Origin of the sequence: Streptomyces sp. NA02950 (assembly GCF_013364155.1) — a bacterium.
Lineage (GTDB): Bacteria > Actinomycetota > Actinomycetes > Streptomycetales > Streptomycetaceae > Streptomyces.
In genome coordinates this window covers 7,329,672-7,387,123 of record NZ_CP054916.1, presented here as the reverse complement: position 1 = coordinate 7,387,123, position 57,452 = coordinate 7,329,672, and the positions used below count along the sequence as shown (strand labels likewise).

Annotated in this window: 48 protein-coding genes, 1 tRNA gene and 3 pseudogenes (2 of these 52 cut by a window edge); 30 read left to right on the top strand and 22 right to left on the bottom strand. The window is 73.1% G+C overall.

The genetic code is table 11. The features are described 5' to 3' along the window. Both HUT19_RS32490 and HUT19_RS32485 read right to left on the bottom strand, forming a co-directional pair. Positions 1-427, bottom strand: the 5' portion of a protein-coding gene (locus HUT19_RS32490; RefSeq protein ID WP_176183867.1) for an SDR family NAD(P)-dependent oxidoreductase. It extends 416 nt beyond the left edge of the window; the window shows 427 of its 843 coding nt (coding positions 1-427); the start codon lies at positions 425-427; its stop codon lies off the left edge, out of view. Beyond that, the gene (locus HUT19_RS32485) at positions 424-1,860 is read right to left on the bottom strand and encodes an enolase C-terminal domain-like protein (protein WP_254886257.1); all 1,437 of its coding nucleotides are present in this window, start codon (positions 1,858-1,860) and stop codon (positions 424-426) included. Before HUT19_RS32485 ends, HUT19_RS32490 begins: the two co-directional genes overlap by 4 nt. A gap of 255 nt (positions 1,861-2,115) precedes the next feature. Between HUT19_RS32485 and HUT19_RS32480 the strand changes: the two genes are divergently transcribed. Continuing rightward, complete coding sequence (locus HUT19_RS32480) at positions 2,116-3,303, top strand: PAC2 family protein (RefSeq protein WP_176183866.1); 1,188 nt, start codon at positions 2,116-2,118, stop codon at positions 3,301-3,303. A gap of 121 nt (positions 3,304-3,424) precedes the next feature. Here the strand turns inward: HUT19_RS32480 and mshC are convergent, their stop codons facing one another. The 4 genes from mshC to HUT19_RS32460 all read right to left on the bottom strand — a co-directional run bounded on the left by mshC (position 3,425) and on the right by HUT19_RS32460 (position 7,093). Then, positions 3,425-4,654, bottom strand: a complete 1,230-nt coding sequence (mshC, locus tag HUT19_RS32475; RefSeq protein WP_176183865.1) for a cysteine--1-D-myo-inosityl 2-amino-2-deoxy-alpha-D-glucopyranoside ligase — start codon at positions 4,652-4,654, stop codon at positions 3,425-3,427. 136 nt (positions 4,655-4,790) lie between these two features. Continuing rightward, positions 4,791-5,693, bottom strand: a complete 903-nt coding sequence (locus HUT19_RS32470) for an SCO1664 family protein (protein WP_176183864.1) — start codon at positions 5,691-5,693, stop codon at positions 4,791-4,793. Continuing rightward, positions 5,657-6,247 carry a DUF3090 domain-containing protein gene (locus tag HUT19_RS32465; protein ID WP_176183863.1) on the bottom strand — a complete coding sequence of 197 codons (591 nt, stop codon included), beginning with the start codon at positions 6,245-6,247 and terminating at the stop codon, positions 5,657-5,659. The genes HUT19_RS32470 and HUT19_RS32465 overlap by 37 nt, the downstream gene beginning before the upstream one ends. A 150-nt stretch (positions 6,248-6,397) precedes the next feature. Beyond that, the gene (locus HUT19_RS32460) at positions 6,398-7,093 is read right to left on the bottom strand and encodes a histidine phosphatase family protein (protein ID WP_176183862.1); all 696 of its coding nucleotides are present in this window, start codon (positions 7,091-7,093) and stop codon (positions 6,398-6,400) included. 95 nt (positions 7,094-7,188) lie between these two features. On the opposite strand from HUT19_RS32460, the gene corA reads away from it, so the two are divergent. Further along, positions 7,189-8,181, top strand: coding sequence for a magnesium/cobalt transporter CorA (gene corA, locus HUT19_RS32455; protein WP_176183861.1), 993 nt, complete (start codon positions 7,189-7,191; stop codon positions 8,179-8,181). 116 nt (positions 8,182-8,297) lie between these two features. Here corA and HUT19_RS32450 read toward each other — a convergent pair whose 3' ends face one another. Further along, the gene (locus tag HUT19_RS32450) at positions 8,298-9,095 is read right to left on the bottom strand and encodes a ferritin-like domain-containing protein (protein ID WP_176183860.1); all 798 of its coding nucleotides are present in this window, start codon (positions 9,093-9,095) and stop codon (positions 8,298-8,300) included. Between the two features lie 226 nt (positions 9,096-9,321). Next, positions 9,322-10,371, bottom strand: coding sequence for an LLM class F420-dependent oxidoreductase (locus HUT19_RS32445; protein WP_176183859.1), 1,050 nt, complete (start codon positions 10,369-10,371; stop codon positions 9,322-9,324). Between the two features lie 127 nt (positions 10,372-10,498). Between HUT19_RS32445 and HUT19_RS32440 the strand changes: the two genes are divergently transcribed. Next, a complete protein-coding gene (locus HUT19_RS32440) occupies positions 10,499-11,479 on the top strand; it encodes an aldo/keto reductase (protein ID WP_176183858.1) in 981 nt (326 codons plus the stop codon). Next, positions 11,476-13,824: a helix-hairpin-helix domain-containing protein gene (locus tag HUT19_RS32435; protein WP_176183857.1), complete on the top strand. Its 2,349-nt coding sequence runs from the start codon at positions 11,476-11,478 to the stop codon at positions 13,822-13,824. The genes HUT19_RS32440 and HUT19_RS32435 overlap by 4 nt, the downstream gene beginning before the upstream one ends. 550 nt (positions 13,825-14,374) lie before the next feature. On the opposite strand, the gene HUT19_RS32430 is transcribed toward HUT19_RS32435, so the two are convergent. Further along, a complete protein-coding gene (locus tag HUT19_RS32430; RefSeq protein ID WP_176183856.1) occupies positions 14,375-15,040 on the bottom strand; it encodes a hypothetical protein in 666 nt (221 codons plus the stop codon). A gap of 47 nt (positions 15,041-15,087) precedes the next feature. Between HUT19_RS32430 and HUT19_RS32425 the strand changes: the two genes are divergently transcribed. Continuing rightward, a complete protein-coding gene (locus HUT19_RS32425; protein ID WP_176183855.1) occupies positions 15,088-15,276 on the top strand; it encodes a DUF5703 family protein in 189 nt (62 codons plus the stop codon). Positions 15,277-15,387: 111 nt separating this feature from the next. Here the strand turns inward: HUT19_RS32425 and HUT19_RS32420 are convergent, their stop codons facing one another. Both HUT19_RS32420 and HUT19_RS32415 read right to left on the bottom strand, forming a co-directional pair. Further along, complete coding sequence (locus tag HUT19_RS32420) at positions 15,388-16,281, bottom strand: chaplin (RefSeq protein ID WP_176183854.1); 894 nt, start codon at positions 16,279-16,281, stop codon at positions 15,388-15,390. Between the two features lie 471 nt (positions 16,282-16,752). Continuing rightward, positions 16,753-18,090 (bottom strand): M20/M25/M40 family metallo-hydrolase, encoded by a 1,338-nt coding sequence (locus tag HUT19_RS32415; protein ID WP_176183853.1) that lies wholly within the window; start codon positions 18,088-18,090, stop codon positions 16,753-16,755. A gap of 288 nt (positions 18,091-18,378) precedes the next feature. On the opposite strand from HUT19_RS32415, the gene HUT19_RS32410 reads away from it, so the two are divergent. Continuing rightward, a tRNA-Leu gene (locus tag HUT19_RS32410) sits at positions 18,379-18,463 on the top strand. A 141-nt stretch (positions 18,464-18,604) separates the two neighbouring features. Here the strand turns inward: HUT19_RS32410 and HUT19_RS43400 are convergent. Beyond that, the gene (locus HUT19_RS43400; protein ID WP_254885895.1) at positions 18,605-19,366 is read right to left on the bottom strand and encodes a recombinase family protein; all 762 of its coding nucleotides are present in this window, start codon (positions 19,364-19,366) and stop codon (positions 18,605-18,607) included. Beyond that, positions 19,303-20,157 (bottom strand): recombinase family protein, encoded by an 855-nt coding sequence (locus HUT19_RS43395; RefSeq protein ID WP_254885894.1) that lies wholly within the window; start codon positions 20,155-20,157, stop codon positions 19,303-19,305. Before HUT19_RS43395 ends, HUT19_RS43400 begins: the two co-directional genes overlap by 64 nt. Positions 20,158-20,402: 245 nt before the next feature. On the opposite strand from HUT19_RS43395, the gene HUT19_RS32400 reads away from it, so the two are divergent. Beyond that, a complete protein-coding gene (locus HUT19_RS32400; RefSeq protein ID WP_254885893.1) occupies positions 20,403-22,499 on the top strand; it encodes a hypothetical protein in 2,097 nt (698 codons plus the stop codon). Between the two features lie 23 nt (positions 22,500-22,522). On the opposite strand, the gene HUT19_RS32395 is transcribed toward HUT19_RS32400, so the two are convergent. Continuing rightward, positions 22,523-23,278, bottom strand: coding sequence for a UPF0158 family protein (locus tag HUT19_RS32395; RefSeq protein WP_254885892.1), 756 nt, complete (start codon positions 23,276-23,278; stop codon positions 22,523-22,525). A gap of 138 nt (positions 23,279-23,416) precedes the next feature. Here HUT19_RS32395 and HUT19_RS32390 point away from each other — a divergent pair, with 138 nt between their 5' ends. From HUT19_RS32390 to HUT19_RS32380, 3 genes are all read left to right on the top strand, one after another. Continuing rightward, the gene (locus HUT19_RS32390) at positions 23,417-24,547 is read left to right on the top strand and encodes a hypothetical protein (RefSeq protein WP_176183852.1); all 1,131 of its coding nucleotides are present in this window, start codon (positions 23,417-23,419) and stop codon (positions 24,545-24,547) included. Between the two features lie 439 nt (positions 24,548-24,986). After that, complete coding sequence (locus HUT19_RS32385) at positions 24,987-25,217, top strand: antitoxin (RefSeq protein ID WP_176183851.1); 231 nt, start codon at positions 24,987-24,989, stop codon at positions 25,215-25,217. Next, positions 25,214-25,633 (top strand): type II toxin-antitoxin system VapC family toxin, encoded by a 420-nt coding sequence (locus tag HUT19_RS32380; protein ID WP_176183850.1) that lies wholly within the window; start codon positions 25,214-25,216, stop codon positions 25,631-25,633. The genes HUT19_RS32385 and HUT19_RS32380 overlap by 4 nt, the downstream gene beginning before the upstream one ends. 951 nt (positions 25,634-26,584) lie before the next feature. Here the strand turns inward: HUT19_RS32380 and HUT19_RS32375 are convergent. Then, positions 26,585-26,779, bottom strand: coding sequence for a hypothetical protein (locus HUT19_RS32375; protein WP_176183849.1), 195 nt, complete (start codon positions 26,777-26,779; stop codon positions 26,585-26,587). A gap of 284 nt (positions 26,780-27,063) precedes the next feature. Here HUT19_RS32375 and hemE point away from each other — a divergent pair, with 284 nt between their 5' ends. Further along, positions 27,064-28,179, top strand: a complete 1,116-nt coding sequence (hemE, locus tag HUT19_RS32370) for a uroporphyrinogen decarboxylase (RefSeq protein ID WP_217712299.1) — start codon at positions 27,064-27,066, stop codon at positions 28,177-28,179. A 119-nt stretch (positions 28,180-28,298) separates the two neighbouring features. Here hemE and HUT19_RS32365 read toward each other — a convergent pair whose 3' ends face one another. Beyond that, entirely contained in the window at positions 28,299-29,030 is a 732-nt protein-coding gene (locus tag HUT19_RS32365; protein WP_176183848.1) for a CDP-alcohol phosphatidyltransferase family protein, read from the bottom strand. A 125-nt stretch (positions 29,031-29,155) separates the two neighbouring features. Between HUT19_RS32365 and HUT19_RS32360 the strand changes: the two genes are divergently transcribed. The 5 genes and pseudogenes from HUT19_RS32360 to HUT19_RS32340 all read left to right on the top strand — a co-directional run. Next, positions 29,156-30,133 carry a zinc-binding alcohol dehydrogenase gene (locus HUT19_RS32360; protein WP_176183847.1) on the top strand — a complete coding sequence of 326 codons (978 nt, stop codon included), beginning with the start codon at positions 29,156-29,158 and terminating at the stop codon, positions 30,131-30,133. A 100-nt stretch (positions 30,134-30,233) separates the two neighbouring features. After that, complete coding sequence (locus HUT19_RS32355) at positions 30,234-30,632, top strand: 6-carboxytetrahydropterin synthase (protein ID WP_176183846.1); 399 nt, start codon at positions 30,234-30,236, stop codon at positions 30,630-30,632. A 32-nt stretch (positions 30,633-30,664) separates the two neighbouring features. Beyond that, on the top strand, positions 30,665-31,735 hold the full coding sequence (locus HUT19_RS32350; protein ID WP_176187560.1) for a glycosyltransferase family 4 protein: 1,071 nt from the start codon (positions 30,665-30,667) through the stop codon (positions 31,733-31,735). Next, the gene (locus HUT19_RS32345) at positions 31,732-32,574 is read left to right on the top strand and encodes a class I SAM-dependent methyltransferase (protein ID WP_176183845.1); all 843 of its coding nucleotides are present in this window, start codon (positions 31,732-31,734) and stop codon (positions 32,572-32,574) included. The genes HUT19_RS32350 and HUT19_RS32345 overlap by 4 nt, the downstream gene beginning before the upstream one ends. After that, positions 32,571-33,506, top strand: a pseudogene (locus tag HUT19_RS32340) (YbhN family protein); the annotation flags it as partial. The gene HUT19_RS32345 and the pseudogene HUT19_RS32340, both read left to right, overlap by 4 nt. A 186-nt stretch (positions 33,507-33,692) precedes the next feature. On the opposite strand, the pseudogene HUT19_RS43390 reads toward HUT19_RS32340, so the two are convergent. Together HUT19_RS43390 and HUT19_RS32335 are read right to left on the bottom strand one after the other, a co-directional pair. After that, a pseudogene (locus HUT19_RS43390) lies at positions 33,693-34,337 on the bottom strand (RibD family protein); the annotation flags it as partial. Then, complete coding sequence (locus HUT19_RS32335; RefSeq protein WP_176183843.1) at positions 34,334-35,086, bottom strand: creatininase family protein; 753 nt, start codon at positions 35,084-35,086, stop codon at positions 34,334-34,336. The pseudogene HUT19_RS43390 and the gene HUT19_RS32335, both read right to left, overlap by 4 nt. Positions 35,087-35,185: 99 nt before the next feature. Here HUT19_RS32335 and ribA point away from each other — a divergent pair, with 99 nt between their 5' ends. After that, positions 35,186-35,842 (top strand): GTP cyclohydrolase II, encoded by a 657-nt coding sequence (ribA, locus tag HUT19_RS32330; protein ID WP_176183842.1) that lies wholly within the window; start codon positions 35,186-35,188, stop codon positions 35,840-35,842. A gap of 40 nt (positions 35,843-35,882) precedes the next feature. Here the strand turns inward: ribA and HUT19_RS42320 are convergent. After that, positions 35,883-36,308, bottom strand: a pseudogene (locus HUT19_RS42320) (Gfo/Idh/MocA family oxidoreductase); the annotation flags it as partial. Positions 36,309-36,333: 25 nt separating this feature from the next. Here HUT19_RS42320 and HUT19_RS32320 point away from each other — a divergent pair. After that, the gene (locus tag HUT19_RS32320) at positions 36,334-37,083 is read left to right on the top strand and encodes a serine hydrolase (RefSeq protein WP_217712297.1); all 750 of its coding nucleotides are present in this window, start codon (positions 36,334-36,336) and stop codon (positions 37,081-37,083) included. Positions 37,084-37,102: 19 nt separating this feature from the next. On the opposite strand, the gene HUT19_RS32315 is transcribed toward HUT19_RS32320, so the two are convergent. The 3 genes from HUT19_RS32315 to HUT19_RS32305 are packed head-to-tail and all read right to left on the bottom strand — an operon-like array spanning position 37,103 to position 41,222. Further along, positions 37,103-39,061: a GMC family oxidoreductase gene (locus HUT19_RS32315; RefSeq protein ID WP_176183840.1), complete on the bottom strand. Its 1,959-nt coding sequence runs from the start codon at positions 39,059-39,061 to the stop codon at positions 37,103-37,105. Beyond that, complete coding sequence (locus tag HUT19_RS32310; protein ID WP_254885891.1) at positions 39,058-40,533, bottom strand: hypothetical protein; 1,476 nt, start codon at positions 40,531-40,533, stop codon at positions 39,058-39,060. The genes HUT19_RS32315 and HUT19_RS32310 overlap by 4 nt, the downstream gene beginning before the upstream one ends. Beyond that, entirely contained in the window at positions 40,530-41,222 is a 693-nt protein-coding gene (locus HUT19_RS32305) for a FadR/GntR family transcriptional regulator (RefSeq protein WP_254885890.1), read from the bottom strand. The genes HUT19_RS32310 and HUT19_RS32305 overlap by 4 nt, the downstream gene beginning before the upstream one ends. 161 nt (positions 41,223-41,383) lie before the next feature. Here HUT19_RS32305 and HUT19_RS32300 point away from each other — a divergent pair, with 161 nt between their 5' ends. From HUT19_RS32300 to HUT19_RS32245, 12 genes are all read left to right on the top strand, one after another. Further along, positions 41,384-41,899 (top strand): 2Fe-2S iron-sulfur cluster-binding protein, encoded by a 516-nt coding sequence (locus HUT19_RS32300; RefSeq protein WP_176183838.1) that lies wholly within the window; start codon positions 41,384-41,386, stop codon positions 41,897-41,899. Then, complete coding sequence (locus tag HUT19_RS32295; protein ID WP_176183837.1) at positions 41,896-42,885, top strand: xanthine dehydrogenase family protein subunit M; 990 nt, start codon at positions 41,896-41,898, stop codon at positions 42,883-42,885. Before HUT19_RS32300 ends, HUT19_RS32295 begins: the two co-directional genes overlap by 4 nt. Then, entirely contained in the window at positions 42,882-45,011 is a 2,130-nt protein-coding gene (locus tag HUT19_RS32290) for a xanthine dehydrogenase family protein molybdopterin-binding subunit (RefSeq protein WP_176183836.1), read from the top strand. The genes HUT19_RS32295 and HUT19_RS32290 overlap by 4 nt, the downstream gene beginning before the upstream one ends. Positions 45,012-45,100: 89 nt before the next feature. After that, entirely contained in the window at positions 45,101-45,685 is a 585-nt protein-coding gene (locus HUT19_RS32285; protein WP_254885889.1) for a nucleotide exchange factor GrpE, read from the top strand. A gap of 35 nt (positions 45,686-45,720) precedes the next feature. Next, complete coding sequence (locus tag HUT19_RS32280; protein ID WP_176183835.1) at positions 45,721-47,298, top strand: Hsp70 family protein; 1,578 nt, start codon at positions 45,721-45,723, stop codon at positions 47,296-47,298. A gap of 37 nt (positions 47,299-47,335) precedes the next feature. Next, entirely contained in the window at positions 47,336-50,023 is a 2,688-nt protein-coding gene (locus HUT19_RS32275) for a hypothetical protein (RefSeq protein ID WP_176183834.1), read from the top strand. A 43-nt stretch (positions 50,024-50,066) separates the two neighbouring features. After that, positions 50,067-51,209, top strand: coding sequence for a hypothetical protein (locus tag HUT19_RS32270; RefSeq protein WP_254885888.1), 1,143 nt, complete (start codon positions 50,067-50,069; stop codon positions 51,207-51,209). A gap of 5 nt (positions 51,210-51,214) precedes the next feature. After that, positions 51,215-53,140, top strand: coding sequence for a hypothetical protein (locus HUT19_RS44060; protein ID WP_176183833.1), 1,926 nt, complete (start codon positions 51,215-51,217; stop codon positions 53,138-53,140). A 4-nt stretch (positions 53,141-53,144) separates the two neighbouring features. After that, entirely contained in the window at positions 53,145-55,970 is a 2,826-nt protein-coding gene (locus tag HUT19_RS32260; RefSeq protein ID WP_176183832.1) for a discoidin domain-containing protein, read from the top strand. 31 nt (positions 55,971-56,001) lie between these two features. Continuing rightward, positions 56,002-56,439 carry a hypothetical protein gene (locus HUT19_RS32255; protein WP_176183831.1) on the top strand — a complete coding sequence of 146 codons (438 nt, stop codon included), beginning with the start codon at positions 56,002-56,004 and terminating at the stop codon, positions 56,437-56,439. A gap of 9 nt (positions 56,440-56,448) precedes the next feature. Further along, complete coding sequence (locus tag HUT19_RS32250) at positions 56,449-57,342, top strand: hypothetical protein (protein ID WP_176183830.1); 894 nt, start codon at positions 56,449-56,451, stop codon at positions 57,340-57,342. 75 nt (positions 57,343-57,417) lie between these two features. After that, positions 57,418-57,452: the 5' portion of a CHAT domain-containing protein gene (locus HUT19_RS32245; RefSeq protein WP_176183829.1), read on the top strand. It continues 3,352 nt past the right edge of the window; only the first 35 of its 3,387 coding nucleotides appear in the window; it begins with the start codon at positions 57,418-57,420; its stop codon lies beyond the right edge, outside the window.

Genomic DNA, 57,452 nt, shown 5'->3' with positions numbered 1-57,452 from the left:
AGCAGGTGTGGGTGATGGACACACAGCCGGGCCGGTCGGCCGTGGCGGCGCGCAGATGGGGCAGCGCGGCCCGCGCGGTGCGTACCAGGCCGAGCACATTGACGTCCAGCAGCCGTTGCCACTCCTCGTCCGCGGTCTCCTCGACGGTGCCGACGGCGCCGATGCCCGCGTTGCCGACGACGGTGTGCAGGGCGCCGAAGGCGGCGACGGTCTCGGCCACCGCGGCCCGTACCGCCTCGTCGGAGGTGACGTCGGCGGTGACCGGAAGGGTGCCCGCCGGGGCGCCCGCTGGGTCGCGGTCGAGCACCGCGACCCGTGCGCCGCGGTCGCGCAGCTCGGTGGCGACGGCGGCGCCGATACCGGAGGCGCCGCCGGTCACCAGGGCGGCCAGCCCCTCGAAGTCGCCGGTGGGATGTGGCCGGTTCACGGGTTCCCTCCAGTCGTACGGGCGGTCGTGGATGACGCGGCCGCCGCGGTCGCCGCGGATGACGTGGATGACGCGGATGACGTGGATGACGCGGCCGCCGTGGTGCGTGCGGCGCGGCCGCGCCACTCGGGTCCGTCGGGATAGCGGTAGGCGGCGAGGGACGCGGGGTGCATCCTGGCCGAGAAACCCGGTGCGGCCGGTGCCCGGTAGCGGCCCGCCTCGATCACCGCCGGGTCGGTGAAGTGCTCGTGGAGGTGGTCGACGTACTCGATGACCCGGTCGTCCCAGCTGCCCGAGACGGCCACGAAGTCGAACATGGACAGGTGCTGGACGAGTTCGCACAGTCCGACGCCGCCCGCGTGCGGACACACCGGCAGTCCGTGTTTGGCGGCGAGCAGCAGGATCGCGAGGTTCTCATTGACCCCGGCGACCCGTGCCGCGTCGATCTGGACGAAGTCCACCGCACCGGCCTGGAGCAGCTGCTTGAACACCACGCGGTTGGCGACGTGTTCACCGGTGGCCACTTTGACGGGCTGTCCGGCACGGATGGCGGCGTGGCCGAGCACGTCGTCGGGGCTGGTCGGCTCCTCGATCCAGTGCGGCCGGTACGGGGCCAGGGCGCGCATCCAGCGCAGCGCCTCCGCCACGTCCCAGCGCTGGTTGGCGTCGACGGCGATCCGGACACCGGGGCCGACGGCCTCCCGGGCCAGCCGCATCCGTCTGAGGTCCTCGTCGAGGTCGGCACCGACCTTCAGCTTGATCTGGCCGAAGCCGTCGGCGACGGCCTCCCGGGCCAGCTTGATCATTTTCTCGTCGGAGTAGCCGAGCCAGCCGGGCGAGGTGGTGTACGCCGGATAGCCGCGCTCACGCAGCAGCGCGGCGCGCTCGGCGCGGCCGGGTTCGGCGGCGCGCAGGATGGCCAGGGCCTCGTCGCGGGTGAGGTCGTCGGTGAGGTAGCGGAAGTCCACCAGCTCCACCAGTTCCTCGGGGGACATGTCGGCGAGGAACTGCCACAGCGGTTTGGCGGCGTGTGTGGCGGCCAGGTCCCAGGCGGCGTTGACCACCGCCCCGGCCGCCATGTGCATCACGCCCTTCTCCGGTCCGAGCCAGCGCAGCTGCGAATCGTGCGTCAGGTCGCGGTGCAGTACGGCGAGTTGGGCCGCGGTGTACGGGGCGGGGCGGCCGACCACATGGGGGCGCAGCGAGCGGATCGCGGCCGCGGTGACGTCGTTGCCGCGGCCGATGGTGAAGACGAAGCCGTGTCCCTCTGCCGCGGCGGAGTCCGGACCGTCGGCGGTCCGGGCGTTCGTCCGCAGCACCACATAGGCCGCGGAGTAGTCGGGGTCCGGGTTCATGGCATCCGAGCCGTCGAGCCGCTCCGAGGTGGGAAACCGGATGTCGTGGACCTCGAGTTCGGTGACAACGGGACGCAGCATCAACGGGGCTCCCTGAACACGATGCGAGAGAACATCGGATCTTTTGCGGTGATCCGATGTATAGCGCTGTTGTTCGCGGGGCGTCCAGAGGTGCGGCATAATTTTCCAAGGACAGGTCGGATGAATCTAAGTGTCGTGCTGTACGGGGGCTGCGGTGAGAGGGCTGGTAAGCCGTAGGCTTGGGTCGCACGCAACGGAACTGGAACCGGGGGCGGTACCGACCCGTCCGCCCCGGTCGGAAGGAGGCGCTGGGTGATCGAGCTTGAGGGGGTTCCCGAGCTGATCGACCCGGTCATGATCTGTGCCTTCGAGGGCTGGAACGACGCCGGAGACGCGGCCTCCACCGCGGTGGCGCACCTGGACCGGGAGTGGAAGGGCGAGGTCTTCGCCGCGCTCGACGCCGAGGACTACTACGACTTCCAGGTGAACCGTCCCACCGTGGCCCTGGACTCCGGGGTCCGCAAGATCACCTGGCCGACGACCCGGCTCTCCGTGGTCCGTGCGGACACCGGGGAGAAGACCCGCGATCTGGTGCTGGTGCGCGGTATCGAGCCCAGCATGCGCTGGCGGTCGTTCTGCAACGAGATCCTCGGCTACGCCCATGAGTTGGGCGTGGAGATGGTCGTGGTCCTCGGCGCGCTGCTCGGCGACACCCCGCACACCCGGCCGGTACCGGTCAGCGGGGTCACCTCCGATCCGGACCTGGCCCGCAGCCTCGATCTGGAGGAGACCCGCTACGAGGGGCCCACGGGCATCGTCGGAATCCTCCAGGAGGCCTGCACCCACGCCGGTGTTCCGGCGGTGAGCCTGTGGGCGGCCGTACCGCACTACGTCTCGCAGCCGCCGAACCCGAAGGCGACCCTGGCGCTGCTGAACCGTCTCGAGGACCTGATCGGCGTGCGGATCCCGCTCGGCGAGCTGACGGAGGACGCACGGGCCTGGCAGCTGGGAGTGGACCAACTGGCCGCCGAGGACAGCGAGGTGGCCGAGTACGTGCAGTCGCTGGAGGAGGCGCGCGACACCGCGGAGCTGCCGGAGGCGTCGGGGGAGGCCATCGCCCGCGAGTTCGAGCGCTATCTGCGGCGGCGTGACGGCCAGCCCGGACCGGGCGGCCACGCCACCGAGAGCGGCGTCGCGGACGGCCGGGACGGCGGCGTGGGCGGTCCGGGCGCCGGCTCGTATCTGCGGGACTCCTCCAGCGGCCACACCCGCCCGCGCAAGCCGTCCCCGAAGGACGACGTGGCCAGGGAGGAGAGCGAGGGCTCCGACGGCGACGAGAGCGCCGCGGAAGGCTCCGACGGCACCGACGCCGACGCCCCCGGCACCGGCACCGGCACGGACGGGAACGGGAGCCGGGACGGAAGCGCCGGAGACCCGGAGAACGGGGACCCGGGAAGCGGAGACACCGGGGGCGGGGACCGGCCCGGCTCCGGCGGCTGACCACGCGCGGACCGCACGACGACGGGCCCGCACCGGGAGGTTTCCGGGGAAGTTCCCGGTGCGGGCCCGTCCGAGTGGTCAGGAACCGCTCAGTGGGCGGTCAGGAGACCACCGGGGAGGGTCAGAGCGCGACACCCAGCAATGCGTCGACCGCGCGCGACACCAGACCGGGCGCCCCCTCGTCCGTACCGCCGGACGACTCCTGCGCGGCGGCCCAGCGGTCCACCGCGGCCAGGGCCGACGGTGCGTCGAGGTCGTCCGCCAGCGCCTCGCGGATCTCCTCCACCAGCGCGTCGGCCGACGGTCCGTCCGGTCGCGAGACGGCGGCGCGCCAGCGGCCCAGCCGCTCCCGCGCCTCCCGCAGGACCTCGTCCGTCCACTCCCAGTCGGCCCGGTAGTGGTGGGCCAGCAGCGCGAGCCGGATGGCCGCGGGGTCCTCACCGTCGCGGCGCAGTGCCGAGACGAAGACCAGATTGCCCTTGGACTTGGACATCTTCTCGCCATTGAGGGCGACCATCCCGGCGTGCACGTACGACTGCGCGAACGGCCGCTCCCCGGTGAGGGCCTGGGCGTGGGAGGCACCCATCTCATGGTGCGGGAAGGCGAGATCGGAGCCGCCGCCCTGCACGTCGAAGCCCATGCCGAGGTGGTCCAGGGCGATGGCCACACACTCGATGTGCCAGCCGGGGCGGCCGGGGCCGAGCGAACCGCCGTCCCAACTCGGCTCGCCCTCACGGGCAGCCATCCACAGCATCGGGTCGAGGGGGTTCTTCTTGCCGGGGCGTTCGGGGTCGCCGCCGCGCTCGGCGGACAGCAGCCGCATGGCCTCGGCGTCGAGCCTGCTGACCGACCCGAACGCGGGGTCGGCCTCCACGGAGAAGTAGGTGTCGCCCTCGAGCTCATAGGCGGCGCCCAGGTCGCGCAGCCGCTCCACCAGCGGCACGATCCCCGGTATGGCCTCCACGGCGCCGATGTAGTGCCGCGGCGGCAGCATCCGCAGGGCCGTCATGTCCTCGCGGAAGAGGGCGGTCTCACGCTCGGCGAGCGCGGTCCAGTCGTCGCCGTTCGCCACGGCCCGCTCCAGCAGTGGATCGTCGATATCGGTGACGTTCTGGACGTAGTGAACCTGCCGCTTGATGTCGAGCCACACGCGCTGAACGAGGTCGAACGCGTTGTAGGTCGCCGCATGCCCCATGTGGGTGGCGTCGTACGGAGTGATACCGCAGACGTAGATGCGGGCGACGGGGCCGGGGGTGAGGGTGAGGGGTCCCCCGGTCGCGGTGTCGTGAATCCTCAGGTCGCGGCCTCTGCCGGGCAGGGCGGGAACCTCAGAAGCGGGCCAGGCATACATGCAATGAGCGTAACCGGATGCCAGTTCCGGATACGAACCGGACCAGACCTGTTGGCCGGATAGGCGGTCTTGCGCTCTCGCCCGAAAGATGCTGTGCCCGTATTCGACGGCTTGGCACGGACCCGCGCGGCTCGGCTCAGACCGGCGGCCAGGGGATCGCGGGCCACTGCCCGCTGGGCTCGGGGTGCACCTTGGTGCGCAACAGCACCGCCACCCGGGCCCGCAGCGCCTCGATCTCCGCGGTGGTGATCAGCTCCGCCAGCCGGACGCACAGCGGTCCGCCGTCGGCCAGCTGCTCCGCCAATTGGCCCAGCACCTCGAGCACATCGTCCGGAAGCGGCTCCCCCGCCCACCCCCACAGCAGGGTGCGCAGCTTGTCGTCGGCGTTGAAGGTCACACCGTGGTCGATCGCGTAGAGCCGCCCCCCGGCGGCGGGCAGCAGATGGCCGCCCTTGCGGTCACCGTTGTTGATCACCGCGTCCAGGACGGCCAGTCGGCGCAGTCGTACGTCGTCGGCGTGGACCAGCAGCGCGGTGCGTCCCTCGCCCACCTCCGCGAAGCCGACCGCCTTCCAGCCGGGGCCGGGCTCATCGCCCTCGATCAGCGCGAGCAGCTCCGTACCGTGCCCGTCGGTGGATGCCCCGTCCTCGGGGGATCCGTCGCGTCCTTCGCCCCCTGTCCCGTCCGGGCCGTCGCCGTCGGCCACCTCGACCCACAGCTGGCACATCCCCTGTCCGTACGGACCGTCGCGCAGCACGGTGGGCGGGACCAGCCCCCAGCCGGTCGCCTCGGAGATCTCGTACGCGGCCACCTCGCGCTGGGCCAGCGTGCCGTCCGGGAAGTCCCACAGGGGGCGCTCCCCGGCCACCGGCTTGTAGACGCACGGCGCGCTGTGGCCCTGGTACTCGACCGTGCAGTAGAGCACCGCGTTGGACGCCTCCCGGACCCGGCCGCGCACCGTCAGCTCGCCCAGGGCCAGCAGCGCGGACGGCTCCGGGGGCGTCACGCTCCGCGGCGGTATCCGTTCTGGCGCGGACATACGTGTCCCTCCGGGTCGAGCGGCAGGCTGCACAGCGGGCAGGGCGGCCGGCCGGCGTTGACGACGTCCAGAGCGCGCTTGGCGAAGGCGCGGGCCTGGGTGCCGGTGAGCCGCACCCGCAGCATGGGCGGCCCGTTCACATCGTCCTGGAGCAGCCGTTCCTCGGCCTCGGCCAGGTCCTCCTCGGACTCGGCCTCCAGCTCGACGAGCGCCTGCGCCTCGACGATCATGCGCTGTTCCTCGCCGTCCCAGGCGAGCGCCATGGTGCCGACCCGGAACTCCTCCTCCACGGGGGCTTCCAGCGGCTCGGTGTCGGAGAGTTCGGCGGGTGCGACCGCGGGGACCGGGGCGTTTCCGCCGGTGCGCCGGACCACCTCGTCGAGCAGCTCGTCTATCCGCTCGGCCAGCGCGGCGACCTGGGTCTTCTCCAGCGCGACGCTGGTGGTGCGGCCACCCGCGGATGCCTGGAGGAAAAAGGTGCGGCGACCAGGCAGCCCGACCGTACCGGCGACGAAACGGTCCGGCGGGTCATAGAGGAACACCTGACGGGACAACGTCCTGCTCCATTTGGTTCGACTGCTCGGCTGGTTGACTGCTGAGTGCTGAATGTCACGACTGCCCGGTCACGGCCGTAACGGCGTGCGCGTCGCGCCGCGGCACCACCCTACTGCGCACGGAGATCACGTCGCTCCCGCGCATGGCGATCATGGTGCTCCCGCGTCGCCGCCCACCGCCGCGTCCCCGCCCCGGTCGCCGGGCGCGTGCTCGCGCGGGACCAGACCCGTGAAGTCGCCGGTGTCCCCGAGCCGTACGAGGAACGGCCGGGTCGGGGTGTAGCGGATCGCGGTGACCGAGCAGGGCTCGACCGAGATCCGCTGGAAGAGGTCGAGGTGCAGACCGAGGGCGTCCGCGACGAGCGACTTGATGATGTCGCCGTGCGAGCACATGAGGTAGACCGCGTCCGCCCCGTGCTCCGCCTCGATCCGGGCGTTCCAGTCGCGCACCGCGTCCACCGCCCGCGCCTGCATGGCGCGCATCGACTCACCGCCCGGGAAGGCGGCGGCGGAGGGATGCTGCTGTACGACGTTCATCAGCGGTTCGTCGGCGAGCTCGGCCAGCTTCCGCCCGGACCAGTCGCCGTAGTGGCACTCCCCGATCCGTTCCTCCATGTGCAGGGGCAGCTCCGGGCGGGCGGTGAGCAGCGGGGCCAGCGTCTCCTGGCAGCGCTGGAGCGGGCTGGTGACGGCGGCGGCGAGCGGGAGCCGCGCCAGCCGTCCGGGCAGCGCCGCGGCCTGGGCGGCACCGCGCTCGTCGAGGGCGACACCGGGCGTCCAGCCCGCGAGGACGCCCGCGGTATTGGCGGTGGACCGGCCGTGCCGTACGAGGATCAGCATGGGCATGCCTGCCACCCTACGACCATGGACGAGCACCTCAGAGGGGGTGCACCCGCATCCCTTGCCCGCCCCCCGTGCGTATCGGAGCCAAGGGCGGCAGAATGCCCCGCGTGATCGTGGATTGTGCCATCTACCAGGACGGGCGCCGCACCGAGGGGCCCGCCGACCTCTCCGACGCCCTCGACCGGGCGCGCGCGGCCGGGGACTCCTTTCTCTGGCTCGGGCTCCACGAGCCGACCGAGAAGGAGTTCGAGCTCGTGACCAGCGAGTTCGGACTGCATCCGCTGGCCGTGGAGGACGCCCTGCACGCCCACCAGAGACCGAAGCTGGAGGTGTACGACGACTCCCTGTTCCTGGTGCTCAAGCCGGTGCGGTACAACGAGAAGGCGGGCACCGTCACCGCGGGTGAGCTGATGGTGTTCGTGGGTGACTCCTTCGTGGTGACCGTCCGGCACGGGGAGGCCAATCCGCTCGGCGCGGTGCGGGAGCGGCTGGAGGAGGCGCCCGAGGTGCTGCGGCACGGGCCGACGGCGGTGATGTACGCGGTCTCCGACGCGGTCGTGGACCACTACCTCGATGTCGCGGACGGGCTCCATGAGGACCTGGACGGGCTGGAGACCGAGGTCTTCGCGCCGGACGGCGCCGCGGGGCACAACACGGCCGGACGGATCTACGCCTTCAAGCGCGAGGTGCTCGAATTCCGCCGGGCGACGGGCCCGTTGGCCGAGCCGATGGAACGGCTCGCGGGCGCCGGGGTGCCGTTCGTCCACGAGGGGTCGCGGCCGTTCTTCCGCGATGTCAGCGACCATCTGACCCGGGTGAACGAGCATGTGGAGGGGCTGGACCGACTGCTGTCGGACATCCTCGCCGCGCATCTCGCGCAGATGGGCGTGCGGCAGAACGACGACATGCGGAAGATCTCGGCGTGGGCGGCGATGGCCGCGGTGCCGACGCTGATCGCCGGAATCTACGGCATGAACTTCGACTACATGCCGGAGCTGAAGCAGCCGTGGGGCTATCCGGCGGTGGTGCTGCTGATGGTCGGTGCGATCACGCTGCTGTACCGGACGTTCAAGCGCCGCGGCTGGCTCTGAGCTGAGCGCGAGCGGACCCGGGAGGCCGTTCGGGACCTGGTTCGCGGGCCCGTCCGCTGCGGGGCCCTGCCCAAGGGCCCGCTGCGGGACCTCGCCCCAGGGCCCGCCTCGGGGCCTCAGGCGAACTCGGGTGCCTCGGGGGCACTGGCCGAGGGTCCGCCCAGGGCGTCCCGCCGCTCGGGCATCCGCAGCGAGACCATCCGCCGCCAGCCGCCCAGCCGCTCGAAGCCGTACATGGCGTGCACACCCGCCGCCAGTACCGCGGCCTTCGCCGTGGACCAGCCCAGGATGCGCCCCATATGGGACACCACGGCGAGGCTCACGGCCCGGTAGACCTCCATCTCCACCAGCGCGCTCTCCCGCAGCATCCGCTGGATGGTCCGGCCGTATCCGGCGGCGGCCAGCCGCAGCAGTTCCTCGTGGCAGTAGGCGAGGTGGTTCTCCTCGTCGTTGGAGATCATCTCCACCGCGCGGCCGATGACCGGATGGTCGCCGAAGTGCTTGCGCAACATCAGCATCTGGGCGGAGGCCCGCTGCTCGGTGACCCTGCTGTGCGCGAGGTAGACGACGATGTCGTGCTCGGTCAGCGGCTCGTCGCGGCGCAGCTTGTCGTGGGCCAGCCCGATACCGCGCGCCTCCAGCAGCATGGTGTAGTCGGTGTCGCGCGGAACCTCGATCGGCTCCAGTCCGCGCTTGCGCAGCAGGGCGTTGAAGATCCGGCCGTGCTTGTCCTCGTCGGCGCCATGCCGGGTGATCTTGGGCGCGAGGGCACGCTGACTGTCGGGCACGAGGGCGGCGATCCGGCCGTTCTCCCAGCCCCCCTGGGCCTCACCGCTGGCCGCGATCGAGCAGAAGAGCCGGAACGACTCGTCGTTGTCGAGGATCTCCTGGAAGACGCTTTTCTCCGAGAGCATCACTGCCACCTCCGTGCGCTCCGTGCACGACACTCGCGCAGGAAAAGTCAAATGCCGGGTATGCGGAGCGGCAACAGGTGAGGGGTTCGGCTCGTCCGTATGGGCGATTCCGGGAGAAGGCCGGGCAGCCGTAACCAGTGGGGGGCACGGGCGTTGTGCACGATGACGGCCGTGGCGGGGAAGACCCCCGAGCCCCCACCACGGCCGCAGGACTTCTCGGTGGCCCTTACGCCAGTCCGGCCTGCTCCAGGGCCTCGACGCCCGCCCGCAGACCGGCGAGCCGCTCCTCCAGCGTGAAGCCCGCGGGGGTCAGTGACAGGGTGGTGACCCCGGCCTGGGCGTATGCCTGCATACGGTCGGCGATGCGCTCGACGGGGCCGATCAGCGAGGTGGAGTCGATCAGCTCGTGGGGCACGGCCGCGGCGGCACCCTCCTTGTCGCCGCTGAGGTACTTCTCCTGGATCTCGGCGGCCTCCTTCTCGTACCCCATGCGCTGCGCCAGCTTGTTGTAGAAGTTCTGCTTGGCGCTGCCCATGCCGCCCACGTAGAGCGCGGTGTACGGGCGGAAGTGGTCGGCGAGGCCGCGGATGTCGTCACCGACGGCCATCGGGACGGTGGGCACCACGTCGAAGCCCTCCAGGTCCTTGCCGACCTTGGCCCGGCCCGCGCGCAGCGAACCGAGGGTGGTCTCCTCGGCGTGCTCGGGGGCGTAGAAGAGCACGAGTGCGCCGTCGGCGATCTCGCCCGTCTGCTCGAGGTTCTTGGGACCAATGGCCGCGATGTACAGCGGGATGTGCTCGCGCACCGGGTGCACGGTGAGCTTGAGCGCCTTGCCGGGGCCGCCGGGCAGCGGCAGTGTCCAGTTGTCGCCGTCGTGGCTCAGCCGCTCGCGCGACATCGCCTTGCGGATGACCTCCACGTACTCGCGGGTGCGGGCGAGCGGCTTGTCGAACCGCACGCCGTACCAGCCCTCGGAGACCTGGGGACCCGAGACGCCGAGGCCGAGCCGGAAGCGGCCGCCGGAGAGCGTGTCGAGGGTGGCGGCGGTCATCGCCGTCATCGCGGGTGTACGGGCCGGGATCTGGAAGATGGCGGAGCCGACGTCGATGCGCTCGGTCTGCGCGGCGACCCACGAGAGCACGGTGGCGGCGTCCGAGCCGTACGCCTCGGCCGCCCAACAGACCGAGTAGCCGAGCCGGTCGGCCTCACGGGCCACCGCGAGGTTGTCCGAGTCCATTCCGGCGCCCCAGTAACCGAGGTTGATTCCGAGCCTCATACCGCACCTCATACCGATCAGTAACGTCCCTGTTCCGGGGACTCTAGCGCGCGGGACCGCGATACGTCAGGGGTGGGTTATCCACAGGCCGCCACGGCTCGCTTTCCGGCCAGTAATCTCGATGTTCATGGAGCAGAGGCACCTCGGCCGCACGGGCCTGCGCGTATCCCGGCTCGGGCTCGGCACGCTCACCTGGGGGCGGGACACCGACGAACACGACGCCGCGGACCAGCTCAAGGCGTTCTGGGAGGCGGGCGGGACACTGGTCGACACCGCGGATGTGTATGCGGACGGCGGCGCCGAATACCTCCTCGGGCAGCTGCTGGAGGGGCTGGTGCCCCGGCGGGACTTCCAGATCGCCACGAAGGCGGGCAGTGTGCCCGATCCCGACCGGCGCTTCGACGGCTCGCGCGGCCATCTGCTGGCGGCGCTGGACGCCTCGCTGGACCGGCTGGGCACGGACTATGTCGACCTGTGGCAGGTGCACGCCTTCGACCCGGTCACCCCGCTCGAGGAGACCCTCCAGGCGCTCGACATCGCGGTCAGCAGCGGGCGGGCCCGGTATGTGGGCGTCTCCAACTTCTGCGGCTGGCAGCTCGCCAAGGCCGCCACCTGGCAGCTGGCCTCCTCCGGCGCCCACACCCGGCTCGCCAGCACACAAATGGAGTACTCCTTGCTCCAGCGCGGTGTGGAGCGCGAAGTGCTGCCCGCCGCGCTCGACCTGGGCATCGGTCTGCTCCCGTCGTCACCGCTCGGCCGGGGCGTACTGACCGGGAAGTACCGCCATATGACCCCCGCGGACTCCCGCGGCGCCTCCGAGCTCGCGGCATTCGTCGCGCCGTATCTCGACGAGGAGGCCAGCCGCGTCGTCGAGGCCGTCGCCATAGCCGCCGACGGTCTGGCCACCACCGCGCTGCATGTCGCCCTCGCCTGGGTCCGCGACCGCCCGGGCGTCGCCGCGCCGATCGTCGGCGCGCGCAACGCCCAGCAGCTGAGGACGGCGTTGTCGGTGGAGACCCTTAGTCTTCCGGACGAGATCTGCCAGGCGCTCGACGATGTGTCGGCGCCCGTGCACCGCTATCCCGATCAGGACTGGAGCACGCTGTGAGTACCGACCGCCTCGCCGGCGAGGCCGCATCCGCGCCCGAGGAGGCCGACACCGCCCCACCGGCGCCCGCGCCGGAAGCGGGGGCGGAGGGGAACGCCCCGGTGAACGCAGGGCAGGGCGACACGGCAGGGCCGGGCGACACGGCAGGGCAGGACCGCGACCGGGCCGACGGCGCCAACGACCGCGCGGAGCAGACGGACGCGGACGGCGAGCCCGCGGCGGACCAGGCCCCCACCTCGGCAACCGGCAAGGGGCGGCGGTCGGCGGCCGCTGAGGCGCTGGCCGCCGCGGTGCGGGCCGTGGAGAGCGGTGAGCGGTCGGCGGCGTCGTTCTTCAACGAGCCCACCCCGGCCCGCCGTCCGGCACCCGCTCCGGCCCCCGCCGCGCCCCGGCCCCAGCAGCCCCGTCCGGACACACCGGCAGGCGGCGGCGTCCCGCCCGGCCCCGGGCCGGGCGGTGTGATCCCCGCGGCGCCCCGCCCGGCGCGCGGTCCGGGCGGTGAGATCGCGGGTGCCGCCGACGTTCGGCAGGTACTCGCGGCGGGTGGCGCACCCGAGACACTGGCCGACCGGGTGGCCGAGGTGCTCGGCGAGCGGGCGGCCGAGGCACTGCGGGAGGACCCCTGGCAGCTCCTGGCGGTCCCCGGGGTGCGCCACGACCAGGCCGACGGCTTCGCCCGCGCCCTGCTCGGCCCCGACTGCCGGCCGGATGACGAGCGCCGGGCACGGGCACTCACCGGTTGGCTGCTGGAGCGCGCCGCTCTCGAGGGCCACACCGCGCTGGAGTCCGGCGCGCTGCGCGCCGCACTCGCCAAGGTGTCCGTGCCCGACCCGGACGAGGCGCTGCGCACCGTGATCGCGGACGGCGAGGTGCTGGTGTTCCAGGACGCGCTGGACACCCCAGGAGCCGGCCGCCCCACCACCACCGCTGCCGCCGATGACGAGGAGGACGCCGGACAGCCCGTCCGGGTCCTGCTCGGCCTGGACCGCTACGCACTGGCGGAGGAGAGCCTGGCCGACGGTCTGGGCCGGATGGCCAGCACCTTCGCCGGACCGTCGGGCCCCGCGAAGGAATCGGCGGAGGAGTCGGCGGAGGACGCCGCCGAGGACGCCGCGGCAGACGAGGCGAGCGTCGGTGAACCGGGCGCGCCCGACTGGGAGAAGGCTGCCGCCGCCGCTCCGTCCCCCTCCGCCGCCGAGTTGATCCGCACCGTGGCGGGCCACGGCCTGGTCACCCACAGCGGTGGTGAGGCAGCTCGCGCCGAACCGGCGGCGCTGGTCGCCGCCGCCCGCGCGATGGGCCTGCGGGCGTACGCGGCGGCGCACGGTGAGGACGGCAGACGGCGCCTGGCCGAGTTGATCGACACCGATCCGTCCGGTGCCGCGGCCTCGTCGGCCGTCACCGTCGCCGGGCTGCTGTCCGGTGGCGAGGGCCCCGGCCGCGACGAGGAAGGGGCGCTGGCGCTCGATCTGCTCGCCGTGCTGGACGCCCCGCAGCTCGACGTGGAGACGGCGGCGATGCTCGTCGAGTCGCTGCCGGACGGCGCACGGCTGGTGCTGAGCGGGGATCCCCGGGTGCTCTGGTCCGCGGGGCCGGGCCGGGTCTTCGCGGATCTGCTGGCGGCCCGGCGCTGTCCGCAGGTCGTTTCGCGCACCCCGGACCCGGGGCCGATCGGCGAGCTGGTCTCCGGGATCGGGATCGGCGAACTGAACCAGGTCGAGGCGCCGGGCAAGGAGGTCGTGATCGTGCCCGTGCGTGACGCGGGCGAGGCGGTGCACCGCACGGTGCAACTGGTCGCCGACTCGGTGCCGCGCGCGATCGGCGTTCCCGCGGAGCAGACGCAGGTGATCACCCCGGGCCACGGCGGCGCCGCCGGGACGCGGGCGCTGAACACCGCCCTCAAGAACCGGCTGAACCCCGGCCCCGGCCGGTTCGGCGGCTTCGACCCGGGCGACCGCGTGGCCTACACCCCGGCCCCGGGCCGTACGGTCCTGGCCACGGTGGTGTCGGCGGAGGCCGACGGACTGCGGCTGGACCGCGGCGGCACACCCGTGGTGGTGGGGCGCGAGGAGGTCGGCGAGCTGCTGCGGCACGGCTGGGCCATCACCGCGCACCAGGCCGCAGGATCGCGCTGGCCCGCGGCGGTCGTGGTGCTGCCGGGCGACGCGGCGTCCGCCCTCACCCGCGCGTGGGTCTACACCGCGTTCAGCCGCGCCGAGCACCATCTGTCCGTCATCCACGGCGCGGACGCGGCGCTTCCCCGAGCGGTGGCGGAGATCCCGTTCAAGGACCGCACCACCCGTCTGCGCTCCCTCCTCCAGGCCCAGATCCCGACCACGGGCTGACGGGGAGGACGCCCAGCGCGGGCGCCGGGGTGCGGCGCGAGGCCCGGGCACCGCCGTACGGCTCTACCGCGTCCGCGCGCTGCCGCGGTGGCGTGAGCCACGTCAGCCCGCCGACGCCTGCCCGGGGCAAGGCCGGGAGACGGCTTGCCTTGGGGGCGGCAGCCGGGGTGACAGGTTGCCTGCGGCCCCGCACGTAGCGCCTTGTCCTTGGGGAGGCCCCAGCACGCGCGGCCCGGATTCCGGGCCGGGTATGCGGGGTGCAGCGGCGCCCACCCATGCACATGCCGCCGTGGGGCAGCGGCACAGCAGTCGGGCCCGCCGCGGCACGGCTGCTCCGAGCACCGCGGCCCCGGCAGCTTGCGCACGACCCACATGAAGCGCGGAGGCCCGCGAACACGGGCCGGGCGCGCTGGGGCCGCCGTCGGCGGGAGTGCCGCGGCCGGGGGCCGTCAGCCGTCCGCGTGGTCCCGGCCGGCCCGCTCGCCGATGCACGGCTCGGCCGGGACCCCGCGGCCCCAGCCCCGCACGCCGCCGCCGAGCGACGCGCGGCTCAGCCTCCCGGGCCGAGCACCTCGAGGTCTTCCTCGTCCTCCTCGTCGAAGACCGAGCTCACGTCGAAGCGACAGACCACCAGCTCCGGGTCCGCCTGCTCGAAGGGGGCGGACAGCCACTCCCCCGGTTCGGCGGGCTCCTCGGCGGCGGCCACCCACAGCGTGGAGTCGCCCTCCTCCAGTCCGAATTCCTTGTGCCGGGAGGCGATCTCGTCCGGTTCGAACTCGCCGAAGAGCACCCCCAACGCGCTATGGACGCTCTCGCCGACCGCGGCCGGTTCGCCGCCGAGCCGACCGTTCCCAGCGGCGGAGTCCGGATCGAGGTCGGCGATCCGCTGGGCCTGCGAGAGCAGACGCTGCGGTTCCGCGATCGTGTAATCCCTCCGGATCAGTACGTTGAGCACACTCGGCTCGTCCGGTCCGGCATAGGCGGGCAGCGTATCGTCCCCGGGGATCTCGAAGGGGGTGACCTCGTCGTAGGCGTCATAGAGCAACTCGTCGTAGACCTCGGCTGCCGCTGCCAGTTCGTTGAACGCGGCATAGACGGCTGGGTCTGCTTCCCCCGACCGGCGTTCGACAGCGTCGAGGTGACGATCCAGTGCGGCTTTCACCGCTTCGGCGGCGGCGCGTACCTCGGCAGCGGATGGCTGCGCAGCATCAGACATAGTGCAGACGCTATCCGTAGCAGGGCAGTTCCCGCACAATAGATGCGATGCCGGAATATGAATTCTGCGACGTGTATGTGCCGCGTGGGGTCTCCCGCAAGGCGACTACCCGCATGCTGACCGACCACGCCGAATACGGACACTGGGAGTTGGATCGTCTGAGACTCAACCCCGACGGCAGCCGCAGAGTGCGGCTGCGGCGGCGGATCATCCGCCAGCTGCGCGCCACCTGGTAGCGCGCCGGGACGCGGAGCGGGCCCCGCGCTGAACGCGAGGCCCGCTGTGAGTCACACCGTCATCACGGAGCGCGGTGAGAGTGTTGCGGTGAGTGGTGAGTGGCGTGCTGGTCAGCGCCGCGCCGCGCGGGCGCGGCGGTAGAGCACCGTGCCCGCGAGCAGCATTCCGGCGGCGGCCGGAATGGCCAGGTCAACCGGCCCGGCACCGGTGTGGGCCAGCTGCTCGTCACCCGCGATGTGGGAGCCACCGAGGTTCGAGGACGGGTCGGACCCGTGGACTCCGGTCTGCTCCTGGCCGCCGGGCTGGTCCGAGTCATCGCCGGGGTTGTTGTCGCCCGGGTTGTTCGGCTGACCGGGGTTGTTGGGCTCACCCGGGTTGTTCGGCTCGCCGGGGTTGTTGGGCTCACCCGGCTGGTTCGGCTCACCGGGCTCATTGGGCTCACCGGGCTCGTTCGGCTCACCGGGCTCATTGGGCTCACCGGGCTCGTTCGGCTCACCCGGCTCATTGGGCTCACCGGGCTCGTTCGGCTCACCCGGGTTGTTCGGGACCGCCTCGACCACACCGCAGTCGCCGCCACCACTGGTGTTCCCGATCGCGGCCACGCCGATGTTGTTCCCGCACACATTGACCGGAACGTCGACCGGGGCCTGGACATTGTTGCCGGAGCCGATTCCGGGTGAGCCCTGGGTGTCGCCCTGGGCCTGGGAACCGCTGGTCGAGCTGGAACCGCCGGAGCCACCGGAGCCGCTGCCCGAGCCACCGGCCTGCTCGCCGCAGCTCCCGCCACCGGCGCTGTTCATCAGCCCGACGACGGTCACCGTGTTCCCGCACAGGTTCACCGGCACGTGTACCGGCGCCTGGATCGAGTTGCCCGACACGATCCCCGGCGAGTTCGCGGCGCCGCCGTCCGCCCCCGAGCTCGCGTGGGCGTAGCCGCCGGTCACGGCCAGTACGCCGCTCGCCGCCGCTACGGTGATCAGGCTCTTTTTCGCAACCTGTCGCATAACTCCTGCTCCCCTGCCTTCCGTCCCAGCCGGGATGCGCGCGGGCTTCTCCGCCCGCACCCCCATGCCCGGGCGGTTCCGGAGCGCGTGGCACGCCCTCCGGAACCGCCCGGGATCACACCCCGGTGGACCGTGACCCAATGTCACGTGATCGATGCGGTAGTTGCCGAAGGCGGGGCACTGCACCCACCCCCTTTTCGGCATCGCGGCCCCTGTCACGAGCCGCACACACCATGTAACGAGGAGGGAGCAATCGAGCTATCAAGCTACGACAGCATTCACTCTTTTCGGTTCTTTCGGTATGTGTGATCGATTAGGCCGAACCAGTGCAAGTGCGTAACCCTTCGGCGTCCGCACTGGTCACAGCCGTGATCAGCGAAGGAGTGACAGGAGCATGGCAGAAGCGCAGCGGAAGCCGGGCAGCGGTCCGGCGCTGATCGGGCAGTGATCGGGCAGTGAGTCGAGCAGCGATCAGCAGGCGTCCAGGAACCGATCCAGCACCCTCACGCCGAACTTCAGCCCGTCCACCGGCACCCGTTCGTCGACCCCGTGGAACATCCCGGCGAAGTCCAGCTCCGGCGGCAGCCGCAGCGGTGCGAAACCGAAGCAGCGGATGCCGAGGTCGTCGAAGGACTTGGCGTCCGTACCGCCCGAGAGGCAGTACGGCACGGCGCGGGCGATCGGGTCCTCCGCCTTCAGCGCCGACTGCATGGCGTCGACCAGCGCCCCGTCGAAGCTGGTCTCCAGCGCCTTGTCCGCGTGCACGTCCTCGCGCTTGACCCGCGGGCCGAGGATGCGGTCGAGGTCGGCGAGGAACTCGTCCTCGTACCCCGGCAGGAAGCGTCCGTCGACATGGGCGGTGGCCTGCCCCGGGATCACATTGACCTTGTACCCGGCGCCGAGCATCGTCGGCGCGGCCGTGTTCTGCAGCGTCGCCCCAATGATCTTCGCGATGCCGCCCAGCTTGGCGAGCGTCTCCTCCATGTTCTCGGGGTCGAGCGGGGTGCCGAGCGCGTCGGACAGCTCGTCCAGGAAGGACCGCACGGTCTTGGTCACCCGCACCGGGAACTTGTGCCGCCCGAGCCGGCCGACCGCCTCCGCCAGCTCCGTGATCGCGTTGTCGTTGTTGGTCATCGAGCCGTGCCCCGCGGTGCCGTCCACCGTGAGCCTCATCCAGTGCATGCCCTTCTGGGCGGTCTCGATGAGATACAGCCGCAGATCCTCGTTGACGGTGAACGAGAAGCCGCCGACCTCGCCGATCGCCTCCGTCACGCCCTCGAACAGCTCGGGGTGCTCATTGACCAGATGCCGCGCCCCGTACACCCCGCCCGCCTCCTCGTCGGCGAGGAAGGCCAGCACGATGTCGCGCGGGGGCTTGCGGCCGCTGCGCAGTCGCTCCCGTACGACCGCGAGCGTCATCGCGTCCATGTCCTTCATGTCGACCGCGCCGCGGCCCCAGACACAGCCGTCCACGATCTCCCCGGAGAAGGGGTGGTAGGCCCAGTCCTCGGCGTTGGCCGGGACGACATCGGTGTGGCCGTGGATGAGCAGCGCCGGGCGGGAGGGGTCCTCACCCTCGATCCGCGCCACCGTCGAGGCCCGGCCCTTGTGCGACTCGAAGATCTTGGGCTCGAGCCCCACCTCGGCCAGCTTCTCGGCCACGTACTCGGCGGCCAGGCGCTCGCCGGGGCCGGAGTGGTCACCGTAGTTACTGGTGTCGATGCGGATCAGATCACGGCAGAGGTCGACGACCTCGTCCTCGCCCCTGACCGCACCGGCCGTCGTCGCGTCCGAAAGCGACTCACTCACGCTGCCTCCTCCTGTTCACTGCCGCGGCGCGCCGCCCGCATCCGGGCCGGCCCACGACGGGGTCCACCAGCCATACTCCCCCTCACGCCCGCCCAGCCCAAGGCGGCAATACCACCGTCATGCCCCCGTCACACTCCACCACCGAGCACCCCCGCCCACCAGCCCGGCCACCCCTCCGGCCCCCGCCGGACCCCGGTCGGGGTCCACAAGCACGCGTGATCGAGCACGTCCGGATGTTTGCTATGGTTTCCACGTCGGAACGGCCACGGGCCGGACGGCAGACACCTGGTCCGGGTGGCGGAATGGCAGACGCGCTAGCTTGAGGTGCTAGTGCCCTTTATCGGGCGTGGGGGTTCAAGTCCCCCCTCGGACACAACCTTCCCCCGCACTGTCCGTTTCCAGGGCAGGCGGAACCGGCACCCGCCTCCGGCTCCTGGCTGTACGCGGGTGTTTGTCGTTTCAGCTTTCTCCGGGGCTTCTCCCTTCGCCAGGGGTTCGGTGGTCGGGCTCTGGATCAGCTGATCGTGATCCTTTCTGCTCGTGGGGTGTCCGCGGTCAGGGATCTGGCCACGGGGTCATAGATCAGCGAGATCGCCTCACTGCGGAGGTGCGCGACAGCGTCGGCCGACGAGAGCGGCGCTGCACTCGCGATCAGGGCCATCGGCTCGGCTCCGTCCGGGCCGTGGTGCGTGCGGCGGAGGAGCAGTGCGGACAAGTGCGGTAAGACTTGGTCCTCGCGCACGTAGGCGTTGGGAGTGCGGCCGGGCATGGGCCCGGTGGCGCTGGTGTGGCCGTGGCGGCACCGGTAGGCAGGGCGACGGCGAGCCCAGTGGGATTCCATCCGGCGCCCGCAGGCGCCGCAGCGCAGCAGCCCCGCCAGGAGATAAATGCGGCCGGGAGCCGTCTCCCGGGCGGTGCGGAGGTGCTGAACGGCGATGAAGTCGGCCTCACTGACCAGCGCCGGGTGCGCGGGCTGGGCCGAGATGATCCAGTCGGCAGGGGTGTTCCACCGCATCACGTCGCGGTGCCCGAGAGTGGTGTTGGCCGCGTCGATCAGGTCGTGGTCGGTGCGCTGACGGTTCCAGACCTGACGGCCGGTGTAGCGGGGGTTGGCCAGGATGGCCCGCACCGTGGGCAGCACCCAGCGCTGACCGTTCCGGTGCGGGTTGCGTCCGGGGTCGGCAGCGGACGGGCAAGGGATACCGGCACCGTTCAGAGCACGGGCGATGCGCGCCATGCTGTGCCGGGCCAGACGCTGGGTGAAGATCCAGGACACGATCGGCCCGCAGTACGGGTCGATGTCCAGGCGTTGGATGCGCAGGCCGCGGCGAGCCAGTGCTCGGTTGGGGTGTAAACCGGCGTGTACACCAGCCGGTAGCCATACGGTGGCCGGCCGCCGAGGTAGCGGCCCTGGTCGCGGGTCTGCACGGTCATCGCGCTGCGCACCCGGATCCGGGCGCGGGCGATCTCCCGTTTGGACAGGATCCCGAGCAGGATCATCAGCTCCTCCTGCCCGCCGATCTGCGGATCCACCGCGCCGCCCAGCTCCGGCACCCAGACTTCGACACCGTAGTGCTCGAACAGCGGGGCCATGGTCGCGAACGGATGGCCGTAGAAGGCCCGCTCGCTGGAGCCGATGATGACCGCGTCGAACCCCCGGTCCGGGTCGGCCATCGCCGCCAGCAACGCGGCGGCCTCCGGACGGCGCGCCCAGGGGACGGTCCGGCTATGACCGATGTCGAAGAACTCGGCCACGATCCGCCCATGCCCGGAAGCAAGGGCCTGGGCGCGCAGCAGCTGCCAGGCCCGCGACGTAGCGGGATCCTGGTGTTCCTCGGTGGACACCCGCCCGTAGAACGCAAACCGACGCCCGGGCAGTTCGGGGGACGAGGATCCGAACCGCCGCTGCCGGGGTTCGGAGGCCCAGTCCGCGAGCGGACCTTGGCCGGCCGCGGTATCAGAGGCTGGGACGGCGGGCGGCGCGTCGGCTGTCATCATCGGCACCTCCTGCTTGCCGCTGGGCTCGCCCGGCATGTCGACCGTGGACCGCTTGCGAGGAGCCGTCAACGGCCCGGGACAAGGCTGACTCGAACGGATGAAGATCGGTGTCCTTTGATTCGTCAGCAGAGTGCTGCCCGGCCGATGGCCTCGGGCGCGACCCCCGAGTGACGGACCAGTTCGAGGTGGCTCCGTTCGGTGCTTGTGTGGCGGCCCGGTGGACTGGATCCGCGCCGACAGGGTGTCCAGGGGGTGTGCTTCTGCCGGGTAGCGTGGTCGGGTGCCGCTCCGTCGCCTGTGAGGTTGTCTGTCCCATGCGCATGTTGTTCGAGCCCGACGACGAGGACTTCGAGGCCGCCGCGGAGATGCTGGCGAGCCGGGTGGAGGAGTGGGCGCGGGAGCACGATGAGGTAGCGGACGGGTTCGTTGTGCAGGCGGCTCTCGACTACCGGCACAACGGGACGGCGGACGGCCGTCTGGGGCTGTGGCGGGCAGCCCATGTGGAGGAGTTCCTCCTGGACTGGCTGCCGCGGACGCTGACCGTGCTGCCCGGGCAGCCGGTACCCGACGGCCCGGGTTCACTGCTGGCCCTGCTGCGGTACCTCGACGCGGCCGGACTGGTCGATCCCCGCGGGGACGGCCTGACCGCACTGAAGCGGGCGGTGAGCTGCGCGGCCGGGGAGTTCGGCGCCCGGATGGCGGACCGTACCCGCTGGGGGCTGGCGAAGTTCTGGACGGTCACCGCCGCAGAGCAGGGCGTGGACATCATGGACGAGGCAGCGATGGCACGGTTTGCCGAGCGGGCCCGGATCGGGGAGGTTCCCTACGACCGCGATGTCCTCGACACGATCATGACCCGGCGCGTGACGGCCGGGTCGGCGCAGGTGGAACGGGCCGAACCGCAACTGCCGGTCACGTTGGCGCAGGAGGACGTGCTGCGGGAGCGGGCGGCCGCGGTCCCGCTGATCGGGCAGCTGGCGCAGCTGGCCGGATGGGCCGGGAGCGAGGGCCGCGAGCTGACGAAAGCGGGCCGGCTGCGCGTTGCCGATGGCCAGGACCTCGTTCGTGCCCTGGACACCGGGGACCCGGTCGAGCAGGTGCGTACCAGTGCGGAACTGCCGCGTGTGAACCTGCTGTTCGCCTGGGCGAAGCAGGCGCGGTTGATCCGGGTGGCCAAGGGCCGGGTGTACGCGGTGGCCAAGGCGCGCCCGGTGCTCGCGGATCCGCTCGCGCTGTGGGAGCGCGCCTTCGAGGCGTTCTTCGAGCTGCGGGGCCCGCTGCTGGGCGGCCCCAACGGGTACGACGCCACTTCGATGCTGTTCGACGTGTACCAGGATGTGCTGCCCGACGTCCTCAACACTCTCTACAGCCTCCCCTACCCGATGCCCTGGCCCCGGCTTCGCGACTCGGTCCACCTCGCCTACCGGATGAGTTTCGCCCTCGGCGGGGCGCCGGAACGCGAGCAGCGGGCGTGGCTGCTGGACGCCGATCACGACCTGCGCCGCGTCCTGGACGTCCTGGAATACTTCGGTGCGATCACCCGCGAGCAGGGCATGGCCGACCCCGTCTTCCTGGACACCGCGCTCGATGAGCCTCCGACCGGTCCGCAACTGCCTGCCGGGATGCCTGCGGAACTCTCCCAGTTGCTGGGCCCCCTCCCGACCGCCCCGGACCCGGGTGCCACAGCACGCGGGAAGGAGCTGCGCGAGGAACTGGCATCGGGCCCCGTGGAGTTGATCCGCCTCACCGATCTGGGCACCCGCTCCGTCCGGCAGCGGCTGCTCGCCCAGGGCCGTAGCGCGCCGCTGGTGGGCGAGCTCACCCACGCACCCGCCGCCGGGTTGCTGGGTGTGCTGGCCCAGGAATACGACCCCGAGCACGCCGAAGCCGAACTCGCCGCCTGGACGCCCGCCCACGACAGCCCCGAGGCCGCCCGGCGCCTACTTCTGGACGCGATACGCACCACCCCCTTCCGCACCCGCGCCGCCGCTTTGCTCGACACCCTGACCACCGCCCTGCCCGACGGCATGGAACTGCTGCGCTCCCTGCGCGGCGACCCGGGCCTGGCCCCTACCGCCCTCACGGTCCTCACCCAGCGCGGCGCCCTCGACCACGAGGACCTGACCGACACCGAGGCCGCGCTGATGGTCGCCGAGAGCCTCCTCCAACTCCTGGACCTGGGCGGTGAGGAGGGCCTCCTGGAAGCCCTGCTCGCCCAGGGCCGCGCGGAAGCCGAGACAGCGATCGGGGCCGCACTCACCTCCAGTCATCCCGACCAGGCCGGACTCGACACCCTGCGCCGCCTCGCCGGCGGCCCCCTTCGCGCCAAGGCGACCCAGCTCGGACGTCTCAACGCGGCCCGCGCCCGCCAGGGGCGCAGCACGGCGAAGAAGCGCAAGCGCCGCGGCTGACCTCTCGCCCCGCCCCGATCACATCACGACCACCCCAGGAAGTGCGGTGTGGACCGGGCCCGGCTGGACCCCGCACGTGGTGTAGGCCGGTAGTCGTAATCGGCTAGCCAGGCCCGGGCCCGGCCATGCTGGCGTTCCGCGCTGAACAACCAGTAACGGCGCTGCTCGGCCGGTGAGGCGGCCAGTACGTCCTTGAAACGGCGGAACGCCCCCCGGCCCCTGATCGCGGTGGCCAAGGCGTCGGCGAGGCTCAGGTCGTCGAGTACGGCGATGAAGTCCTCCATGTCCCGGTAAGCGTCGTGTGACCCCGCGCAGGCCACATGCAGCCACCGCTCGGTGTCCTCCGGCTCTCCTTCACCCCGGGGTTCCTCAAAGTCCGCCCTCATCGGCCGGCACTCGCCAGTGTTGAGGTCGACCCAGCCACCGCCCCAGGCCGGATCGCCCTCCAGCAGGCCGGAAAGCTCCTCCAGACCAACGGCCAACGGGCGCAGGGCAGGGGCAGTGCCACTGATCGCAGTATCAAGCTGATCTGCCAGTACCTCATCGCCTTCCCAACTCCGCACCCGCAGCGCCGCCGAGCACCGGACCGCCGTTTCCACAGCGGCCGGCACACCCCGGATAACGGCGGCGGTCAGTGCGTCTCCGCATTGTTGGATCACCGGCTCCGCATCCCGTGTGCGCAGCAGTTCGATGAGGGCCCTGCCGTCCGCCGCGTAGCAGGCGGCGCGGAGGGCCGTCACGTCGTGGTCACTCCAGGCACCGGTCATGCCCGCGCCCACATGGCGTGGGCCGCGATCCGCGTCGCTGTCGTCTTCATCATCGTCTCGTCACCGGTCATGCATCCTACGGACGGCCCGGCAGCGGACACCCTCGCTCGAAGGTGTTCGGCCGCGGGCGGCGGCGATAGCCTCCAGCGGGTGAGCGAGTACCAGTACTTCGAGTTCCAGGCCCTGGAGCGGCCGCTTGGCCGCGAGGAGCAGGAACAGCTTCGCAGCCTGTCCACCCGGGCGCGGATCACCGCGACAAGCTTCACCAACACCTACCACTGGGGAAACTTCCGCGGTGAGCCACGCCGCATGGTCGAGCGGTACTTCGACGCCCACCTGTACGTCACCAACTGGGGTACGCACCGGCTGATGCTGCGGCTGCCCGAGCAGCGTCTGCCGCTGCGCACCGTCCAGCCGTACTGCCTCGACGAGCGCGTCGAGGCATGGGACACCCGCACACATATCGTCCTCGACCTGACCAGCGAGGATGAAGGCGGCGACTGGGCGGAGGGCGCCGACGACTCCCTGACCGCGCTCATCGGCGTACGCGGCGAACTCGCCGCAGGCGACCTGCGGTCGCTGTATCTCGCCTGGCTGTCCGCCCTCTCCGCGTGGGAACTGCAGGACGACGACGAAGAGGAGTACCAGGCCGTCACCGAGCCTCCCGTCCCGGCCGGTCTGGCCGATCTCACGGCCCCGCAGCAGGCGCTGGCGGACTACCTGCGCGTCGATGCCGACCTGCTCACCATCGCCGCACAGTCCAGCCCCGCCGTCCCCGAACCCACGGCCAAGCCCACGAAGAAGGAACTCCAACGCCTGATCGCCGCCCTGTCGGCAAAGGAAAAGGACGGGTTTCTGCTCCGGCTGGCCCTGGGGCCCGAACCCCGATTGCACACAGAACTGCTGCACCGGCTGCGCGCCACCACCACCCCGGCCACCAATCCGGGCAGCCGAACCGCCGCCCACCTGCTCGACGCCGCCTACACTCGCCGCACAGAACGCCGCCGGCGCGAACAACGCCGACAGGCCGAAGCCCGCGCCCAGCACCTGACGGCCCTGGCCAACGATGCGGAGTCCGTGTGGCGACAGGTCGAGGCGCACATCGCCACCAAACAGACCAACGCCTACGACCGGGCCGTCACTCTCCTGCGTGACCTGCGCGATGCCTGCGATCACGTGGGCAGCGGAGCGAACTTCCGGCAGCGCATCACGCGCCTGCGTGAGACGCACCAGCGCCGCCCCGGCCTCATCCACCGCCTCAACACCCACAACCTCCGGTAACGGACGGCACGGACCTCGAACTCCTGATACCGGCTCGGCGCCGGCGCGGGCGATCATCATGAACGCTCAGCCCGATAGTCCCGATAGTCCGAAATGCAGCGGCTTCCACAGCATCTCGGAGATCGGACGCTGGTATGACTCATGGCGCCGAGGGCCCTCCGCACGCGGCACACTCCTTCCGGCTCTTTCGGCGCCACGTCAACGAACGACGATGCCCTGACGCCTGTCCTGTCGGTCTCGTGAGCCGCATCCGAGGTCGGCCAGGGCCGGGTACATCGAGCGAACGAGCCGGGAGATCGTCGTGGGGCATCCGTTCCCCGCCCCGTCGAACCGGCGGCGGGAGGGCGTGGTCGATGAGTCCGAAACGGATGCCCGGCGGCGCACTGAGTCATGCGCATGCGAAGCTGCACTTTGCATGCGATGCTGCTAAAGTGCAGACATGACTGCCCTGACTATTCGCGATGTCCCTGACGATGCCCTCGCCACTCTGAAGGCCCGCGCCGCGAGGGCGGGCAAGTCGCTTCAGGCCTACGCGCTCGATGTCCTCGTCGGTGAAGCCGCGAGGCCCACGCTCGCCGAGGCCGCCGTTCGCGCGGAAGCCGAGGCAGGGGCAACCCTGAGCGCGTCGGACGTGCTGACCGCGATCGACGACGCGAGGGCGGGCCGTTGATCGTCGTCGACTGCTCGGCACTCGTCTTCTTCCTGAGCGACGAGGGCCCCACCGGGCACCGGGTACGCGAACGTGTCGCCAAGGAGGACCGTCTCGCCGCCCCGCACCTGATCGACTACGAGATCATGTCCGCTTTGCTCGGCCTGGCGCGCGGCCGGCGCGGCGGCGAACCCAAGCTGAGCGAAAAGCAGCTCCGCAAGGCCGTGGCGACGTACCGCGATCTGGCGATCGACCGGCATGAGACGTTGATCCTCTGGGAGCGCGTCAAGGGCTTGTCGTGCAACCTCTCCGCCTACGACGCGCAGTACGTCGCCCTGGCCGAGAGCCTGGGTCTGCCGTTGATCACCAGTGACGCCAGGATCGACAAGAGCGGCGTGGCGCGCTGCGAGATCGAGACGTTCGAGACCTCTGGCTGAAGCAGCCGCCACATGGTTTCCCGCCCTCCCGGAGGTGTCTCGCGGACGGTCAGTCGGGGCGGGAGTCCAGCTCCACCCAGATGATCTTGTCCACCGGCTCGTGCGGCTCCGTGCCGCCCGCGATCGGCGAGTGTGACGACCAGGAGCAGGCCACGTCCGGACTCGTGGCGAGTGGCGGCCCCGGCTGGAGGTTACGGCAGCGTCAGCACCGTCGTCAGCGGCGTGAGCCGTGGGGTATTGGTCCAGATCCCCCCTCGGACACCAGCTAGGACCCCACTTCATGTGGGGTTTTTTGCTTTATAGGGCTGTGGCGTGACCAACCACGTGACCAACGGCCCAGAGATTCCCCAGGTCAGACCAGGGATGACAGGCCGAGTCGCCCGCTCCGGAGGCGGCGAGCCTCCGCGCTCCGTCCTTACGTGAGTGCCCGTACCGGGCCATGGTGCAGCCCGGCGAGTGGTGCCGAGCGTTGGCGGAGACCTCGACGGGTTCTCCCCGGCCTCCAGATCCCGGTAGGTGTTGCCCTCCTCAACCACGGCCCAGCCGAGTTCGATGGACCCCTCGTCCCAGTTCACGAGGGACCACTTCATGCCCAGCGCCTCGCTGCGGCGCACACCGGTAGCGGCGTACACGGTCCACTGCGGGGCGTCACGGAGGCAGTGATGAGTCAGGCCGCCGTCACAGGCCCGGTTGCCCCACGGCTCCCAGACGGACGCCAGGAAGCCCACTGTCTGGCCATCGTCCAGGGTCGGGTACCGCTTCTCCTGCGCCCGGATCTGCCGAGCGGAAGGCGGATGTGCAGTGGCCGCTGGGTTGGCGGATATCAGCTTGGGCACTGCCGCGCCGAGTGCACCGGACAGGATGCTGTGGACGTGCCGGACACTCTTCACTCCCAGCGGTTTGCCGTTGTTCGTGGGACACGGGGCGGTTTCCAGCAGCCGGTACAGGTCGTCAAGGGTGTCGTCCGTGACTTCGCACCCTGGACATGTCGGCGGCCTGCGCCTGCGCGACCCTGAAGTAGAGCTCCTCGGTCGCGGAGTCAATCACGTCGATCATGGCGCTGGACGACGGCGCCACCCACTGCCCGCCGATGAAGAAACGGTCCGTCCGACCGATCGGCGCCTCCGCGCGTCCCGCCAGGCTCATCCGGTCATCCTCCCGATCGCCGTCTCGACGGCGCTCATGTTCGCGTGCGCCCGGCGGACGCTCAAATGGCGCTCCGCCTACGATCCGCCACTGCGGGGTAACCGGGACTTCCATTCCGGGGCACGGCCCGTCCGGGATCTCGACCGGCCCCTTGACGGGCCGTCAAACGCCTGCCGGGACGGCCGACTGGGCTCTGCTACGCTGCCGACGGCCCCCTTCCAAGGGGTCCGACGTCATTACTTGAGTCCCGTCAACACCGGGGCGATGCAACAGGATGGAACAGCGTGGACATCGGCATCCGGGAAGCAGTCGTTCCGAAGCCGGGGTCCGGCAGTGTCCAGCCCAAGAAGCTGCTCCTGCGCGCACTCGCGGGAGAGCGGACCGAGCGGCCGCCGGTCTGGCTGATGCGGCAGGCCGGACGCTACCTGCCCGAGTACCACAAGGTCCGGGAGGCGGCCGGGGGCATGGTGGGGCTCTGCACCACCCCCGAGCACGCCGTCGAGGTCACCCTGCAGCCGCTGCGCCGCTTCCCGCTCGACGCCGCCATCGTGTTCGCGGACCTTCCGCAGGTCGCCGCCGCACTGGGCCAGACCCTGGACTACCGGGTCGGCGAGGGGCCGGTGTTGACGCCGCCCGTCCGCTCGTCGGCGGACATCGCCGAGTTCCTGAGCATCTCCCGCCTGCACGAGGAACTGGCCCCGATCTACGAGACGGTCAGTCAGCTCACCCGCGCCCTGCCCGCCGAGACGGCCCTGATCGGCTATGCCGGCGCACCGTGGACCCTTGCCACCTACATGGTCGAAGGCCGCGGCGGCGCCACGTCGGAGCACTCCGTCGTCAAGCAGTGGGCGCTGAGCGACCCCGACGGATTCCAGCCCCTGATGGACCTGCTGACGACCGCCATCATCCAGTTCCTCGGCCGTCAGATCGAGGCGGGCGCGGAAGCGGTCCAGTTGTTCGACAGCTGGGCCGGGGTGCTTCCGGACGTCCTCTTCGACCGCTGGTGCGTCAAGCCGGCCGCCGCCATCATCAGCGCGCTGAAGGCGCAGTACCCGGACGTTCCCGTCATCGCGTTCCCCCGGGGCGCCGGGCTCTCCTACAACGGCTTCGCCGAGGCGACCGGTGCGGACTGCATCGGCCTGGACTCCACGGTTCCCCTCGACTGGGCCGCGCGCACCCTCCAGCGCGGGCTGGGCCGTTGCGTGCAGGGCAACCTCGATCCCCAGCTGCTGATCGCCGGCGGCCCCGCGCTCCACGCCGAGACGGATCGCATCCTGCGCGGCCTGAGCGGGGGGCCGTTCGTGTTCAACCTGGGACACGGCATCGTCAAGACCACGCCCATCGAGCACGTCACCGCCGTCGTCGAGCAGGTGCGCGCCTGGAGCACGCCCACGGCGTAGGGCCGACCGCCGAACTCCGGCCGCGCACCCCGCCGCCCCTCGCCCGCCACGGCCGGTGGGACACCGCGCGAGGGCGGCGACCGGGGGCATGCCGGGGGCTGCGGCTGACACCGCCCCGTTCAGCCCTCCGCGCGCTGTTGGCGGGTGTGCCACAGCCACCCGATGTCGCGGGTGAAGGACCAGCTCAGCAGGGCCAGGGCCAGCAGCACTTCGGCGAGGGCCACGGGCCGCGGAAGGATCGCGGCCCCGGCCGCCAGCAGGGCGACGCCCTGGAGTGCGGCCACCGTCTTGCGGGCCGTGCTCGGCGGCAGTGATCCGCGCAGCCACGGCAGGAACCGGGACACCACCACGAACGCGTAGCGCATACCGCCGATCAGCAGCACCCAGGGGCCGAGCGAGGTGGCCACGTAGACGCTGAGCACCAGAATGAGGAACGCGTCCACTTCCATGTCGAAGCGGGCGCCCAGCGGGGACGCGGTACCGGTGCGGCGCGCCACCTTGCCGTCCACCGCGTCCAGGATCAGGGCCACCGCGGTGAGCGCGACCAGCACCGTGACCTGCGGCGGGCTCTGGAAGGAGTCGGCGACCAGCGCGGTCACCCCGCCGACCAGGGTGGCCCGGGCCAGGGTGACGCGGTTGGCCGCCCCGAACGAGCGCAGCCAGGAACGGGACACGGCGCGGTTGAGCACCGCCCAGGTGGCGAGGGCGAAGACCAGTCCGGTCAGCCATCCCGCGGGGCCGAGGCCGAGTGCGGTGCCGAGCAGGGCGAGCAGGGCGAGCTGTGCTCCCGCCCCCGCCGCGGTCTCCTGTCGCAGCGGTTTGGCGTTGTACGTGTCATTCAGGGTTGCCACCGTGCACCCTCCGGCTGTGTGGCGGAGTTGATGAGTGCCGCGTACCGTGAGCGCGGCTGGCTATCCGTACGTGTGCCGCAGCCCGATTGTTCAGCTGTTCAGCGCGATCCTTCTGGAGGACGTCGATGGAGCGCGTCGCCCGCGCCTTCTGGCTCCGCTCCCCCGGCCACGGCGAGATACGGGAGGTGGCGCTGCCCGAGCCCGCCGACGGCGAGGTGGTGGTGCGCACCCTGTACTCCGGTGTGAGCCGCGGTACGGAGACCCTGGTGTTCCGGGGCGAGGTCCCGGAGAGCCAGCACTCCGCGATGCGCGCGCCGTTCCAGGAGGGCACTTTTCCGGCGCCGGTGAAGTACGGCTATCTCAGCGTCGGTGAGGTGGAGCGGGGGCCCCGGGAGCTGCTGGGGCGGACGGTGTTCTGTCTGTATCCGCATCAGACCCGCTATGTGGTCCCGGCGAGCGCGGTGACCGTGGTGCCGGAGAACGTGCCCGCCGCGCGGGCGGTGCTGGCCGGGACGGTGGAGACCGCGGTGAACGCCGCGTGGGACGCCGCGCCGCTGCTCGGCGACCGGATCGCGGTGGTGGGGGCCGGGATGGTGGGGGCGAGTGTCGCCGCCGTGCTCGCCCGCTATCCGGCCGTACGGGTGCAGCTGGTGGACGCGGATCCGGCGCGCGCCGGTGTCGCGGCGGCGCTCGGGGTGGAGTTCGCGCTGCCCGAGGACGCGGCGGACGGCTGCGATCTTGTGGTGCACGCCAGCGCCACCGAGGCCGGGCTCGCCCGCTCGCTGGAACTGCTCGCCCCGGAGGGCACCGTGGTGGAGCTGAGCTGGTACGGCGACCGGCGGATCAGCCTGCCGCTCGGCGAGGCGTTCCACTCGCGGCGGCTGACCGTGCGCAGCAGCCAGGTGGGCACGGTGTCGCCGAACCGGGGCCCCCGCCGCGGCTACGCCGACCGGCTGGCGCTGGCGCTCGAGCTGCTGGCCGACTCCTCCTTCGACGCGCTGGTGAGCGGGGAATGCGCCTTCGAGGAGCTGCCGCGGGTGTTGCCGGGGCTTGCTTCGGGTGAGCTCCCGGGGCTGTGCCACCGTGTGCTGTACGGGCCCTGAGATCGCCGCGAAATCGGTCTGAACACGGGGAACGCATCGGCCGTACTAGACGGCGTGCCCCGGCAGACGGGCCCGACGCGCGCACCTGGAGGGTCATCCGTTGTTCAGCATCACCGTCCGCGACCACATCATGATCGCTCACAGCTTCCGCGGCGAGGTCTTCGGGCCCGCGCAGCGGCTGCACGGAGCGACGTTCCTCGTGGACGCCACGTTCCGCCGCACCGAGCTGGACGACGACAACATCGTCGTCGACATCGGGCTGGCCACCCGTGAACTCGGGCAGGTGACCGGCGCGCTGAGCTATCGCAATCTCGACGACGAACCGGACTTCGCGGGCATCAACACCTCCACGGAGTTCCTGGCCAAGGTGATCGCCGACCGGCTGGCCGAGCGGGTGCACGCCGGGGCGCTGGGCGAGGGCGCCCGGGGCCTCGCGGGGCTGACGGTCACGCTGCACGAGTCGCATATCGCCTGGGCCAGTTATGAGCGTGCCCTGTGAGCGGCGGCCAACCGCGGGCGGTGCACGTCGTGATGCCCGGCGATGTGCACGATCCCTCAGCGCCGAGCGGCGGCAACGTCTACGACCTGCGGGTGTGCCGGGAGCTGCCGGGCGCGGGCTGGCAGGTCCACGAGCACGCGGTGGACGGGGCCTGGCCCCAGCCGACCGCCAGGGCACGGGCCGAACTGGCCCGGATCCTGGCGGAGCTGCCCGACGGCAGTGTGGTCCTCCTCGACGGGCTGGTCGCCTGCGCCGTGCCGTACCTTGTCGTCCCCGAGGCGCCGCGGCTGCGGCTGGCGGTGCTGGTGCATCTGCCGCTGGGCGACGAGACCGGGCTGGCCCCGGGCCGGTCGGCGGATCTCCAGGCACTGGAGGGCCGGACCCTGCGCGCGGTGGGTGCCGTGGTGACGACCAGCGACTGGGCGGCGCGACGGCTGGTGGAGCTGCACGGGCTCGCCCCGGAACAGATCCATGTGGCCGCGCCCGGGGCCGATGTCGGGCCGCTGGCGGACGGCGGCGAGGACGGCACCCGGCTGCTGTGCGTGGCGTCGGTGACCCCGCGCAAGGGACAGCGCGGGCTCATCGAGGCGCTCGCCGGGATCCGCGATCTGCCGTGGGCCTGCACGTTTGTGGGCGGTCTCGACCGGCACCCCGGCTATGTGACCCGGGTGCGGGAGTTGATCGGGCGGGCGCGTCTGGAGGACCGGCTGCGGCTGGTCGGACCGCGCTCGGGCGCGGAACTGGAGGCCAGTTACGCCGCCGCCGATCTGCTGGTGCTGCCCTCGCACGCCGAGACGTACGGCATGGCCGTCACCGAGGCGCTGGCCCGGGGCGTACCGGTGCTCGCCACCGAGGTGGGCGGGGTACCGGAGGCCGTGGGCAAGGCGCCGGACGGCAGTGTGCCGGGCATGCTCATCGCCCCGGAGGACCCGGAGGCGCTCACCGCCGCGCTGCGCCGCTGGCTGGGTGAGCCCGCCACGCGCCGACGGCTGCGGGAGGCCGCGCGCGGACGGCGCACCGCCCTGGACGGGTGGGACACGACATCGCGGAGTCTGGCCGGTGCGCTGGACCGGCTCCGCCGGGACACCGGGAGGGCCGCGTGACGGCGACCGACACACCGCGCTACACCCCCGACTGGCTGGAGTTGCGCGAGGGTGCCGACGCGGCGGCCCGCGCACCGGAGCTGGTGGATTCACTGCGGGCGCATCTGGCGGCGCGGCCGGCTGCGGACGGTCCGCTGGTGGTGCACGACCTGGGCTGTGGCACCGGGGCCATGGGCCGCTGGCTGGCGCCCCGGCTGAACGGTGCACAGCGGTGGGTGCTGCACGACCGGGATCCGCGGCTGCTCCAGCGGGCCGCCGAACAGCCGCCGTGCGCGGCCGACGGCACCCCGGTCACCGTCGAGACGCGGCGCGGTGACCTGTCCCGGCTGACCGCCGGTGATCTGGCCGGTGCCTCGCTGGTGACCGCCTCGGCGCTGCTGGATGTGCTCACCCGTGAGGAGGTGGACCGGCTCGCGGCGCTGTGTGCGGAGGCGGGTTGTCCGGTGCTGCTGGCGCTCTCGGTGGTGGGACGGGTCGAGCTGACCCCGGCCGATCCGCTGGACGACGAGATCCTGGACGCGTTCAACGCCCATCAGCGCCGTGGTGTGCTGCTGGGTCCGGACGCGGTGACGGTGGCCACCGCGTCGTTCGAGCGGCAGGGAGTGGTGGTCCGGACGCATTGCAGTCCGTGGCATCTCGGCCCGGAGGAGTCCGCGCTGACGGCGGAGTGGCTGCGGGGCTGGGTCGGTGCGGCCAAGGAGCAGCGGTCGGACCTCGGGGCGCGCGCCGACGCGTATCTGCGCCGCCGGCTGGCGGTGTGCGAGACGGGCGGGTTGCGGGCGGTGGTGCACCACCGCGATCTGCTGGCACTTCCCGGACCGGTGGAGGCGGCGGCATGAGCGGGGCGGTCCGGGCGCGGCTCGGTGCGGTGGCCGGTGCGGCCATCCTCGTGGTGCTGATGTGGCGGCTGGGCACGGGCGCGTTCACGGACGGGCTGCGCAGGATCGACGGGCCGACGCTGCTGGGCGCGCTCGGACTGGGGCTGCTCACCACGGTGTTCAGTGCGTGGCGCTGGTGTCTGGTGGCACGGGGGCTGCGGATCCGGCTGCCGCTCGGCCGGGCCGTGGCCGACTACTACCGTTCGCTGTTCCTCAACGCGGCGCTGCCGGGCGGGGTGCTGGGCGATGTGCACCGCGCGGTGCGGCACGGCCGTAGCGCCGGTGATGTCGGGCGGGGGGTGCGCGCGGTGGTGCTGGAGCGGGTCGCGGGCCAGGTGGTGCTGATCGCGGTGGGGGTGGTGCTGCTGCTGGCGCACCCCGCGGTGGCGCTGGAGGCGACCGGCCGGGTGGCCGGGCGGGTGGCCGCGGCCCCGGGCGCCGTAAACGTCCTGGCCGTGGTGGCGGCCGGACTGGTGGCGCTGGTGGTGTGGCCGCGGCGGCGCGGAGCGGCCGGGCCCTCCCGGGGGCGGCGGGCGCTCCGCGGCGCGCTGGCCGAGGCGCGCCGCGGGCTGCTGGCCCGCGGCAGCTGGCCGGGGGTGGCGGTGGCCTCGGTGGTGGTGCTGACCGGGCATGTGGCCATGTTCGTGCTGGCGGCGCGGGCCGCGGGGTCAACCGCGCCGGTCGCCGCGCTGGTGCCGCTGCTGGTGCTGGCCCTGATCGCCATGGCGCTGCCACTGAACGTCGGCGGCTGGGGCCCCCGGGAGGGCGTCACTGCCTGGGCGTTCGGCGCCGCGGGCCTCGGCGCGGGCCAGGGGCTGTCGGTCGCCGTGGTGTACGGGGTGCTCACCTTCGCGGCGAGCCTGCCCGGTATCGCGGTGCTCATCGGCCAGTGGATCGCCGGACTGCGGCGTCCCCAGGTCGAGTTCGAAGAGGGTGTCCTCGCCGAGGACACCGCGGCGCACGGGCGGACGCAGCGCGTCCCGCAGCACCGGGGTACCGGCGAACCGGAGTCCGGGGACACCGTCGCCGATCAGGACGGGCGCCACGGTGACGTAGAGCCGGTGCAGCGCCCGCTCGTGCAGAAAGCGGGACACGGTCACCCCGCCGCCCTCGACCAGTATCCGGCCCAGGCCGCGCCGCGTGAGTTCCTCCACCAGGCGGTGGGGGGCGAACGCGTCGCGGTCCGGCAGCGTCAGCACCTGCACGCCGTCCGGGGCGGCCGGTCGCTCACCGTCGGCGGCCACCACCCACAGTGTGGGCGCTGACCCGTCCGTGAACACCCGGCGAGTGAGGGGAACCCGGCCATGCGGATCGACAACAACACGCACCGGATGCTCACCGGTGCAGGCGCGGACCGTCAGTTGGGGGTCGTCGGCGGCCGCGGTCCCGGCGCCGACGAGCACCGCGTCGGTGAGCGCCCGCAGCCGGTGCAGATGGCGGCGGTCCTCCTCACCTGTGACGTAGTCGGCGTCGCCGGTGCGGGTGGCGATGAAACCGTCCAGGCTCTGGCCGAGCTGGGCCACCACCAGACGCGGTCCGGCCAGGCACAGCGGCAGATAGCGCTCGGCCAGCTCCTCGGCTTCGGACGAGGCGGGCTGCCGCCACCGGTACGTCCCGTCCGCGCCCCGGACCAGACCGGCCGCCCCGGCCTCCGCCCCGGTCCGGACCGCGCGCAGCAGCTCCCATGCGCGCGCCGCGTCGAGCACGGCGGTGCGGTCCGTCATCGCGTCTCCTCCCGGGCGCCGAGCAAGGAGAGATACTCATCGAAGCAATCGACGAGACCGGCGAGAAGTTCCTTTCCCTTTTCGGCGGACGCCAGGGAGGGGCGGCCTATGACCCCGGTCTCCGTATAGGCGGACATACCGAGGGTGAGCAGATGCTTCCGGTCATCCGCCATCCAGTCGGCCTTTTCCTGGCCGGGCCGGACGAGTTCTGGACGGACTTGCAAGAGGATGGATGTCTCCACTTCTCCCGCATGCATATCACTGTTGGACGACGTCTGTACTCCGGCCCTCTCACGTGCGGCCGTCCAGTCGGCCGAGCCCGGGAAAAGTGCCATACGGATACCGGTGCCCGCGGATTCCTGAACCACGTTCCGCAGCACGTAATTACCGCCATGCCCGTTGATCACGGCCAGCGCGTGGATACCGGAGGCCCGCAGCGAATCGGCGATGTCGCGGACGACGGCATGCAGCGTGGCGGCGGAAATGCTGACCGTTCCCGGCCAGTCCGCGTGCTCGTGCGAACAGGAGACGGTGATCGGGGGGAGCGCCAGCACCGGGTGGGCCGCGGCGATCTCACCGGCGATGGCGCAGGCCACCACCGTGTCGGTGATCAGGGGAAGTCCGGCGCCGTGCTGTTCGAAGCTCCCCACGGGCAGGACGGCGACCCGGGCTCCCCGGGCCCGGACGTCCTCCGTCGTGTCCCTCGGCAGAAGATCCGTGACCTGTGGTCGCGTTCCCGAACTGCTCATGTTTTTTGGGGCCTTTCGCTCGTACACCGGGGCAACGTGTTGATACGCGCTCGCCATTTTCACCTACACCGCAGGCAGTTTGCCAGATAGGATCGGGACATGACAGTAAGTGATAGCGTGTTCGACCCCAGCGCTCGCACCGCGGGTGCCAAGCGCGTGGTGAATCTCCAACTGTCCACCGTGTACGGCGAATTCCGCGCCGTCGGCTACCTCGACCTCAATCGCGGGGACGAACAAATAGCCCTGGTATACGGTGATGTCGAAGGTGAGGACGTCCTTACCCGACTGCATTCGGAGTGCCTGACCGGAGATGCCTTCGGCTCCAAGCACTGCGAGTGCGGGGATCAGCTCTCCGCCGCGCTGAACACCATCACCCGCGAGGGCCGCGGCATTCTGATCTACCTCCGGGGCCATGAGGGCCGGGGTATCGGCCTGCTCCCCAAGTTGCAGGCGATGCAGCTCCAGGCGGAGGGGATGGACACCGTCGAGGCCAACCTCGCCCTCGGACTGCCCGCCGACGCCCGCGACTACCAGGTGGCGGCGGAGATGCTGCACGACCTCGAGGTCCGGTCGGTGCGGCTGCTGTCCAACAACCCGCTCAAGCGGGAGGCGCTGCTGCGCCACGGCATCGACGTCAGCGAGCAGGTTCCGCTGCTGACCCCGCCGCGCGAGGAGAACATCACCTATCTGCGCACCAAGCGGGACCGCATGGACCACTACCTGCCGCATCTGGAGGTCGCGGCCGACCGCTCATGAGGGCGGCCGGCCGGACCGGTGGCGGGGAGGGTGGGTGCGATCAGGCAGCGCGTGGCCGGGGCGGGAATCCGGCGGCGCGGTAGCAGGCGTCGACCAGGGTCATGGTGGCCACGGCGTCGTCCGCGTCGAGCGGCAGCGGAGCGCCGTGCCGTACGGCGTCGGCGAAGGCTTCCAGCTGGTAGGTGTACGAGGAGCGGCGGCCGAGTTCCTCGGTCCGCTCCCCCGCCCGGGTGCGCACCACCACGCGGTCGTCCAGATGCGGCTGGACGAAGTTCAGCGCGGTGGCCTCGCCGAGCGTGCCGGTGATCCGGCAGCTCATCCGCCATGCGCCGGAGGCCATGTGGCAGCGGGCGAGGCCGGTGGCGCCGCCGGGGAAGGCCAGTTCGGCGTCGAGCCATTCGTCGACGTCCCCGGCGCCCGGCCGCCCCGCGCCACGGGCGGCCACCAGCCGGGGCGGGCCGCCGGCCTCCGCCGGGGTGCCGGGGCTGCCGATGGACATCACCCGCGAGGAGCTGTGCGACTGGGAGCGGATGTGCGCGGTGGTCGCGGACGCCGAGCTGTGGTGGGAGCCGGGTACGGCGGTCGGCTATCACGCGTACACCTTCGGCTGGATCGTCGGCGAGATCGTGCGCCGGGTGACCGGCCGTCCCCTCGCCCGGGTGCTGCGCGAGGAGCTGACCGGGCCGCTGGGTGTGGCGGACGAGCTGTACTTCGGGATGCCGGTCTCGGAACACGGGCGGCTGGCGCCGCTGGAGGACGCGCCGGGCACCGAGCACATGTTCGCGGAGCTGCCCGAGGACCTGCCGATGTTCAGAGCCGGGCCGAAGTCCACGTTCCCGACGGCCGAGCTGGGCAACCGCACCGACATCCTGGCCGCCGACATCCCGGCGGGCGGCAAGACCTCCGCCCGCGCCATGGCCCGGCTGTACGCGGCACTGCTGGGCGATGTCCCCGGTGTCCGGCCGGTCTCACCGGAGCGGCTGCGGGAGATGGCATCGGTGGCGGCGAGCGGAACCGACCGGGTCTTCGGCAACGAGTCCGCCTGGGGCCTGGGGTTCGCGCTCGGCCTGCCCGACGGCTCGGCGCGGAAGGCCGGTGTGTTCGGGATGGGCGGTGCGGGCGGCAGCTTCACCTACGGGGACGTGGAGAACGGGGTGGCGTTCGCCATGACCAAGAACCGGCTCACCCCGGACTTCTCCGCCGTCACCGAGGTCATCGGCATCGTGGCCGCCGAGGCGTGAACCGGTCCGGGCACCCGGGTCATTCGGCACCGCCCGAGACCGCCATGGCCAACCCCATGCTGTCCAGATGAGCCTCGCACACCGTGAGGGCGGCGGCCATGACCGACAGCTGCGGATTGACCTCGGGGCAGCTGGGCAGCACCGAGGCATCGGCGACCAGCACCCCCCGCACCCCGCGCAGCCGCCCCGCGGGGTCGGCGGGCGCCGTCTGCGGATCGCCGCCCGCTGCGGCCGTACCGGTGGGGTGGAACGCCGACAGATGCAGCTGACGAGCGCTCACCTTCCCCAGCACGGCGTGGAGTTCGGCGAGCGTGCGCACCCGGGGAGTGGCGGGGATTCCGGTGAGCACCTCCTCCGCGCCCGCCGCGAGCAGGAGTTCTCCCATGGCGCGTACCGCCCGCACCAGACGGCCCGCGTCACGGCGGTCCAGACCGTAGCGGAGCAGGGTGCGGTCGCGGCCCAGCACCCGGCCGGACGGCCGGTCGGCGATCATGGCGCCGAAGGTGGCGAGCCGGTCGGAGGTCTCCAGTTCCCGGCGGAGCGCGCCGCCGAGGCCCGGGAGGACGAAGGAGCCCATCCCCGGCGGGGTGGCGGTGGCCTCGATCAGGATGCCGTCGGAGTGGTGTTCCTCCACCCCGACGCTCTGGAGCACCCCTTCCCACGCGGTGACGGGCTGGTCGAACCGCCCGGCCACACTGGTCGCCGGATGCACACTGAGGTTGCGGCCGAGCATCGGATGGCCGCCGAGGCCGGAGCGGCGCAGCAGCGGGGGTGTCTCGAGGGCGCCCGCCGCGACGACCACGAGCGGGGCGAGGATCTCGAACGTCACCCCGTCCTCCCGCCGCACCCGGACCCCCGCGGCGCGCGGTCCGCCGGGGCGGTCGCGTTCGACGAGGATCCGCCGCACCCGGGCGCCGGTGACGATGCGGGCTCCCCAGGCGCAGGCGTCGGGCAGCACGGACAGCTGCACACTCTGTTTGGCGCCGGTCGGGCAGCCCACGACGCACTGGCAGGAGCCCTTGCAGCCGGGGGCGTTGCGGCGCAGTGGCGCGGCCTGCCAGCCCAGCCGCTCGGCACCGCCGAGGGCCAGCAACCCGTTGTTGCCGAGGACGTCCAGGGGCTGGGTGGCCACCTGTACGGTCCTCTCGGCCTCGTCCAGGGCGGCGTCGAACCGGTCGGCGAGCTCGAACCCGAAGCCGCGGCGCCAGCGTTCGAGCACCCGGCCGGGGGTGCGGTAGCAGGTGCCGGAGTTGACGACGGTGGTGCCGCCGACGGCACGGCCGACCGGCAGCAGCAGGGGCGGGTTGCCGACGGCCACGGTGGCGCCGCCGTCCCGGTACAGCTCGGTGAACCGGTCCAGCGGGGTGCGTTTCCCGAAGGAGGCCGTGGAGTGGTGGTGGCCCTCCTCCAGGACCACCACGCGCAGTCCGGCGCGGGCGAGGGTGCGGGCCGCGACGGCGCCGCCCGCGCCGGATCCGATGACCACGGCGTCGGCGGTGGAGCGGGCGGGCCAGGTGTCGGCGGGGGTGCAGTCGAGCGGCGGGTCCTGGCGCGTCGGGGCCGGGTCCGGCCGGTGGCCGCCGTGGTCGAGCATGCGCTCGGTTCCGGCGGCGAGCAGTACGGGGATCTTGAGCACGTCGAAGAGCGGGAGCAGCGCGGACCGGGCCCCGAGCGAGCCGAGCAGCCGCTCCCGTTCGGCCGGGCCGAGGGCGGTGAGCCGGCGGCCGGTGGCGGCGAGGGCGCACGCGTCGAGCGCGGCGGCCGCGGTGCGCACTCCGGCACGCGCGGGCAGCGGCATCGAGGCGAGTACGGTCTCCAGCCGTCGGGGCACCCGGCCCGGCCACGGGGTGGTGCCGTCGTCCGCGAGGAGGGCGGCCACCAGGCCGTCGAGGCTGCGGCTGGGGTACGGGGCGCGGAGGCGGGTGGCGGCGGCGCAGACGGCTCCGGTGCGCCGGGCGTCGGACGTGCCGGGGCTCATCGGTCGCCCACCTCCGCGTGTGCGGTGCCCTCGAGGGTCCAGACGCCTTCGGTGCGCCACCTGCCCCACCACCGTTCCAGCAGGATGTGGGCGTCGGCGCGCTCGCTGTTGCGGCAGACCGCCGGGGAGCCGTCGGGGTCGGCGTAGTCCAGGGTCAGGGTCCGCTCCTCGGGCTGGGTGACCTCGACGCGGATCCGGCGCGGCCCGGCGCGGCCGGTCACCGTCCAGGTGGGCAGGGCGACATCGGCGCGGAACCGGCCGAGTCCGGCCCAGCCCAGCGCGGTGCGTTCGGCCCGCCGGGGCCAGGTGCGGCCGCGGTGGCGCAGTCGCAGGAAGACCAGTGGGGGCAGCCGCCGCAGTCCGGGGCGGGTGGAGACGGCGGCGACGATCTCCAGCACCCCGTCGTCGCCCAGGTCGGCGTGGAGCCAGGCCCAGCGGTGGGCGTTGCCGTGGCCGTAGATACGGGCGGAGGCGCCCGGTGCGCCGTCGAGGCTGAGGGTGGTGTCCTCGTAGGCGAAGGTTCCGCTGTAGCGGGCGCGGGCGGCCGGGAGGATCTGGGCGGCGGGCAGCAGGGGGCGCCGCCAGGACCAGCGGGGGAAGGTGTAGAGCGGTGCGTCGGTGGGGCGTTCGGTCAGTTTCCAGCTGAACTCTCCTGCCGCGCCGCTGAGTTGGCCGGGCGCGGCCTGGATGCCGTCGCCGGTGAATCCCTCGGCGGGGCGGGTCCAGGGGGTGGGGCCGAAGCGGGCGTGGCGCACCGGGCCGTCCTGGGGGAAGGCGGCGGCCCAGCCGTGGGCGAAGGGCGGGGATCCGTCGGCGGGGGCGGTGAGTTCATGGTGCAGCCACAGTCCGGTGCCGGTGGCCGGGTCGGTCGCGGTGGTGTACCAGACCTCGGTACGGCCGGGGGTGCCGTCCCAGCGGGGTGCGAGCAGCGGGGCACTGTCCTCACGGCGCGGAAACCGGAAGCTCGCGAGGAACGGCAGGAGTTGGGTGGCGAGCGGAAACCGCACGGCGCCGGTCCCGATCGCCGTTCCGTCCTCGTACAGCGTGTACGGCAGGACGGTCATCGAGGCGAGCGGGCGGCGCGGGCTGATGGACTTCCAGCCGTCGAGGGTGATCCGGCGGCCGTCCGCGGTGAAGTCGACCCGGTAGCGGATCCGGCGCCGGGCGAGCGGGGAGATCTCCAGGGTGCCGATGGCGTCGGGGTCGTCGGCCCATCCGGCGACGCGTATCCGCCCGGTGAGCCGGGCCGGTGTGGTGCCGAGGGGGCGCAGCACCCGGTCGGCCGCGCCATGCAGATCGAGGCGGACCGGGCGGTCGCGGTCCTCGCCGTCGAGGCGGATCCGGCCGAGCATGGATTCGCGGAAGGTGGTGCCGCGGCCGGGACGGGGGCGTTGCGGTGCCCCGGTGCCGCCCGGCCCGCCGGTGGCGCCGGAGGTGCCGGTGTGGTCGGGGGTGCTCGTACGCGTGCTCAAGCGAGGCCCTCCAGCATGATGCGTTCGGTCGCGGTCAGATACGCCTCGGCGGCCTTGTGGGCGGCGCGCTGGTTGCCCCGGTTCACGGCCTCGACCACCGGTGCCAGCCGGGCGTGGGCGGCGGCCGGGTCGGTGAAGGGCCCGGCCAGGGCGGTGCGTACGGGCAGATAGGCGTTGAAGAGGGTGTTGGTGAGCAGGGCGTAGACACGGTTGCCGGTGGCGCGGGCGAGGGCCCGGTGCACTTCGACGTCGGCGAGCTGCACCGCGTCGGTGTCCCCGGCCTCGCCCACCGCGGTCAGCAGGGCGCGCAGTTCGGCCTTCTGCGCGGTGGTGGCGCGGGCGGCGGCCCGTTCGGCGATCAACGCGCCTACCGAGCGCCGCACTTCGAAGACCTCCCCGATCCAGTCGGGGCTGTGCCGTACCAGCATGGGCAGCAGATCGGCGCCGCCGAGCCGGGCGTAGTCGCGCACCCGGGTGCCCACACCGTGCCGGGTCTCCAGCAGTCCGGCCTGGACGAGACGGCCGAAGGCGTGTTTGAGGGTGGTGCGGGTGACCCCGTAGCCCTCGGCGAGTTCGCGCTCCGGCGGCAGCAGGGTGCCCGCCGGGTGGCGGCCGGTGAAGATGTCCTCCCGCAGGCGGTTCTCGAGGACGTCGACGATGGTTTCGCGGGGCAGTGCCTCCACGCTCATCCTCCCCCAGTGGCTCAGTGGATGAGCCACATGGAATCACTGGGCACAGTCGGCGTCAAGACGCGAGACGATCGCCGCCGGACGGGCGATCAGTGCACGTTTGTCCGATACTGGGCAGAGCTGCGTGACATCCCGGCTGGACGACGATCAAGGACTGGACCATGGACGTGGAGATCACGCTGCGGGTGGACGGTACCGAGCACCGGCTCATCGTCGACACCCGTACGACGCTGCTGGACGCCCTGCGCGAGCGACTGGGGAACACCAGCCCCAAGAAGGGCTGCGACCACGGACAGTGCGGCGCCTGCACCCTGCTGATCGACGGCCGGCGGGGGCTGGGCTGCCTCGCGCTGGCCGTGGCCCACCAGGGCGCGGACATCGTGACCGCGGCTGGTCTGGCCGACGGTGACGGCGGCGGACTGCATCCGCTCCAGCGGTCGTTCATCACCCACGACGCCTTCCAGTGCGGCTACTGCACTCCCGGCCAGATCGTCTCGGCCGCCGGGATGCTGAGCGAGGCGGAGGCGGGCTGGCCGAGCGCGGTGAGCAAGGACCCCAGCGCCACCGATGTGGTGCTGGACGACGAGGAGATCGCCGAGCGGATGAGCGGCAATCTGTGCCGCTGCGCCGCCTACATGAACATCGTCCCGGCCATCTCGGAGGTGGCGCACCGATGAAGCCCTTCCGCTACGAACGCGCCGACGACGTGTCCGCCGCGGTCACCGCGCTGGCCGAGGAGCCGGAGGCGGCCTTCCTGGCCGGGGGCACCAATCTGGTGGACCTGATGCGGCTGGAGGTGACCACCCCCGAGGTGCTCATCGACGTGACGCGGCTGACCTCCGACCGGATCGAGGAACTGCCCGACGGGGGCCTGCGCATCGGCGCGGCCGTCCCCAACAGCGACCTGGCCGCCGACCACCGCGTGCGGCGGCGCTATCCGATGCTCTCCCAGGCGCTGCTGTCCGGCGCCTCGGGCCAGTTGCGCAACTTCGCCACCACCGGCGGCAATCTGCTCCAGCGCACCCGCTGCGCGTACTTCCAGAACGTCACCACCCCGTGCAACAAACGCGAACCGGGGTCGGGGTGTTCCGCGCTGGAGGGCTATCAGCGCGATCTGGCGATCCTGGGCTCCTCCCCCGCCTGTGTGGCCACCCATCCGTCGGACATGGCGGTGGCGCTGGCCGCGCTGGACGCGGTGGTCACGGTGCACGGCCCGGGCGGGGAGCGGCGGATCCCGGTGACCGAGCTGCACCGGCTCCCGGGAGACACCCCGGAGCGGGACACCGTGCTGGAGCGCGGTGAGTTGATCACCGGGGTCGAGCTGCCCCCGCCGGCCCATCTGACCGCCTCCCGCTACCGCAAGGTGCGCGACCGGGCGTCGTTCGCCTTCGCCCTGGTCTCGGTGGCGGCCGCGCTGGACGTGGCCGACGGCACCGTACGGGACGTGCGGATCGCGCTCGGCGGGGTGGCGCACAAGCCGTGGCGGGCCGCCACCGCCGAGACGGCGCTGCGCGGCGCGCCCGCCACCCGGGGGAGCTTCCTGGACGCGGCGGCGGCCGAGCTGGCCCCGGCGCGTCCGCTGCCGGGCAACGCCTTCAAGGTGCCACTGGCCCGCAACACGATCGTCAGTGTGCTGCTCGACCTGCTGGAGGAGAGGCGATGAGCGACGTCCGCGCCCGGCCCCACGCCATCGGCAGCCCGCTGGACCGCATCGACGGCGCGCAGAAGGTCACCGGCACCGCCACCTACGCCTTCGAATGGCCCGTCGAACACGCCGTGTATCTCCACGCCCTCCAGTCCACCATCGCCGCCGGCCGGATCACGGGGGTGGACACCTCCGCCGCCGAGGCCGAACCCGGGGTGCTGGCCGTCCTCACCCATCTCAACGCCCCCTCGCTGACCCGGCCCGACGACCCCGAGCTGGCCGTGCTCCAGACCGACGAGGTGGCCTGGCGCGGCCAGTTCACCGGTGCCGTGGTGGCCGAGGCCCTGGAGACCGCGCGCGCCGCCGCCGGGCTGGTGCGCTTCTCCTACGCGCCGCGGGAGCACGATGTGGAGCTCCGCGCGGACCGCGACGACCTCCGCACACCGGTGCACGCCGCCCAGTTCGGCTCGGCCGCCGGTGAACTCCAGGACGGCTCGCCCGCCGACAGCCTGCTCGGGGACGTCGACGCGGCGCTGGATTCGGCCCCGGTCCGGCTGGACGCCACCTACACCACGCCGATGTACCACAACAACCCGATGGAGCCGCACACCGCCGTGGTCAGCTGGGACGACGGCGAGCTGACGGTGTACTGCTCCACCCAGGGCTCGTCCTTCAGCCGGATGCTGATCGCCGGGGTGCTGGGACTGCCGGCGGAGCGGGTCCGGGTGATCTCCCCGCATGTCGGGGGCGGTTTCGGCTCGAAGGTCTACCCGCACTCGTACGCCGTGCTGGCCGCGATGGCCGCCCGCACCGTACGCCGCCCGGTCAAGTTCTCGCTGACCCGCCAGCAGATGTTCGCCCTGGTCGGCTACCGTCCCGCCTCGATCCAGCGGATCCGGCTCGGTGCCGACGGGGACGGCAGGCTGACCGCCGTCGCCCATGAGGTGGCCGAACAGACCGCCAAGGCCAAGGGGTACGCGGACCAGGTCGCGGTGTGCACCCGGCTGATGTACGCCGCCCCGCACCGGCGCACCACCCACCGGCTGGCGCCGCTGGACATCCCGGTGCCCACCATCATGCGGGCGCCGGGCGAGGGACAGGGGATGTTCGCGCTGGAGTCGGCCATGGACGAGATGGCCCTCGCCTGCGGAATGGACCCCGTGGAGTTCCGGATCCGCAATGAGCCGGAGGTCCACCCGGAGTCCGGACTGCCGTTCTCCAGCCGCCATCTGGTGGCCTGTCTGCGCGAGGGCGCCCGCCGGGCCGGATGGGAGCGGCGCGACCCCGCCCCCCGGGCCCGTCGGGACGGGCGCTGGCTGCTGGGCAGCGGAGTGGCGGCCTCGACGTACCCCTCGCCCCGGCTGCCGGGGAGCAGCGCCACCGTCCGGGCCACCCCGGACGGCCACTACCTCGTACTGATCGCCGCCGCCGACCTGGGCACCGGCGCCTGGACCGCGCTCACCCAGATCGCGGCGGACGCGCTGGACGTCCCGGTCGAGCAGGTGGAGGTGCGGATCGGGGACACCGCGCTGCCGCCCGCGTCGGTCGCCGGGTTCTCCTCCGGCATCAGCAGCTGGGGCAGTTCGATCTGCGCGGCGGCGACGCGGCTCCACGAGGTGCTGGAGTCCGACCACGGCGGCACGGTCCCGGCACAGGGTCTGGAGGTCACCGCGGACATGCCCGCCAACCCCGACGAGGACCGGTACGCGATGCACAGCTTCGGGGCCCAGTTCGCCGAGGTGCGGGTGGACCAGGACACCGGGGAGGTGCGGGTGGCCCGGCTGCTGGGGATGTTCGACGTGGGCCGGGTCATCAACCCCAAGACCGTCCGCTCCCAGCTGATCGGCGGGATGACACAGGGGATGTCGATGGCGCTGTACGAACACAGCGTGCTGGACCCGCGGTTCGGTCATGTGGTCAACCACGACTTCGCGCAGTACCACATCGCCGCCAACGCCGATGTGCACGCGGTGGAGGCGCACTGGGTGCACGAGCGGGACCCGCACACCAATGCGATGGGCGCCAAGGGCGCGGGCGAGGTGGGCATCGTCGGCACGGCCGCGGCCGTCGCCAACGCGGTGTACCACGCGACCGGTGTCCGGATCCGCGAACTGCCCATCACCCTCGACAAGCTGCTGCCCTGACCAACTCCGGGTGCCGCACCGCCAGTTCCGCCCCGGGCTACGACGATTGCGCTAGGGTCTGATACGCCGCACAGACTCGGGGGGCGCGCGTGCCGGAGACGGAAGCGAGTACGACGACCGACGATCCGGTACCGGAGGGCGGGGCCGACCCGGTACCGGAGGCCGGGCCGGGCAGCGGGCTGGAGCACGCCGTGGCGGAGTTCACCGCCGCGCTGGCGCGTCAGCAGGATCTCGCCGACCGGCGCGAGGAGATCATCACCCGGCTGCACACCGAGCTCCAGGAGCTGCGCCGCGGGGAACTGGACGCCGCCCTGGACCTCGTACGCCACGGTCTGATCCGGCTGCACGACCGCATCCTGCGCCAGGCCGAGCAGATCGACGCCCCGCTGGGCACGGACGAACTGGACGCGCTGCTGCGGGCGCTGGCCGACGATGCGGCGGACACCCTCGCGGGCACCGGCACCGAGCGCTACGCCCCGGAGGAGGGCGAGCCGTTCGACACCGCGCGCCACCGGCCGGTGGGGCGCGCCGAGGCCCTATCGGAGGAGGCCGACCGCACCGTGGCACGGGTGGTGGCGGCGGGATTCGCCCGCGGCGAGCGGGTGGTGCGCAAGGCCGAGGTCGTGGTGGCGCGCTGGGAGCGGAGCGGCGGTACACCGCCGTCCGCGGGGTAGTCATCGGGGCAGGGAAGCACAGCGGAGGGGAGCGCATGGCCGTCTACGGCATCGACCTGGGAACCACCTACTCCTGTATCGCCTGTGTCGACGATGTGGGCAGACCGACCGTGCTGCGGAATCTGGAGGGTTCGGACACCACCCCCTCGGTCGTGTACTTCGAGAGCGCGGACGGCACCGTGGTGGGGCAGTCCGCCAAGGACGCCGCCGTGGTGGACCCGGACGCCGTGGTGCAGCTGATCAAGCGGGACATGGGCGAGGCGGTGACCCGGGAGTTCCACGGCCGGTCGTTCACCCCGGAGGAGATCTCCGCCCGCGTCCTGCGCAAACTCGCCGACGACGCCCGGATCAGCGGCGGCCACGAGGTGCGGGACGTGGTGATCACGGTCCCCGCGTACTTCGGGATCGCCGAGCGCGACGCCACCCGCAAGGCGGGCGAGATCGCCGGGCTGCGGGTGCTGGACGTGGTGGCCGAGCCCATCGCGGCCGCCCTCGACTACGGTGCGCTGGGCGCGGGCGCGGACGGCGCAGACCGCGCGATCCTGGTGTACGACCTGGGCGGCGGCACCTTCGACACCACCGTGCTGACGCTGCGCGGCACCGAGCTGAAGGTGGTGTGCACCGACGGCGCCAAGGAGCTGGGCGGGGCCGACTGGGACGACCGGCTGGTGCTGCACCTGGTGGACGCCTTCCGCACCCGGTTCCCCGACGCGGGCGATCCGCTGGCCGATCCGCAGACCGAGACCCAGCTGCGCAAGGACGCCGAGGAGGCCAAGAAGGCGCTGTCCTTCCGGGGGAGCTATACGGTCCGGGTGATGCACCAGGGCCTGGTGGAGCCGGTCGAGCTGACCCAGGAGCTGATCGAGGAGCTGACCCGGGATCTGCTGGACCGCACCCTGGACCTCACCCGGCGCACCGTGGAACTGGCCCAGGAGCGCGGTGTCGAGCGCTTCGACGACGTCCTGCTGGTGGGCGGTGCCACCAAGATGCCCGCGGTGGCCCGGCGGCTGCGGGAGGAGTTCGGCTTCGACCCCAAGCTGCACAACCCGGATCTCGCGGTGGCCCGCGGCGCCTCGCTGTACGCCCTGGACCGCGCGCTGTACGTGATCAACAGCGGGGAGGTGTCCGCCGAGGAGGCGCCGCAGGTGCCGGACACCGGCCGGATCACCCACCAGCCCTACACGATCTCCACCGTGGCCTCGCGCGGCTACGGCATCCAGGTGTGGGACCCGGACCTGGAGCGGGAGTACGTGACCCATCTGGTGCACGCCAACGACACGTTGCCGGTCGCGGTCGTCCAGGACTTCTACACCGTCCGCGCGGGGCAGCGGAAGGTGCACATCAAGGTGATGGAGCAGGCCGGGGCGGTCGAGTCCGACGAACTGGGCCACAACACCGTGGTCGCCGACGGCGAGCTGGACATTCCGCCGGGCAAGCCCGACCGCTGGCCCATCCAGTGCGAGTTCACCCTGGACACCTCCGGGCTGCTCACGGTCGTGGCCACCGAGCGGGAGACCGGTGAGCGGCTCACCCTCACGGTGCGGATCGGCGGGATGACCGAGGAGGCGGTGGAGGAGGCGAGGATCTCGCTCACCAAGGAGCGGATCGCCTGAACCGGCCGCGCACGGATCGCCGCGGGGGGGGTGAGGCATGGCATTCGACGAGGCGCGGTACCGCCGTGAGGTGCTGGACCACGGGCTGCCGCTGAAGGACGATCTGCGCTGGCGCTACCAGCTGGACGAGCCGCTGACCGCCGGTGCGGTCACCGAGGCGGTGAAGGAGGTCCGGGCCTGCTGGCGGCGCGGCCGGGCCCGGCTGAAGTACCGGCCGGTGATCGAGGCGCTGGAGGCCGGACACCCGGTCCACCAGCCGGTGTTCGACGCCGCCGCGGCGGGCGATCTGGAGCCGCTGCGGACCGCGCTGGCCGAACAGGGCCGCCGGGAGGGCGACGGACGCCGGCGGCTGGTGGCCGCGCTCGAGGAGGCCGCGGACGGGCTCGGTCTGATCGCGCCCGCCACCGTCGAGGAGGTGGCCGCGGCCCACGGTGTGGCCGAGGCCCGGGTGCGCGAGGCGCTGCGGGGCGCGCGGATCGAGGTCAGGGAGCCGGACGCGCTGCCCTTCGACGCCCCGCACCCCGCGTATCTGCGCTGCGCCCGGCAGTTGGGGCTGCTGCGGCTGCGTCATCTGGCCGACTTCCTGGCGGCGGACGGGCCCGGCGGCCGGGTCTCCGTCCCGCTGGAGCCCTTCACCCGGCCCCCGCCCGGTGAACGCGCGCTGGACGAGGCGGCGGTCCGCTGGGCGCGGCTGCCGCACAGCGCGGCCCAGACCGCCGCCCACGGCGTGGTCGCCGCGCTGCGACAGGTGTTGCGCGACCGCGGTCCGGACGGGCTGGGCACGGTGCTGGCCTACGAACTGGCCGCCTCGGTGCGGGAGCACCGGGCGGCCCGCGCCGGAGCCGCCACCCTGCTCGCCCATGCCGTCGGGGAGTTGTCGGTCGCCGAGGCCGATGCCCGGCGGCTGGTTTTCGCGGTGCTGCACGAGCACGCGGGGGACCCGGTCACCGGGCGGCTGCGGCGGCTGACCGCCGACGGGCTGCTCGCCGAGGCCGCCGCCGTCCTGGACCGGTTCCCGGACGGGGCGCTGCCGGAGGAGGCGGCGGCGCTGGCCGCCCATGTCCGGGAGCGGCTGGCCGAGGCGCTGCGGCTGCGCGACCGGGCCGCCGGACTGCGCGGCAGTGATCCGGACCGCGGCTGGGAGCTGCTGGAGGAGGCCGCGCTGATCGCCGCGGATCTGCCCGGCGCGGACGCGCTGCGCCGGGCGCTGCCCGCCCGCCCGGTGCCCCGGGCCGGGGCGGTCTCCGACGACGCGGGGGTGCTGGTGGAGTGGGAGCCCACCCCGTCGACCGCCGGGGAGCCGGAGTACGTGGTGGTACGGCGGGTGGGCCGGCCGCCGCGCGCCGCGCTCGACGGCACCGTACTGCGGCCGGACTCCCCCGGCGCCACCTCCCTGCGCGACACCTTCGCCCCCGACGGCACGGCCCTGTTCGTGGGCCGCCCGCTGTACTACGGCGTGGCGGTGCGGCGCGGCGCGGAGCCCGACACCCCGCCGTCCGCGCTCGCGGTCTGCGGACCGATCTACCACCGGCCCGAAGTGGCGGGGGTGCGGCTGCGGGCGGGCGACACCACCGTCACCGGCGCCTGGCGGTGCCCGGCCGGGGCGGAGTCGGTGGAGGTGACCCGCGACGGGGACGGCGGGCGGGCGGTCCGGGTGGCCGCCCACCGGGACGGGTTCACCGACAGCGGGCTGGTCAACGGCACCGTGCACCGCTACCGGATCGCCGTGGTCTACCGCGGCCCGGACGGCTCCCGGACCGTCACCGAGGGCGTCCGGCTCTCGGCCACCCCGGTCTCCCCGCCGCAGCCGGTGACCGCGCTGCGGGTGGAGCCGGTGCCGGACGACCCGGCGGCGATGGTGGCGCGGTTCCCCGCACCGCGCGGCGGGGACGCGGTGCTGTATCTGCTGGACGGGGCGGTGCCGTGGCCCGCCGGGACCCGGCTGCCGGTGACCGGACTGCGGCCCGCCGCCCGGCCGTTGACCACCTCACCGGTCCCCGGGGGGCTGCGGTTCCCGGTCCCGGCGTGCAGCGGGACGGTGCTGGCGGTGACCGTGGCCGGGGACGAGGCGGTGACCGGCCCGCACCGGCGGGTCGAGGTGCTGCCCGGCCTGGGCGCTGTCGAGGCGCGCCGGCTCGGCGGCGAGGTGGCCGTGGCGTTCGACTGGCCCGCGCAGGGGGTGGACGCGGCCGAGGTGTCCTGGACGGTGGCCGGTTCCCCGGCGGCCCGCAGGACGGTCACCCGCGCCGCGTATCTGCACGAGGCGGGGGCCCGGATCCCGGTGGCTGACGGCGCCGCGGTGGAGATCGAGGTACGGGCGGTCGCGACGGGCGCCGGGCCGCGGGTGGGCGGCGCCCCCTCGCGCACGTCGCTGCCCGCCCGGGTGGAGGTCGGCTACCGGCTGACCCGGTCGGGGCTGCCCGGACGGCGCACCCTGCGCGCGGTGTTCACCGCCCGGGCCACGATCCGGGCCGAACGGCTGCTGCTGGTACGGGCGTACGGCGAGACCTGGCCGCTGGCGCCCGAGGACGGCGAGACGCTCGGCGAGCTGACGGAGGTCGAACTGCCCGCCGGGCAGCCGGTGGAGCTGGCCGTGCCCGCGCCCGGCGGGAAGGGGCCCGGCGGGCGGGGCTACTGGCTGCGCTGCTTCGCCGTCGGCGAGGCGGTGCTGCTGCGCGATCCGCCGACGCGCGAACTCCGGGTGGGACGAGGGAGACAAGGGTGAAGCAGGTGGAGCGGGTGAAGCAGGTGGAGCGGGTGAGCGACAGGTGAGGTTCAGGGGCAGCGGGCCCGGCGGACGCACCTGGGTGTGTCCGCACTGTTTCCGGCGCCTGGGCCGCGACGGCTTCGGCTTCGTCTGCGCGACGGGCGGCCGGGAGTGCGCCGACGACAAGCGGCTGGCCGCGGCGAATCCGCTGGACCGCCGCGCGACCTGCGGCACCTGCGGACATGTCACCACCCGGCGCCGGTGCCGCCCCTGCGGGGACCGGCTGCCGGAGGGATATCTGGAGTCACCGGGGCGGATCGTGGCCCTCGCCGGGCCGGTCAGCTCCGGCAAGAGCACCTATATCGCGGTGCTGGTGCACGAGTTGCTGCACCGCCTCGGCGACGAGCTGCGCACCTCGCTGGTGCCGTGCGACGACCGCACCACCGACGACTACCGGGAGCGCTACGAGCGCCATCTGTACGACGCCCACCGGACCGTGCCCAAGACCCAGGAGCGGGACGGCGGCCGCCCGCTGGTGTACCGGCTCGGCCGCACCCGCCGCGGCGCGTTCGGCACCACCCGGGACACCTCGCTCACCCTGGTCTTCCTGGACACCGCGGGCGAACACTTCGGCTCCCGGGACCGGATGGAGACCCAGCTGCGGTACCTCGCCGAGGCGGACGCGGTGGTGGTGCTGGTCGACCCGCAGGACGTGGCCGGGTCCGAGTCGCTCGGCCCGGCCGCGGGCGGCGCCGTCCGCACCGCCGAGCAGACCGCCGGACCGTCCGTGGACGTGCTCACCCGGGTGCTGCGCCACCTCGGCGACGCCCACGGGCCGGGCGGCGGGCGGAAGGTACCGATCCCGGTCGCCGTGGCGCTGACCAAGCTGGATCTGCTCTCCCCCGGGCTGCCCGCCAACTCCCCGCTGCACCGCACCCGCGCCCCCGGCCCGGTCTTCGACGCGGAGGACCGGGCCGCCGTGCACACCGAGCTGCGGGCGCTGCTGGCCGGGTGGCGGGAGAGCCAGCTCGACCTGCGGCTGAACCAGTCCTGCGCCGACTACCAGCTGTTCGCCATGTCGATGCTCGGCTCGGCGCCGCGCGGCGCCGATCTGGGTCTCGGCGGGGTGCGGCCGCACCGGGTGGAGGATCCGCTGATGTGGCTGCTGCACCGGTTCGCCATGCTCGACCGGGGAAAGGTGTGAGAGCCATGGCCGGACAGGCGCACTACTCCTCCGCCCCGCCCGGTGCGGGTGACCGGCAGGGGGGTTTCCGGTTCACCGCGGTGTCCGCCGACGTCCCGCGCGCCACGCTGGACGGGCTGCGGCCGCTCATGGCGTACACACCGCCACCGGGCGCGGCGGCCGAACCGGCCTCGCATCCCGTGGCGTTCGCGTACGACCGGCTCGGTGAGACGCGCGCGGTGACCCGTATCCGCAGTGTCGGCCAGGACTACACCGGCCGCTGGGGCAACTTCTTCTGCCACTCCGTCCTCGCCGCGCCGGAGGAGCTGACCGGGCTGCGGCCGGTGGAACTGTGGGGCGCGCCGCTGTGGGCCGAGTCCCCGGCCCCCGACGACGGCCGACCGCTGCCCGACACCGGCGAACTGCCGCTGGGCAGCACGGTCGGCCCCGACCGGGTCCGGCGGCTGCTCCAGGAGACCGGCCCGGCGGGCGGGCGGCTGCTGGAACGCCTCCTCGCGGCGGTGCTGAGCGCGCTGGAGCGGGGGCATCCTGACGAGCGCCACAGGGCCGGACCGGGTCCGGTGGTGCTGGTCTCCTCCTCCGGCGAGCGCGTCCTGGACTGGCTCACCGCCGTCTCCTACGCCCTCCCGGCGCCGCTGGCCGCCGAGTTGACGTTCATCACCTACACCGACCGGCCGTACGACGACCACCGGCTGCTGGTGGGCACCGTCCCGGAGGTGTGGGAACGCTGCGGCGGTGAGCGGGGCGTGGTCTTCCCCCTCGATCCGCCGCTGCCGGCGGACGGCTCTGCCGCCGGGGAGACTCCGCACGGTACGGCCGCCGGACTGCTCGCCCGCGCCTGGACCGAGGACGACCTCGACGTCTTCGACACCGTCGCCGACCTCTGGGCCGCGGTGCCCCCGGCCCCACCCCCACCCCCATCCACGACCACGACCACGGAGCGGGCGGCCGCCCGGCTCACCACGGTGTGCGCCCTGGTGGCGCTCGCCCGCGGCACCTGGGACGCGGCGCACGCCCCGCGGGCCGAGCGGGACGCGCTCGAAGCACTGCTCGGCACCTTCGCGGTCCACCCCGGCCTCTTACCGCCCGAGGTGCACCGGTCCCTGGCCTCCGGCCCCGCCGGTCTGGACGCCCGGCTGGCCGCCCGGCTGCTCGCGGTCTCCCCCGCCTTCCGGGACACCGCCCGCCACACCCTCGAACAGGCCCTGCGGACCGGCGCGTTCCCGGCCCCGGACGCCGACGGCGCCATGTCCCCGCTGGCCCGCTTCGTGGCCGCTGTCGTACACCTGCGGCTGGCCGAGGCGGACGTCGCGCCGGAGGCCGTACGGGACGGCGCGGAGCAGTGGCTGACGGCCCGCCCCGAACCGTTCGGCGACGCCCTCACCGCACTGCTGCCACCGGAACCGCTGCCACCAAAACCGCCGCCACCGGACGGCCCGCCCCGGCCGCCGCGGCCCCCGGACGTCCCGTCGCAGCCCCCGGCGGCCCCGCCCCTGCCCGCCGCGGCCCCGGACGCCGCGCTCACCGACACCTACCGCAGGGCGGTCCTGGCCGGGGCGGTCCGGGCGATGGAGGGCTCCGCGGCGCTCCGGGAAGCGGCGCTCACCCCCGCGGTGTGCGCGGCGCTGACGCGGCGCCCGCCCGATCCGTTGGGGGTGCCCGAGGGCGGCGAGGTGTGGACACCGGCGCCGCGCACCGCGGTCCGGGTCTGGCTGACGGGGGCCGGGGCGCACCCCGCGCGGCGGCACGAGGCCGCGCTGCGGGTGCTGCGGCTGTACAAGCAGGGGCTGCTCGGCGAGGAGGAGACCTGCGCGGCCGTCCGCCACCTGGCCGTCCCCGCGCCCGCGGAGCCGCCGGAGCCCGTGGAGCCGCCCGAGGACATCTCCCCGGGCCGGCTGCTGCGGCGTGTGCTGTGGCGCGGCGAGGGGTGAGACGGTGCCGCTGTTCATCCTGCCCGCGCAGGCCATCGCGGTGGCCGTGGCACTGGGCCTCAATCTGCCCGCGCTGCTCCTGGTCCTGCTGGGGCGTCATCTGGTCATCCTGTGGGGGACGCTGGGGCGGCGGGTGCTGGGGCGGACCGGCGGGCTGTTCGCCGTCGGCGGGCGCGTCCGGCAGCTCGCCCTGACCGGCTCGCGGCTGCCGCCCGCCGCCGTCTCCGCGCCCGCGCCCATCGACCACCGGCCCGGAGGCGACGCGGCCGAGCCCGCGTACCGGGCGTATCTCCACGGGCCTGCCCTCCGCGATCTGCGGCGGCTGTACCGGGCCACGTACGAGGACTGGCGCACGGTGCTGCGGGAAGCCCGCACGGGGGCCCGGCAGGCGTACGTCAGAAGGGAGTCCGGGCAGCGCCGGGCGGCGTGGACCGGGCTCGGCTATCCGGTCTTCCTGCTCGGCTTCCTGCCCGTCGTCCTGCTCGCCGCCGTGCTGTGTCTGCTGGCGGCGGTGGCCCAGTTGGCGCTGTGGGCGGTGGTGTCCGTCCTCCGGGCGGTGGTCTGGTGGGCGCCGCCGGCGGCCGTGGACCGGATCGGGCGGTGGCGGCGCGACCGGGGCGCGGTGTGCCCGCATCTGGAGTGCGGACGGCCGGTGGCGCTGCCGGTGCACCGGTGTCCGGCCTGCGGGGCGGGCCACCGGCGGCTGGTGCCCAACGGGTACGGCGCGCTGCGCCATGTCTGCCGCTGCGGGGCCCGGCTGCCCGCCTCGCCGGTGTTCGGGGCGCGCCGTCTGGAGACGTCCTGTCCGTTCTGCGCCCGGCCGCTGCCGCGACGGACGGGGCGGGAGCGGGCGCGGACGCGGACCGTGGTGCTGGCGGGAGGGCCCGACTCCGGTCAGAGCGTGGTCCGTTACCGGGCGCTGGCGCGGGCGCGGGAGCGCGTGGAAGCGCTCGGCGGCACCCTGCGCCCCGAGGCGGTCGCGACGCACGCCGCCACGCTGACCGGGCTGCGCGGGGCCGACGCGCCGCTGGTCGTCTACGATCCGCCCGGCGCGGCGTTCACCCGCCAGGAGTCGGTGGACGCGCTGGACTGTCTGCGGCGCGCCGACGGACTGGTCCTCGTGGTCGACGCGCTGGCGCTGCCGTCGGTGCGGCGTTCGCTGGGCGAGGGCGAGCGGGAGTCCGTCGCGGCGGTGCCGGTCTCACCCCAGGATCCGTCGGACACGGTGGTACGCGTACTGCACGTTGTCGCCACCCTCCCGGCCCGGCGGCGGCCCCGGCGGATCGCCGTGGTGCTGACGAAGTCCCGGGCGGTGCGGCGCGCCCTGATCGGCGCCGAGCTGCCGGACCCGGCGACGGAGTCCGGTGCGGGGGTCCGCGGCTGGCTGGAGCGTTCGGGCGGCGGCAATCTGGTGCGTACGGTCGAGCGGTTCGGTGGCCGGGTGCGGTATCTGACCGACGGGGCGGACGAGGACCCGACGGCGGAGACGGCGGACGCGGCCGGGGCGGACGCCGCGCCCCGGCTCGGTGAACTGCTGCTGTGGGCCGCCGGGGTAGGGGTCGCGCGCCGCCGGCGGCTCCCTTGGCCCGCCGTACGTCCCGGGTCCCGCCCCGCCGTGCGCCGTCGCCGTACCGCCGCCGAGCGGCTGGCGCTGCGGCAGCGGCGGGCGCTGGCCGCGGAGCGGCGGTGGCGGCGGATCCGGTACGCCGTGCCGGGGGCCGCCCGGCGGCCGCTGGCGACGCTGCTCTCGGCGGGTGAGCGGCGCAGCCGGACCCGCCGCACCCTCCTCGAGAGCGCCCGCCGCTCCGCCCGGCGGCGGCCCGACGGCTGGGTGCCCGGCGGACGCGAGGGCGCGGCCGCCGGGGGGACGCGGATGGCGCGCGGCGGCCTGGTGACGGGGCATCTGGCCGGTTTGCTGGCCCTGCCGTTGGCGCTGGCGCTGCTGATCGCGGGGGCGCTGCCACCGGGGTCGTTCTTCGGGCTGCCGGAGAGGTACGACACCTGGCGGCGGCCACTGGCGGACTCGGTCCACGACGTGGACCTGGCCGCGTACACCCCGGGCGCGGACTGGCCGCGGGTGCTGGCGACCTACTCCGGCGCGGGCACCTCACCGGCGATGGCACAGGACGGTCACGACGGGGACGGCTGGTCGACCAAGGGCAGCCCCAACCCCCAGGACCAGTGGGTGCTGCACTTCGGAACGCCGGTGCGGATCCACCGCATTGACGAGGAGTGGAAGGACGGGAGCGCGGTCAGCACGCTCGATTACCGCATCGGAACGCGCTGGGTCAACCCGCCGCGCGGAAGCCTGCACTTCGACCTCGGCCAGGACCATCCGGGTCGGCTCAACAAGGAGTCGGTGGTCCTCAAACGTCCGGTCGAGGTGTCGGCGGTGCGGGTGTGGATGCTGCATCCGCGCGACAACGGCGACGACCGGCTGCGCTCGCTGCGGGTCTGGGGACGGTCGTCGTCGATCGTACGGCTGCGCCCCTCCTCCGACGGCGGACGGCTGCGCGTGGCGAACACCGCGGCCCGTGAACTGGCCGTGGAGGTCCGGCCTCCGGTGCTGCCCACCGGCTGGCGGGCGGTTCCGGCGGGCCGGGCCCCCCGCGCGGTCGGGCCGCACGGCACGGTCGGCGCCCGCTGGACGATCAAACCGCCCGAGGACGCGGCGGCGGCGCGCCGGGGCGGTCCGGTGGCGTACGCCGTGCGGATCACGGAGGACGGCCGCACGGTGACCGCCTGGTGCCGCGGGGTGCTGACCGCGGAGGGCAGGAACACGGCGAAGGCGGCGGGATCGGGGTATCGGGTGGTGCCAACGACATGTTGATGACGGTGAGTTCACACCTAGGATCGTCCGCGTGACGAGGGATTCCGAACAATCCGAACGGTCCGAGCGGTCCGACGGGTCCGGGCTGTCCGACGGGTCCGGGCTGTCCGAACGAGAGGCGCTGGCCGCGTTCTGCGCGGTGCTGCCCCGGCTCCGGGCCATGCTGCGGGGCCCGGCCTCGCGGGCCCGGCGGGCGGCCGTGGAGCAGGTGGTGCTCGCGGCACGGCGCGGTGAGCCGGTCGGCGAACTGCTGGCCGGGCTGGGGATGTACGAGGACGTGCCGGCCGGCGCGGGCCCGTCCCGCACCACGCTGCCGACGCCCGTGGCGGAGGACCGGCCCGCGCGGGTCACCGGTGTGTACCTCTGCCCGCTGGGCACGTGCCCGCGGGCGGAGGAACGTACGGCCGCCTCGGAGCTGCCCGCGTGCGGTGTGCACGACCAGGCCCTGCGCTTCGTCGCCGACCGGTGAGCGCGCGCCATGGTGAGCGGGTTCCTCTCCGAGTTCGGCCGGAAGGTCGCGGAGCGCTGGGCGACCCAGGTGATCCTGCCGGGGCTGCTGTTCACCTCCGCCCTGGCGGTGGCGTCGGCGCTGGGCCAGCGGCGCTGGTGGGACACCGGGCTGCTGTGGCGCACGCTCGGCGAGTTCGCGGCGGTGGGCGGGGCGGACCAGCAGGCGGCGGGGTCGGCGCGGACCGTGATGCTGGTGATGGGCGTGGTGGCGGTGTCGGTGGCGGTCGCGCTGGTGGCGCGGGCGCTGGGCGGGCCGGTGGCGTCCGTGCTGTCCGGACGGTGGCCGTTCTTCGTACGTCCGCTGGACCGGCGGCTGACGGCCCGGCGGGTCGCGGCCTGGCGGCGGCACGACGCGGCGTACGAGGCGGCCCGGGAGGCGGGCGAGGACGCGCACCGGCTGGGTGAACTGGCCGCGCTGCGCAACGCGGTGGCGCTCACCGAGCCCCGGCGGCCCACCTGGACCGGGGACCGGCTGGCGGCCCCGGCCGCCCGGGTACGGGACCAGTACGCGCTGGATCTCACCGCGGCCTGGCCCCGGCTGTGGCTGCTGCTGCCGGACACCACCCGGCAGCCGCTGACCGACAGCAGACAGGGCTTCGACGAGGCGGCGGCGCTGGGCGGCTGGGCGGTGCTGTACGGGGCGCTGGGGGTGCTGTGGTGGCCGGGCGCGGTGGTGGGCCTGGGGGCGGCCCTGGTCTGCCGGCGGCGGGCGCGGGAGACGGCCGAGGCGTACGCCGAGCTGGTGGAGGCCGCGGTCGATGTGCATCTGGACGAGCTGCTGGACCGGTTCGACGACGAGCTCCGGCCGATCCGGCCGGGCCGCGGGGCGTCGGTCACCGAGCGGTTCCGCAAGGGCGTGTGAACCACCGGCGTCCGGGGCGCGGCGGCCCGTGCCCCCGGACCCGCACCGCACCACTGGGCCATGGGAGGGGGAACGATGCGTGACCGGCTGCTCGCGGCCGTGCAGTCCCG

Bases quoted from the DNA above. Each gene is read 5' to 3' on its own strand.
- mshC (WP_176183865.1), bottom strand. From the start codon at position 4,654: ATGTATGCCTGGCCCGCTTCTGAGGTTCCCGCCCTGCCCGGCAGAGGC.
- HUT19_RS32470 (WP_176183864.1), bottom strand. From the start codon at position 5,693: ATGTCCGCGCCAGAACGGATACCGCCGCGGAGCGTGACGCCCCCGGAG.
- HUT19_RS32460 (WP_176183862.1), bottom strand. From the start codon at position 7,093: ATGCCCATGCTGATCCTCGTACGGCACGGCCGGTCCACCGCCAATACC.
- corA (WP_176183861.1), top strand. From the start codon at position 7,189: ATGCCCCGCGTGATCGTGGATTGTGCCATCTACCAGGACGGGCGCCGC.
- HUT19_RS32450 (WP_176183860.1), bottom strand. From the start codon at position 9,095: ATGCTCTCGGAGAAAAGCGTCTTCCAGGAGATCCTCGACAACGACGAG.
- HUT19_RS32445 (WP_176183859.1), bottom strand. From the start codon at position 10,371: ATGAGGCTCGGAATCAACCTCGGTTACTGGGGCGCCGGAATGGACTCG.
- HUT19_RS32440 (WP_176183858.1), top strand. From the start codon at position 10,499: ATGGAGCAGAGGCACCTCGGCCGCACGGGCCTGCGCGTATCCCGGCTC.
- HUT19_RS32430 (WP_176183856.1), bottom strand. From the start codon at position 15,040: ATGTCTGATGCTGCGCAGCCATCCGCTGCCGAGGTACGCGCCGCCGCC.
- HUT19_RS32425 (WP_176183855.1), top strand. From the start codon at position 15,088: ATGCCGGAATATGAATTCTGCGACGTGTATGTGCCGCGTGGGGTCTCC.
- HUT19_RS32420 (WP_176183854.1), bottom strand. From the start codon at position 16,281: ATGCGACAGGTTGCGAAAAAGAGCCTGATCACCGTAGCGGCGGCGAGC.
- HUT19_RS32400 (WP_254885893.1), top strand. From the start codon at position 20,403: ATGCGCATGTTGTTCGAGCCCGACGACGAGGACTTCGAGGCCGCCGCG.
- HUT19_RS32385 (WP_176183851.1), top strand. From the start codon at position 24,987: ATGACTGCCCTGACTATTCGCGATGTCCCTGACGATGCCCTCGCCACT.
- HUT19_RS32375 (WP_176183849.1), bottom strand. From the start codon at position 26,779: ATGAGCCTGGCGGGACGCGCGGAGGCGCCGATCGGTCGGACGGACCGT.
- HUT19_RS32360 (WP_176183847.1), top strand. From the start codon at position 29,156: ATGGAGCGCGTCGCCCGCGCCTTCTGGCTCCGCTCCCCCGGCCACGGC.
- HUT19_RS32350 (WP_176187560.1), top strand. From the start codon at position 30,665: ATGCCCGGCGATGTGCACGATCCCTCAGCGCCGAGCGGCGGCAACGTC.
- HUT19_RS32335 (WP_176183843.1), bottom strand. From the start codon at position 35,086: ATGAGCAGTTCGGGAACGCGACCACAGGTCACGGATCTTCTGCCGAGG.
- ribA (WP_176183842.1), top strand. From the start codon at position 35,186: ATGACAGTAAGTGATAGCGTGTTCGACCCCAGCGCTCGCACCGCGGGT.
- HUT19_RS32320 (WP_217712297.1), top strand. From the start codon at position 36,334: ATGGACATCACCCGCGAGGAGCTGTGCGACTGGGAGCGGATGTGCGCG.
- HUT19_RS32315 (WP_176183840.1), bottom strand. From the start codon at position 39,061: ATGAGCCCCGGCACGTCCGACGCCCGGCGCACCGGAGCCGTCTGCGCC.
- HUT19_RS32305 (WP_254885890.1), bottom strand. From the start codon at position 41,222: ATGAGCGTGGAGGCACTGCCCCGCGAAACCATCGTCGACGTCCTCGAG.
- HUT19_RS32300 (WP_176183838.1), top strand. From the start codon at position 41,384: ATGGACGTGGAGATCACGCTGCGGGTGGACGGTACCGAGCACCGGCTC.
- HUT19_RS32295 (WP_176183837.1), top strand. From the start codon at position 41,896: ATGAAGCCCTTCCGCTACGAACGCGCCGACGACGTGTCCGCCGCGGTC.
- HUT19_RS32290 (WP_176183836.1), top strand. From the start codon at position 42,882: ATGAGCGACGTCCGCGCCCGGCCCCACGCCATCGGCAGCCCGCTGGAC.
- HUT19_RS32280 (WP_176183835.1), top strand. From the start codon at position 45,721: ATGGCCGTCTACGGCATCGACCTGGGAACCACCTACTCCTGTATCGCC.
- HUT19_RS32275 (WP_176183834.1), top strand. From the start codon at position 47,336: ATGGCATTCGACGAGGCGCGGTACCGCCGTGAGGTGCTGGACCACGGG.
- HUT19_RS44060 (WP_176183833.1), top strand. From the start codon at position 51,215: ATGGCCGGACAGGCGCACTACTCCTCCGCCCCGCCCGGTGCGGGTGAC.
- HUT19_RS32250 (WP_176183830.1), top strand. From the start codon at position 56,449: ATGGTGAGCGGGTTCCTCTCCGAGTTCGGCCGGAAGGTCGCGGAGCGC.